This window comes from Arthrobacter sp. D3-18 (assembly GCF_054408525.1).
Map to the genome: position 1 here is coordinate 624810 of NZ_CP096440.1, position 54795 is coordinate 679604.

General features: G+C 62.7%; 55 protein-coding genes, 2 pseudogenes and 1 riboswitch (2 of these 58 running past the window's edge). Of the genes and pseudogenes, 29 read left to right on the forward strand and 28 right to left on the reverse strand.

The genetic code is table 11. The annotated features are described in order from the left end of the window. Positions 1 to 288 carry the start of a TetR/AcrR family transcriptional regulator gene (locus M1D89_RS05005; RefSeq protein ID WP_498648584.1) on the reverse strand. Its footprint begins 348 nt before the window's first position, so only the first 288 of its 636 coding nucleotides appear in the window; its start codon is at positions 286 to 288; its stop codon lies beyond the left edge, outside the window. An 83-nt stretch (positions 289 to 371) separates the two neighbouring features. Here M1D89_RS05005 and M1D89_RS05010 point away from each other — a divergent pair, with 83 nt between their 5' ends. From M1D89_RS05010 to M1D89_RS05030, 5 genes are all read left to right on the forward strand, one after another. Further along, positions 372 to 1430, forward strand: a complete 1059-nt coding sequence (locus M1D89_RS05010) for an agmatine deiminase family protein (protein WP_498648586.1) — start codon at positions 372 to 374, stop codon at positions 1428 to 1430. Further along, on the forward strand, positions 1430 to 3148 hold the full coding sequence (locus M1D89_RS05015; protein WP_498648587.1) for an amidase: 1719 nt from the start codon (positions 1430 to 1432) through the stop codon (positions 3146 to 3148). The genes M1D89_RS05010 and M1D89_RS05015 overlap by 1 nt, the downstream gene beginning before the upstream one ends. An 89-nt stretch (positions 3149 to 3237) precedes the next feature. Next, a complete protein-coding gene (locus tag M1D89_RS05020) occupies positions 3238 to 3579 on the forward strand; it encodes a hypothetical protein (protein ID WP_014922851.1) in 342 nt (113 codons plus the stop codon). Positions 3580 to 3890: 311 nt separating this feature from the next. After that, complete coding sequence (locus tag M1D89_RS05025) at positions 3891 to 4556, forward strand: GntR family transcriptional regulator (protein WP_498648589.1); 666 nt, start codon at positions 3891 to 3893, stop codon at positions 4554 to 4556. Next, positions 4553 to 5725: an MFS transporter gene (locus tag M1D89_RS05030; RefSeq protein WP_498648590.1), complete on the forward strand. Its 1173-nt coding sequence runs from the start codon at positions 4553 to 4555 to the stop codon at positions 5723 to 5725. The genes M1D89_RS05025 and M1D89_RS05030 overlap by 4 nt, the downstream gene beginning before the upstream one ends. 25 nt (positions 5726 to 5750) lie before the next feature. Here the strand turns inward: M1D89_RS05030 and M1D89_RS05035 are convergent, their stop codons facing one another. Next, a complete protein-coding gene (locus M1D89_RS05035; protein ID WP_498648592.1) occupies positions 5751 to 6449 on the reverse strand; it encodes a helix-turn-helix transcriptional regulator in 699 nt (232 codons plus the stop codon). A gap of 73 nt (positions 6450 to 6522) precedes the next feature. Between M1D89_RS05035 and M1D89_RS05040 the strand changes: the two genes are divergently transcribed. Next, entirely contained in the window at positions 6523 to 7263 is a 741-nt protein-coding gene (locus M1D89_RS05040) for an alpha/beta fold hydrolase (RefSeq protein ID WP_498648593.1), read from the forward strand. Positions 7264 to 7287: 24 nt separating this feature from the next. Here M1D89_RS05040 and M1D89_RS05045 read toward each other — a convergent pair whose 3' ends face one another. Beyond that, the gene (locus tag M1D89_RS05045; RefSeq protein WP_498648595.1) at positions 7288 to 10743 is read right to left on the reverse strand and encodes a DEAD/DEAH box helicase; all 3456 of its coding nucleotides are present in this window, start codon (positions 10741 to 10743) and stop codon (positions 7288 to 7290) included. Positions 10744 to 10908: 165 nt separating this feature from the next. Between M1D89_RS05045 and M1D89_RS05050 the strand changes: the two genes are divergently transcribed. The 4 genes and pseudogenes from M1D89_RS05050 to M1D89_RS05065 all read left to right on the forward strand — a co-directional run bounded on the left by M1D89_RS05050 (position 10909) and on the right by M1D89_RS05065 (position 14593). Beyond that, positions 10909 to 11757: a DMP19 family protein gene (locus M1D89_RS05050; protein WP_498648597.1), complete on the forward strand. Its 849-nt coding sequence runs from the start codon at positions 10909 to 10911 to the stop codon at positions 11755 to 11757. Positions 11758 to 11973: 216 nt separating this feature from the next. Next, positions 11974 to 12768 (forward strand): ABC transporter permease, encoded by a 795-nt coding sequence (locus M1D89_RS05055; protein ID WP_498648600.1) that lies wholly within the window; start codon positions 11974 to 11976, stop codon positions 12766 to 12768. Continuing rightward, a complete protein-coding gene (locus tag M1D89_RS05060; RefSeq protein WP_498648602.1) occupies positions 12761 to 13615 on the forward strand; it encodes an ABC transporter permease in 855 nt (284 codons plus the stop codon). The genes M1D89_RS05055 and M1D89_RS05060 overlap by 8 nt, the downstream gene beginning before the upstream one ends. Position 13616: 1 nt before the next feature. Then, a pseudogene (locus tag M1D89_RS05065) lies at positions 13617 to 14593 on the forward strand (ABC transporter ATP-binding protein). A gap of 100 nt (positions 14594 to 14693) precedes the next feature. Here the strand turns inward: M1D89_RS05065 and M1D89_RS05070 are convergent. Beyond that, positions 14694 to 15287 (reverse strand): DUF5655 domain-containing protein, encoded by a 594-nt coding sequence (locus tag M1D89_RS05070; RefSeq protein WP_498648603.1) that lies wholly within the window; start codon positions 15285 to 15287, stop codon positions 14694 to 14696. A 165-nt stretch (positions 15288 to 15452) separates the two neighbouring features. On the opposite strand from M1D89_RS05070, the gene M1D89_RS05075 reads away from it, so the two are divergent. Further along, positions 15453 to 16403, forward strand: coding sequence for a type IV toxin-antitoxin system AbiEi family antitoxin domain-containing protein (locus M1D89_RS05075; protein WP_498648605.1), 951 nt, complete (start codon positions 15453 to 15455; stop codon positions 16401 to 16403). A gap of 92 nt (positions 16404 to 16495) precedes the next feature. Here the strand turns inward: M1D89_RS05075 and M1D89_RS05080 are convergent, their stop codons facing one another. Continuing rightward, positions 16496 to 17032 carry a COG4315 family predicted lipoprotein gene (locus M1D89_RS05080; protein ID WP_498648607.1) on the reverse strand — a complete coding sequence of 179 codons (537 nt, stop codon included), beginning with the start codon at positions 17030 to 17032 and terminating at the stop codon, positions 16496 to 16498. Positions 17033 to 17177: 145 nt separating this feature from the next. On the opposite strand from M1D89_RS05080, the gene M1D89_RS05085 reads away from it, so the two are divergent. Beyond that, on the forward strand, positions 17178 to 17675 hold the full coding sequence (locus M1D89_RS05085; protein WP_476116740.1) for a sigma-70 family RNA polymerase sigma factor: 498 nt from the start codon (positions 17178 to 17180) through the stop codon (positions 17673 to 17675). Further along, positions 17672 to 18346: an anti-sigma factor family protein gene (locus M1D89_RS05090; RefSeq protein ID WP_498648609.1), complete on the forward strand. Its 675-nt coding sequence runs from the start codon at positions 17672 to 17674 to the stop codon at positions 18344 to 18346. The genes M1D89_RS05085 and M1D89_RS05090 overlap by 4 nt, the downstream gene beginning before the upstream one ends. Positions 18347 to 18349: 3 nt before the next feature. Here the strand turns inward: M1D89_RS05090 and M1D89_RS05095 are convergent, their stop codons facing one another. From M1D89_RS05095 to trmB, 3 genes are read right to left on the reverse strand one after another with little or no spacing between them, the layout of a single operon-like run. After that, a complete protein-coding gene (locus tag M1D89_RS05095) occupies positions 18350 to 18859 on the reverse strand; it encodes a type II toxin-antitoxin system RatA family toxin (protein ID WP_498648611.1) in 510 nt (169 codons plus the stop codon). Beyond that, a complete protein-coding gene (locus tag M1D89_RS05100) occupies positions 18859 to 19251 on the reverse strand; it encodes a hypothetical protein (protein WP_498648613.1) in 393 nt (130 codons plus the stop codon). The genes M1D89_RS05095 and M1D89_RS05100 overlap by 1 nt, the downstream gene beginning before the upstream one ends. Positions 19252 to 19272: 21 nt before the next feature. Next, positions 19273 to 20178, reverse strand: coding sequence for a tRNA (guanosine(46)-N7)-methyltransferase TrmB (gene trmB, locus M1D89_RS05105; RefSeq protein WP_498648615.1), 906 nt, complete (start codon positions 20176 to 20178; stop codon positions 19273 to 19275). 643 nt (positions 20179 to 20821) lie between these two features. Here trmB and M1D89_RS05110 point away from each other — a divergent pair. Next, positions 20822 to 22099 (forward strand): CynX/NimT family MFS transporter, encoded by a 1278-nt coding sequence (locus M1D89_RS05110; RefSeq protein ID WP_498648617.1) that lies wholly within the window; start codon positions 20822 to 20824, stop codon positions 22097 to 22099. 71 nt (positions 22100 to 22170) lie between these two features. On the opposite strand, the gene M1D89_RS05115 is transcribed toward M1D89_RS05110, so the two are convergent. Next, the gene (locus M1D89_RS05115; protein ID WP_498648619.1) at positions 22171 to 23463 is read right to left on the reverse strand and encodes an MFS transporter; all 1293 of its coding nucleotides are present in this window, start codon (positions 23461 to 23463) and stop codon (positions 22171 to 22173) included. Positions 23464 to 23493: 30 nt separating this feature from the next. Beyond that, positions 23494 to 24711 carry a M20 metallopeptidase family protein gene (locus tag M1D89_RS05120; protein WP_498648620.1) on the reverse strand — a complete coding sequence of 406 codons (1218 nt, stop codon included), beginning with the start codon at positions 24709 to 24711 and terminating at the stop codon, positions 23494 to 23496. A gap of 141 nt (positions 24712 to 24852) precedes the next feature. Between M1D89_RS05120 and M1D89_RS05125 the strand changes: the two genes are divergently transcribed. Further along, positions 24853 to 25890, forward strand: coding sequence for an Lrp/AsnC family transcriptional regulator (locus M1D89_RS05125; RefSeq protein WP_498648622.1), 1038 nt, complete (start codon positions 24853 to 24855; stop codon positions 25888 to 25890). Between the two features lie 13 nt (positions 25891 to 25903). Here the strand turns inward: M1D89_RS05125 and M1D89_RS05130 are convergent, their stop codons facing one another. Both M1D89_RS05130 and soxR read right to left on the reverse strand, forming a co-directional pair. Further along, positions 25904 to 26617 carry an SAM-dependent methyltransferase gene (locus M1D89_RS05130; protein ID WP_498648626.1) on the reverse strand — a complete coding sequence of 238 codons (714 nt, stop codon included), beginning with the start codon at positions 26615 to 26617 and terminating at the stop codon, positions 25904 to 25906. 45 nt (positions 26618 to 26662) lie between these two features. Beyond that, the gene (soxR, locus tag M1D89_RS05135; RefSeq protein ID WP_498648628.1) at positions 26663 to 27187 is read right to left on the reverse strand and encodes a redox-sensitive transcriptional activator SoxR; all 525 of its coding nucleotides are present in this window, start codon (positions 27185 to 27187) and stop codon (positions 26663 to 26665) included. Between soxR and M1D89_RS05140 the strand changes: the two genes are divergently transcribed. Next, complete coding sequence (locus tag M1D89_RS05140; RefSeq protein ID WP_498648630.1) at positions 27186 to 28631, forward strand: MFS transporter; 1446 nt, start codon at positions 27186 to 27188, stop codon at positions 28629 to 28631. The two genes, soxR and M1D89_RS05140, sit on opposite strands and share 2 nt — an antisense overlap. 646 nt (positions 28632 to 29277) lie before the next feature. Beyond that, complete coding sequence (locus tag M1D89_RS05145; RefSeq protein ID WP_498648631.1) at positions 29278 to 30999, forward strand: DEAD/DEAH box helicase; 1722 nt, start codon at positions 29278 to 29280, stop codon at positions 30997 to 30999. Between the two features lie 68 nt (positions 31000 to 31067). Here the strand turns inward: M1D89_RS05145 and M1D89_RS05150 are convergent, their stop codons facing one another. From M1D89_RS05150 to M1D89_RS05170, 5 genes are all read right to left on the reverse strand, one after another. After that, complete coding sequence (locus M1D89_RS05150) at positions 31068 to 31718, reverse strand: MBL fold metallo-hydrolase (RefSeq protein WP_498648633.1); 651 nt, start codon at positions 31716 to 31718, stop codon at positions 31068 to 31070. Between the two features lie 9 nt (positions 31719 to 31727). Next, the gene (locus M1D89_RS05155) at positions 31728 to 32735 is read right to left on the reverse strand and encodes an aldo/keto reductase (protein WP_498648635.1); all 1008 of its coding nucleotides are present in this window, start codon (positions 32733 to 32735) and stop codon (positions 31728 to 31730) included. Positions 32736 to 32973: 238 nt separating this feature from the next. Continuing rightward, entirely contained in the window at positions 32974 to 33315 is a 342-nt protein-coding gene (locus M1D89_RS05160; RefSeq protein ID WP_498650898.1) for a DMT family transporter, read from the reverse strand. Positions 33316 to 33422: 107 nt separating this feature from the next. Continuing rightward, on the reverse strand, positions 33423 to 33737 hold the full coding sequence (locus M1D89_RS05165) for a DMT family transporter (RefSeq protein WP_159706197.1): 315 nt from the start codon (positions 33735 to 33737) through the stop codon (positions 33423 to 33425). A gap of 9 nt (positions 33738 to 33746) precedes the next feature. After that, positions 33747 to 33812: riboswitch (guanidine-III (ykkC-III) riboswitch) on the reverse strand. Positions 33813 to 33869: 57 nt separating this feature from the next. After that, the gene (locus M1D89_RS05170) at positions 33870 to 34532 is read right to left on the reverse strand and encodes a HutD/Ves family protein (protein WP_498648638.1); all 663 of its coding nucleotides are present in this window, start codon (positions 34530 to 34532) and stop codon (positions 33870 to 33872) included. Between the two features lie 97 nt (positions 34533 to 34629). Between M1D89_RS05170 and M1D89_RS05175 the strand changes: the two genes are divergently transcribed. The 3 genes from M1D89_RS05175 (at position 34630) to M1D89_RS05185 (ending at position 36315) form a co-directional block, all read left to right on the forward strand. After that, positions 34630 to 35226 carry a phosphoribosylanthranilate isomerase gene (locus M1D89_RS05175; protein WP_498650899.1) on the forward strand — a complete coding sequence of 199 codons (597 nt, stop codon included), beginning with the start codon at positions 34630 to 34632 and terminating at the stop codon, positions 35224 to 35226. Positions 35227 to 35337: 111 nt separating this feature from the next. Continuing rightward, entirely contained in the window at positions 35338 to 35790 is a 453-nt protein-coding gene (locus M1D89_RS05180; RefSeq protein WP_498648640.1) for an SRPBCC family protein, read from the forward strand. Positions 35791 to 35913: 123 nt separating this feature from the next. After that, complete coding sequence (locus M1D89_RS05185) at positions 35914 to 36315, forward strand: YccF domain-containing protein (RefSeq protein ID WP_091470118.1); 402 nt, start codon at positions 35914 to 35916, stop codon at positions 36313 to 36315. A gap of 98 nt (positions 36316 to 36413) precedes the next feature. Here the strand turns inward: M1D89_RS05185 and M1D89_RS05190 are convergent, their stop codons facing one another. Both M1D89_RS05190 and M1D89_RS05195 read right to left on the reverse strand, forming a co-directional pair. Beyond that, a complete protein-coding gene (locus tag M1D89_RS05190; protein ID WP_498648642.1) occupies positions 36414 to 37283 on the reverse strand; it encodes a DUF4031 domain-containing protein in 870 nt (289 codons plus the stop codon). 130 nt (positions 37284 to 37413) lie between these two features. Further along, positions 37414 to 38748, reverse strand: coding sequence for an FAD-binding oxidoreductase (locus tag M1D89_RS05195; protein WP_498648644.1), 1335 nt, complete (start codon positions 38746 to 38748; stop codon positions 37414 to 37416). Between the two features lie 293 nt (positions 38749 to 39041). On the opposite strand from M1D89_RS05195, the gene M1D89_RS05200 reads away from it, so the two are divergent. The 4 genes from M1D89_RS05200 to M1D89_RS05215 are packed head-to-tail and all read left to right on the forward strand — an operon-like array spanning position 39042 to position 42145. Next, positions 39042 to 39452: a TOBE domain-containing protein gene (locus M1D89_RS05200; RefSeq protein WP_498648646.1), complete on the forward strand. Its 411-nt coding sequence runs from the start codon at positions 39042 to 39044 to the stop codon at positions 39450 to 39452. Then, positions 39449 to 40249, forward strand: coding sequence for a molybdate ABC transporter substrate-binding protein (gene modA, locus M1D89_RS05205; RefSeq protein WP_498648647.1), 801 nt, complete (start codon positions 39449 to 39451; stop codon positions 40247 to 40249). Before M1D89_RS05200 ends, modA begins: the two co-directional genes overlap by 4 nt. A gap of 13 nt (positions 40250 to 40262) precedes the next feature. Further along, positions 40263 to 41075 (forward strand): ABC transporter permease, encoded by an 813-nt coding sequence (locus M1D89_RS05210; RefSeq protein ID WP_498650900.1) that lies wholly within the window; start codon positions 40263 to 40265, stop codon positions 41073 to 41075. Next, complete coding sequence (locus M1D89_RS05215) at positions 41072 to 42145, forward strand: sulfate/molybdate ABC transporter ATP-binding protein (protein ID WP_498648649.1); 1074 nt, start codon at positions 41072 to 41074, stop codon at positions 42143 to 42145. Before M1D89_RS05210 ends, M1D89_RS05215 begins: the two co-directional genes overlap by 4 nt. Positions 42146 to 42262: 117 nt before the next feature. On the opposite strand, the gene M1D89_RS05220 is transcribed toward M1D89_RS05215, so the two are convergent. Next, positions 42263 to 42598, reverse strand: coding sequence for a YciI family protein (locus M1D89_RS05220; RefSeq protein WP_498648650.1), 336 nt, complete (start codon positions 42596 to 42598; stop codon positions 42263 to 42265). Between the two features lie 216 nt (positions 42599 to 42814). Here M1D89_RS05220 and clpB point away from each other — a divergent pair, with 216 nt between their 5' ends. Beyond that, a complete protein-coding gene (gene clpB / locus M1D89_RS05225; protein WP_498648652.1) occupies positions 42815 to 45472 on the forward strand; it encodes an ATP-dependent chaperone ClpB in 2658 nt (885 codons plus the stop codon). Positions 45473 to 45482: 10 nt separating this feature from the next. Here the strand turns inward: clpB and M1D89_RS05230 are convergent, their stop codons facing one another. Further along, positions 45483 to 46388, reverse strand: a complete 906-nt coding sequence (locus M1D89_RS05230) for a septum formation family protein (protein ID WP_498648654.1) — start codon at positions 46386 to 46388, stop codon at positions 45483 to 45485. Between the two features lie 243 nt (positions 46389 to 46631). Here M1D89_RS05230 and M1D89_RS05235 point away from each other — a divergent pair, with 243 nt between their 5' ends. The 3 genes and pseudogenes from M1D89_RS05235 to M1D89_RS05245 all read left to right on the forward strand — a co-directional run bounded on the left by M1D89_RS05235 (position 46632) and on the right by M1D89_RS05245 (position 48590). Further along, on the forward strand, positions 46632 to 46856 hold the full coding sequence (locus M1D89_RS05235) for a DUF3073 domain-containing protein (RefSeq protein WP_011776148.1): 225 nt from the start codon (positions 46632 to 46634) through the stop codon (positions 46854 to 46856). A gap of 184 nt (positions 46857 to 47040) precedes the next feature. Continuing rightward, positions 47041 to 47823 (forward strand): VOC family protein, encoded by a 783-nt coding sequence (locus M1D89_RS05240; protein ID WP_498648657.1) that lies wholly within the window; start codon positions 47041 to 47043, stop codon positions 47821 to 47823. Then, positions 47820 to 48590, forward strand: a pseudogene (locus M1D89_RS05245) (VOC family protein). Before M1D89_RS05240 ends, M1D89_RS05245 begins: the two are co-directional and overlap by 4 nt. A gap of 77 nt (positions 48591 to 48667) precedes the next feature. Here M1D89_RS05245 and purM read toward each other — a convergent pair. The 7 genes from purM to M1D89_RS05280 form a co-directional block, all read right to left on the reverse strand. Beyond that, positions 48668 to 49816, reverse strand: a complete 1149-nt coding sequence (purM, locus tag M1D89_RS05250) for a phosphoribosylformylglycinamidine cyclo-ligase (protein WP_498648659.1) — start codon at positions 49814 to 49816, stop codon at positions 48668 to 48670. After that, the gene (purF, locus tag M1D89_RS05255) at positions 49813 to 51444 is read right to left on the reverse strand and encodes an amidophosphoribosyltransferase (RefSeq protein WP_091470142.1); all 1632 of its coding nucleotides are present in this window, start codon (positions 51442 to 51444) and stop codon (positions 49813 to 49815) included. The genes purM and purF overlap by 4 nt, the downstream gene beginning before the upstream one ends. A gap of 136 nt (positions 51445 to 51580) precedes the next feature. After that, positions 51581 to 51913 carry a hypothetical protein gene (locus M1D89_RS05260; RefSeq protein WP_498648661.1) on the reverse strand — a complete coding sequence of 111 codons (333 nt, stop codon included), beginning with the start codon at positions 51911 to 51913 and terminating at the stop codon, positions 51581 to 51583. Between the two features lie 92 nt (positions 51914 to 52005). Then, positions 52006 to 52347: a hydroxyisourate hydrolase gene (uraH, locus tag M1D89_RS05265; protein ID WP_017199951.1), complete on the reverse strand. Its 342-nt coding sequence runs from the start codon at positions 52345 to 52347 to the stop codon at positions 52006 to 52008. Beyond that, on the reverse strand, positions 52344 to 52853 hold the full coding sequence (uraD, locus tag M1D89_RS05270) for a 2-oxo-4-hydroxy-4-carboxy-5-ureidoimidazoline decarboxylase (protein WP_498648663.1): 510 nt from the start codon (positions 52851 to 52853) through the stop codon (positions 52344 to 52346). The genes uraH and uraD overlap by 4 nt, the downstream gene beginning before the upstream one ends. Positions 52854 to 53007: 154 nt before the next feature. Continuing rightward, positions 53008 to 53838 carry a phosphatase PAP2 family protein gene (locus M1D89_RS05275; RefSeq protein ID WP_498648665.1) on the reverse strand — a complete coding sequence of 277 codons (831 nt, stop codon included), beginning with the start codon at positions 53836 to 53838 and terminating at the stop codon, positions 53008 to 53010. A gap of 56 nt (positions 53839 to 53894) precedes the next feature. Further along, on the reverse strand, positions 53895 to 54383 hold the full coding sequence (locus M1D89_RS05280) for a winged helix-turn-helix transcriptional regulator (RefSeq protein ID WP_498648666.1): 489 nt from the start codon (positions 54381 to 54383) through the stop codon (positions 53895 to 53897). A gap of 64 nt (positions 54384 to 54447) precedes the next feature. Between M1D89_RS05280 and M1D89_RS05285 the strand changes: the two genes are divergently transcribed. Then, a protein-coding gene (locus tag M1D89_RS05285) for an MFS transporter (protein WP_498648667.1) crosses the window boundary here: on the forward strand, positions 54448 to 54795 show its 5' end (the start). It continues 894 nt past the right edge of the window; 348 of the gene's 1242 nt are visible here — the first part of the coding sequence; it begins with the start codon at positions 54448 to 54450; its stop codon lies off the right edge, out of view.

Genomic DNA, 54795 nt, shown 5'->3' on the forward strand with positions numbered 1-54795 from the left:
CAGCAGGCCCAGGCGTTCGGATGGGTTGGGGCGCTGGCTCAGCAAGCCCGCGATTTCTTGCGTTTCCGCCGCCACGATGGTGGCAAAAGTGTTTGAAACCAACGCGTCCATATTGGGCTGGTAATGCGCCACCAGGCCCGAAGCCACACCCACACGGGCGGCAACATTGCGCAAGGTAAGTGCCGTGAGGCCTGCTTCGAGTGCGATCTCGCGGGCGGTCTCGGTGATTTCTGCGGCGCGTTCCGCCGGTGACTTCCGGACTGCGCGCTTCTGTGGAGTGCTTGACATCAAGGACCAGTCTAGATTACCTTTTCACCATTGTTGATCGTATGATCAACAAGAGAATTGCACTGAAGACGAAGGAGTCACCCATGGCTTGGAGAATGCCAGCCGAAACCGCACCGCATGAGCGCACCTGGATGGCGTTTCCCCGCACGGGCCTGACGCTTGGGGACGACGCCGCTTCGGCCGAAGAGTCCTACGCGGCCTGGGCCGCCGTCGCCCACGCGGTTGCCGAGTTCGAGCCGGTCACCATGGTGGTGGACCCCAGCGAGCGCGATCGCGCCGCCCGCATGTTGGGTAGCGGGATCGAGCAGCTCGAGGCACCTCTGGACGAGTTCTGGATGCGCGACGTCGGACCTACCTTTGTGCTGGATGACGAACGTCCCGGCGTGCTTGGGGCAGTGGACTGGATCTTCAACGGCTGGGGCGCGCCGGCGTGGTCCGAGTGGCAGAAGAGTGCCGGGATGGCCCGTGTCGTCGCGGAGAAGTCCGGAGCCGAACTGGTCAGCTCGCTGCTGGTCAACGAAGGCGGTGCCATCCATGTGGACGGCGAAGGAACCGTGCTGGTAACAGAAACCGTGCAGCTGGATCCGGGCAGGAATCCCTATGCGGACAAGGCAGCAGTTGAAGCCGAACTGGCCCGCACCATTGGTGTCACCAAGGTGATTTGGGTTCCGCGCGGACTCACCCGCGATTATGAGGACCTGGGCACTCGCGGCCACATCGACATGGTGGCCACCCTCCCCGCTCCGGGCCGTATCCTGCTGCACTCCCAGGCCAATCCGGAGCACCCGGACTACGAGGTCAGCCGGACCTTGCACTCCTTCCTGGAAACCCAGACCGACGCGGCCGGCAAACCGTTCGAGATTGTGCCGCTGCCTGCCCCGCAAACGCTGCGCGATGAAGATGGCTTTGTGGACTGGAGCTACGTCAATCACCTCGTGGTCAACGGCGGCGTCATCGCCTGCGGTTACGGAGAAGAACGTGCGGACTCGCTCGCGGCAGAAATCCTGGCTGAGGCATACCCTGGCCGGCGCGTTGTCACCATCGACGCACGCCCCATCCTTGCCCGCGGTGGCGGTATCCACTGCATCACCCAGCAGCAGCCGCGTCTGAGCGGCGCACAGTTCGCGGGAGGTGCCGCGTAATGACTCCCTTCGACGTTGTTGAGGCCTCCATCGCGCAGCTGCGCCAGGCACTGGAAGCAGGGGAGGTGACCAGCGAACAGCTCACCCAGGCGTACCTTGACCGCATCGAGGCTTATGACCGCAACGGCATCAAGCTCAACGCACTGGTGGTCATGAATCCCGATGCTTTGGCGGACGCCCGGGCATCTGACGCCCGGCGGGCACAGGGCGCGCTACTCGGACCGCTGGACGGCATCCCGTACACGGCCAAGGACAGCTACTTGGCCAAAGGGCTCACTGCCGCGGCCGGGTCACCCGCCTTTGAGCACTTGGTGGCGCAGCGTGATGCCTTCACCATCGAGCGCCTCCGGGATGCCGGCGCGGTGCTGATCGGCCTGACCAACATGCCGCCCATGGCGAACGGAGGCATGCAGCGCGGCGTCTACGGCCGGGCTGAAAGCCCCTACAACGCAGACTTCCTGACAGCCGCCTTTGGTTCCGGTTCCTCGAACGGTTCAGGCACCGCGACGGCGGCCAGCTTCGCCGCTTTCGGCTTGGGCGAGGAGACCTGGTCGAGTGGTCGCGCACCGGCGTCGAACAATGCTCTGTGCGCGTACACGCCGTCCCGCGGCGTCATCTCGGTGCGCGGCAACTGGCCGTTGGTCCCCACCATGGACGTGGTGGTCCCGCATACGCGCACCATGGCTGACATGTTGGAACTGCTCGACGCGATCGTGGCCGACGACGCAGAAACCCGCGGCGACTTCTGGCGCGCGCAGCCCTGGGTTCAGATTCCCAAGTCGTCCGAGGTTCGCCCGGAGTCTTATGTGGCACTCGCCGTGAAAGGTGCCGACGGCGGACGGTTGGCGTTGCGCGGGAAGCGCTTCGGAGTGCCGCGCATGTACATCAACGCAGATCCAGACGCCGGGACAAGCCCCAAGCCGGGGATCGGCGGGCCGACCGGGCAACGGATCGAGACCCGCGCTTCCGTGATGGAACTGTGGGAAGCCGCGAAGCGCGACCTCGAAGCTGCCGGGGCCGAGGTTGTTTTGGTGGATTTCCCTGTGATCTCAAATTACGAAGGCGACCGCCCGGGCGCACCCACCATCGCCACCCGCGGCCTTGTCAGCCCTGAATATCTGAAGCGCGAAATCGTGGACCTTTCCTCTTGGGCTTGGGACGACTTCCTGCGTGCCAACGGCGATCCCGCGCTCAGCAGCCTTGCCGATGTGGACGGTGCAACGATCTTCCCGCATCCCGAAGGCGCTCTGCCGGACCGGTACGCCGGGTTCGACGACGACATTGCCGAGTACCCCGGACATGTCCGTGAGCATGGAGTGTCCCGATTCACCGAGATCCCCGAATTGGAGAGCGGTGTGCGCGGGCTCGAAGAGACGCGACGCATTGACCTTGAGGACTGGATGGACGGGCTCGAATTGGACGCTGTCCTGTTCCCGGCAGCCGCGGATGTGGGTCCTGCCGACATGGACGTCAACCCTGCGTCAGCAGACCTCGGCTGGCGCAACGGCGTGTGGGTGGCCAACGGTAACCTCGTTCCGAGGCACCTGGGCATCCCGACGGTTACTGTACCGATGGGAACCATGGCGGATATCGGAATGCCCGTGGGCCTCACTTTCGCTGGCCGTGCGTACGATGACACGGCACTTCTAACGCTGGCCGCAGCCTTCGAAGCCACCGGTTCACGGCGTACAGAGCCGCCCCGCACGCCCGCGCTGTAACGGATTCGACGGCGCCCCTACGGGACCCAATGCGTGATGGGGCGTCGGCTCTGATTACAATCAAAGGGACGTCGACCACTGAGGGAACCATGAAGAAACTCACCACTGTCCTGATCGCTGCCGGGCTTATTGCCTCGGCATCCGCCTGTTCCGCTCAGCAACAGCTGACCACCGCGGAAACCTGTGACCGCGTTGGCGTCGCCGCAGCCAGTATTCCGCAGAACCCGAGCCAGACGGCTTCGAACCGCGCAGCCAACGCCATCAGGCCCATCGAGCCGGTGGCGTCGACCGAGATGAAGCCTGTAGTCACAGCCATCCTTGAGTATCTGGATGAGCAGGCAAAGGAAGAGCCGAACGAAGCAAAGATGGGCGAGCTCACGTCGGCCTTCCAGGAAGCTGGCGCCAAGTTCGGCGAGCTCTGCCGCGGCTAATGACGCCCGTGGCCTAGCCGCATTCGCAACACCAAAGGGACCGGTTCATTGAGCCGGTCCCTTTTGCGTCCTCAACGCTCTATCACTTCCCGGCCCTTAAAGCGCACCCCTCTCTCACCTCCCGTCCCTTTGGTGCCAACCGTCTATCACTTCCCGGCGCTTAAAGCGGAACCCTCTATCACTCCTCTGAGGAAAGTGAGAGAGGGCCGCCGGGAAGGGCTCGGGATGTGAGAGAGGGTTGCTTTTGCCCTCACCTTTCAGAGAGGTGTATAGATGTATACAAGTACATTTCACGCGGTAGGCGGAACGTCATGGCAGATCCACAACCACGCAATACAGGAGCGCACGTTGTCTATAGCGTGCTCAAGCGCCAGATCCTCAACCTTGAACTCAAGCCGGGTGAACGCATCTACGAGCCGGCCATGGCCGAAGCCCTGCAGGTTAGTCGTACGCCGCTGAGGGAAGCTATCCGCCGCCTGATTTCCGAGAGCCTGCTCGAGCAGCAACCCACCGGCGGAGTGATGGTCCCGGCGTTGGACGAGAAGGTGATTTCAGAGTTGTACGATGTCCGCGCAGCCTTGGAGTCCCTGATGGCACGGGAAGCGTGCGCCAAGGCGAGCCCGGCAGACCTTGACGAACTACGGGGAATCGTGGCCCGTAACGCTGCAATGGTGGAATTCGCCGACGAAGCCATGAAGTACGGGGTTGCCCTCCACGCCGCGATCGCCAGGATCGCCGGAAACTCCTGGGCTCAGCGCTTTCATGAGCAGATCGCCAGCCAGGTTGAGCGCTATCGATACTTCACCAACAATGCCCCCGAACGTCGTGATGAAGCACTCGCCAATCACCGGCTCTTAGTCGAGGCCATCGCTTCCAAGGACGCCGAGATGGCAGCCAAAGTCGCTTTCGATCATGTCCTTGGCGCACGTGATGAGACCTTGCGCGTCATCTCAAGTACCGGCCTCGTGGTCGAATGATCGGCGAACTTGGACGGCGTTCGTCCACCGCACTGCTGGTCCACTCGGCCCTTATCCAGGCCGTCACCTTCCTGGTCCGGCCGGCCACCACGTACCGCGCCCTTGAGCTGGATGTTCCGGGGTTCGCCCTGGGCCTTCTTGCCGCCAGCTACGCCGTGTTTCCCCTCCTGCTCGCCCTGCCCATCGGCGGACTGGTGGACCGCCTGGGCGAGCGTCGGCTCATGGCGATCGGGGCCGCCGTCGTGCTGGGTTGTTCGGCTTTCCTGTTGTTCTGGGGTACGTCAGTCCCCGCACTCGTGGCGGGAACCGCGCTCCTGGGTGCCGGGCAGTTGGCCTGCGTGGTGGGACAGCAGGCCGTGGTTGCGAACAATGCGGCGTCAACGCGTCTGGACTCCGCTTTTGGTTATCTGACCTTCGCCGCGTCTCTAGGGCAGGCTCTTGGACCGTTGGCCATATCCGTGGTGGGCGGTGCTTCTGTGCGCCCGAACACCAACGCGATCTTCCTGCTCGCGACGGCGATGAGCCTGGTGCTCTTCCTGACCACGTTCGTTATTTCCTCGAAGGTCAGCCGAGGGAGGCGCACCGCCAAGGGAGGACCAAAGGGCAGCGCGGCTGCGCTCCTCAGGACTCCCGGCGTCGTCCGGGCATTGGCCACCAGCGCTACTGTCCTGGCCGTAGTGGACCTGACGGTTGTTTACCTGCCGGCACTGGGCGCCGAACGGGGCCTGACCGCGGCCACCGTGGGCCTGATGCTGACGGTTCGCGCCGTGTTTTCCATGGTTTCCCGGTTGGGGCTGGGCAGCATGTCCCGCAAACTTGGCAGGATGAAACTGCTGGTCCTCAGCTTGGCCATTTCCACGGTATCGCTGGGGGTGGCTGCGATTCCCATGCCTGTGTGGTTGCTGTTCATCGTCATGGCTTTCCTCGGTTTGGGGCTCGGAATCGGCCAACCACTGACCATGTCCTGGCTCTCAGCCCAGGCACCGGAAGGCCAACGCGGACGTGCCCTCGCCTTGCGGTTGGCGGGTAACAGGGTGGGTCAGGTGGTCCTGCCCAGCGTCATCGGTGTCGTGGCGGTGGGCCTTGGTGCCGCAGGTGTGTTCCTGGCATCTGCGGTTGCCGTGGGTGGAACCATGTTGTTGCTGCGTGGTGTCCGGCTGGACGACTAGCTGTTTGAGCTGAGAAGCTCGCGGCTCACACGCCCCGACCGTGCACGGGTCTGGCGTTCGCAGGGGGTTCTCCGACCTCGTGGATGGTATGGCCGCCGCAAGCCGTTTTGGTTACGCTGGCCCGATCGATGCGCGACACGATGAACCATCTCATGGCGTCGCGGAGTCGACACCAGCCAACCAAGTACCACTGGCCGTTCGTTGAGGCGAACAGCACGGGTTCGACGTCGCGGATGGTCGTGCTCCCGTCCTTCGATGTGTAGCGGATGCGTATTACCCGCTGCTCGGACATCGCCTGCTCCAGAGCCGACCTGATCGTGCGCGAGGATGGGGGACCCGCATTAACCCAGACACGGCCAGCAAGCTCGTCGGCTCTTGCTCGGGTCTTGGGATCGAGGACATCTACGATCTTCCGGATCCCGGCTGCTGCCAGATCGGCATAGGGGGCGTCGGGTGAAGCAGACACGGCTGCCATGAGCGCTACGGCCTGCGTTGGGGACAGGCTTACGGGCGGCAGGGAAGCACCAGCAGCCAACCCGTAGCCACCGCCCGGCCCTGGGCGCGACCATACGGGGGCACCGCTGCTCTCCAACGCATCCAGGTCCCTCTTGACTGTTCGCACGGACACTTCGAACTCCCTGGCCAAGCGATCGGCGGAGCACCCCCGTGATCCATTACGGCGCAGCATCTCGGACAGGGCGAAGAGTCGCTCTGCTCGCTTCACCTTTTAGCCCGTACAAAATTCATGACACAAATAGTGACATACACCTGCCCATAGGGCATACGAAGGTATTGATATGGAAACTACTACGAGCAATGAAACCATCATCCTCATCGCCGGCCACTGGCTGGGGGCTTGGGCGTGGGATGAAGTCCTTGAACATCTGGAAACCGACCACTCCCGTGCAATAGCAGTGACGCTCCCTGGTCTCGATGGGGACGATCCTGAACGGGCGACGAGGACCCTCGACGATCAAGCTGCCGCCGTCCTGGACATCTTTGCCCGACTCGGCGTTTCCGAAGATCAGCCCGCGACTGTCGTCGCTCACAGTGGGGCCAACGCCCCGGTCAGCCTCGTCCTTGACCGACACCCTGAGCTTGTTCGCCTGGTGGTGTGGGTCGACTCCGGCCCTCTGGCGACAGGAAGCATCTTCGCCCCGGATCTCCCGGACGGGTTGGAGGAGCTTCCGCTGCCGTCCCTTGAAGTCCTCGCACAGCAAGCTAGCCTCGAAGGCTTGAGCGCAGAAGTCCTTGAGCGGTTTCGTGCCCGGGCCGTCCCTGAGCCCGGTCCCGTGCTCCGTCAGCCCGTCGAGCTCATGAACGATGCCCGCCGCAAGGTCCCGACCACCTTGGTGTGCTGCTCCATCCCTGGCGCGCAGGTGCTGGAGTTGGCCCACACAGGCCATGCCATGTTTGCTGAAGTCGCGAACATCGAGCATCTCGACGTCATTGACCTACCGACGGGGCATTGGCCCATGTGGAGCCGCCCCCGCGACCTCGCGAAGGTGATCCAGGTAGCTGCCTCACGAGGCAACTGAACCAGTGCGGGCTGTTCGGGGAGGTCACTCCGCGAACAGCGCCGCCAGGTCGTCCGCCGTCAACGAGCCACCGGCCAGCGCGTCGCCTTCCATCACGTCCGCAAACAGCTGTGACTTCTTGGCCTTCAGCGCCATGACCTTTTCCTCGATGGTGTCCTTCGCCACCAACCGGTAGACCATCACGTTTCTGGCCTGCCCAATGCGGTGCGTGCGGTCCACGGCCTGAGCCTCGGACGCGGGGTTCCACCAGGGATCCAGCAGGAACACGTAATCGGCTTCGGTCAGGTTGAGTCCGAAGCCACCGGCCTTCAGCGAAATCAGGAAGACCGGAGCGGCACCGTTCTTGAACTCGCTGACCACATCGCCGCGGTTGCGGGTGCTGCCATCGAGATAGCAATACTCAACGCCCTCGGCATCCAAACGCTCCCGAACCTTGCCCAGGAACCCCGTGAACTGGCTGAAAATCAGCGCCCGGTGTCCCTCGGAAATGAGGTCCTCCAGTTGTTCAAAGAGCACGTCCAGCTTGGAAGACCGCACCCCGGACAGCGACGAATCCACCAACGACGCATCCAAACTCAGCTGACGCAGCAATGTCAATGACTGGAAGATCGTGAAGCGGTTCTTGTTCACGTCATCGATCAGTCCAAGGATCTTCTGCCGTTCGCGCTGCAGGTGTGTCTGGTAGACCTTCTGGTGCCGCGGGTTCAGCACCACTTCCAGGATCTGCTCCTGCTTGGGTGGCAGGTCCTTGATGACCTGCTCTTTGGTGCGGCGCATCATGAGCGGACGCACACGACGCCGGAGCTTGCCCAGCTGCGCGGAGTCACCGTTCTTTTCGACCGGCTTTTGATAGTTCTCGGCGAACCGTTTGGGGCTCGGGAACAGTCCCGGCGCCACGATCGACGTCAGCGCCCAGAACTCCATGAGGTTGTTCTCCAGCGGCGTGCCCGTGATGGCCAGCTTGAAACGGGCCGGCAGTTTGCGTGCACACTGGTACGCCTTGGACTGGTGGTTCTTGACGAACTGCGCCTCATCGAGCATCAGCCCTGCCCATTGGAAGGAGGCGTAGGCATCGTAATCAATGCGGAACAGGGCATAGGAAGTAATAACGACGTCGGCGCCCGCCAACGCTTCGGACGGTGCCAGCCCGCTCTTGGCGAAGGTTTCGCCGACGGTCCGCACGACGAGCCCCGGAGCAAAGCGCTGCGCTTCAGCAGCCCAGTTGCTCACAACACTCGTGGGCGCAACAACCAGGAAAGGAGCCCGCGGGGTCACCTCGGAGGCATCACCCTGTGCGGCGGCAGCTGTGGAAGCCGCCAGCTCCTTCGCCGCACAAATCAACGCGATCGCCTGCACGGTCTTACCCAAGCCCATGTCATCAGCCAGCACGCCGCCGAGGCTGTGCTTGTACAGGAAGCTGAGCCAATTGAAACCCTCGAGCTGATACGGACGCAGCTCAGCGTTAAGGCCCTCCGGCAGCGGAAGCCCGGTCACGCCGTCGTCGAGCAGTCCACCCACGGCCTCGCGCCAGGCGGCGGCCTGTTCGTCCACGATTCCCAGTTGCGCCAGCTCGTCCCAGAGTCCGGCCTGGAAACGGCTGATCTGCAGGGTGCCGTCCTTGTTGTCGGGGTTGTCCTGCAGGGAGCGGGCTTCGTCGATCAGGGCGCGGAGTTGGTGCAGCTCGGGAAGATCAAGTGAGAAGTAGGCGCCGCTGGGCAGCAGCATGCGGCTCATTCCGGCAGCAAGCGCGGAGAACACAGCCGCGAAGGAGACGGGTTCGCCTTCCAGGGTGATCACGATGCCGAGGTCGAACCAGTCGCCGCTCGCCGTTTCCTTCGTGGAAATGGACACCACCGGCGCTTCGGCTGCCTCGCGGTAATCTGCGATGTCGCCGGACGTTTCAACCACGACGTCGGGCAGGTCCTTGAGCGCGGGAAGCACCTCTTCCGTGAACGCCAGCGTGTCCAAGCCGCTGAGTTCAGCGGAGGCAGCGATGCGGGGCGCGCCCCAGCCGCCCGTTGCCGATTCGGCCAACGCAGGCACTACGTCCCACGGCCGACCAAGTGACTCCAGGATGCGTGCTTCTTCAAGGTCATCGCGGTAACCGCGGTCGTCCGGATGCCGCCACAACGGCTGTGCGGTGACCAAGGTCCCGGACTTGTAGTGCCACTCCCAATGCAGCCGGACCTTGTGGTCGTTGCCGTAATTGGCCAGCAGGGACAGCGTTGGGACAGCCAACGTGGGCAGCTCCACCGATTCATCCGCGGCCTGCACCGGCGTTGACTGCCGCAGCTTCGGATAGAACGAGGTCAGGAACCGGCTCTCATCCTCGGCGGGAATCTGAAGTGTTTGGCCGTCCATGACAAACTCCAGCAACTCATCACTGATGCCGCCCTCGATCGGGGCAAGCGTGATGAGGTTCTTCTGCTGCGGAACGCCGGGCAGCGTTTCCCCTGAGTGCGTGAAAAAGATTCCGTTGGCCGGCTTGCCCAGGAAACCTACGGATCCCGCATCCACGGGCTCCCCGCCGACTGTCACCGAGGGCGCAAGCTGCAGGCCGCCGTCGGGCGCTTCCTGCTTTGCGGTGTCCGGAGCGGCTTCAAGTCGCGCCAAGCTGAGTCCCACGACGGCGGCTTGCGACTCAACGCGGACAGGCTCGCTACCAGCGGAGTGGATGAGGGGTATGCCGGCTTTGGTGGCGTCAGCAAGGAAGGTCCACAGGTTCTTGGCCGCGAAATCGTTCAGGCTCAACCACATGGCACCGGACGGTTGCTGCCGGCCGTTGCTGGAGCCGTGGGCCGCGAGGAAAGTCTGAAGCCACTCGACGTGGACCTCATTGAATTCACGCCGGAAACTGACGTAGCTCAGGTTGTTCCACGAGACGTCGCCGCGGATCCACTTGCCCTTGGCGCCCATCATGACCGGGCGCGCCTTGAGTTGGCGGACGCTGCGCCTGGGGTCGCGGCGGCCTGTATAGGAGAAGTGGGCCGCGGGCTCTTCCACCTCGAACTGAAGCGCGAGCGGGATGCCGGCAGCGCTGGGAGCCGTGCCGGGTTTGGCGATCAACCTGTTGAGGGCTTGTTCCCACGCAGGACGTGCCGATCCCCCCTGTTGGCCGGAGCCCACCCTTGAGGTCTGAATTCCGGGGGCCTGGGAAAGGAGTTGGGCGCGGATAGTGGGGTGGTCTTCGGCAGTGAAGAGCAACGCGGCCACATGCTTGCAGTCCTTACGGACCGGGCAGCTGCAGATACCCACCGTGCAGCTCCAGCCGCTTGGCTTACGGACCAGTTTTGCCGACGTCGAATAAGGCTGCGGACCGGTGCCGCGGACCTTGCCCATCAGGAGGCCTGTAGCCGCGTCGAAAGAAATCCCGTTCACGCGGCTGCCCATGGCATAGGCCAGTCCGGCCGCGAGGGAGCGGTCCGTGATGGCAGGAGTCTGAATGGCCAGTTCCCAGTTTTCGTCTGTGTGGGACGGCATGCGTAGGGCTACTTTCGGCAGGAGGATATCTGTTCAATCTTAGTCAGCAGAAAACGGCTCCCAAACTTCGCCCTCCGTTAACCTCTTCCTCGATTGCCGCGCCGCTCCCACGCGTACGTTGAAAGTGTCCGGAGCACCATCAGCTTTCAGCAGTGAGGATTCCCCATGACTACCAACGAGTACCCCGTCGTCCTGAACAAGACCAGCTTCGAAGCCGGCAGCGCGGATGTAGTGGATTCCAACGTCAACGTGGTGAACGAGATGTACGCGGAGCTCCTCAACAGCGACGAAATTGCGACCCCTGCGCTCAACAGCTACTTTGTGGACTTCTACCTGACGCAGGCACTGTCCGGCGGTTTCGCCCAGTACGTCTTCACCGCACCGGAGCGTGAAGAAGTGGACGCCTACATCCGTGCAGGGCTTGAGGGCATGGGAGCCACCCGGCACCTTGACCTCTTCAACCGCACCGCCGCCGCATTCGACGCCCTGAGCGAAGACGAAGCCGAGGCCTACCTCGACGGAGACCTGGACGAGTCCGAAACGCCGCCTGCGGCTGTTGGTACTTTGGATGAGCTCGACGGCGAGTTCGAGGCGCTGCTGGAAGAAGAGGACATCATCGAGCTCAACGCTGCCTACCTCCGCGGACAGTCCGAACTGTTGGTTCTTTCGGATGAAGAAATCGAAGCGCACATTGCCGAGCGTGTCGCCCAGATCCCCGACCTCGCCGAGCGCCAGGCCGAAGCCGACGAAGAAGCCCTCGCCAACGCCCCCGAGTTCGAGGTCATCATCCGCGAACTGTGCGACGTTGCCGGTTACGCCTTGGAAAAGATCACCATGGGCGATCCAAACTACGAGCACGATGGCGTGAAGACCCTCGCTTGGCACTTCTCCACCGACCACGGCGACTACATCATGGTGGAAGACGACGACGAGGCCTTCATGATCCACCCGGAGACCAAGGAAATCATCGCGGCCGTAGAGTTCGAGGAATCCGAGGAATTCGCGGACGCTTAGGCCTTTGGTTCGGCCGGACGGCAGACATCCTCCGCGTGTACCCCACCGTCCCCCTAGCCTCGCAAGCTCGGCCAGGGAACCCTGACGGTGTGGGCCCACTTTGCGCTTTGACGCACGCTTCCGGAGGCCTGCCGTCCGGCCGGGGGTTGTGGACACCGTGGCGACGAATTCACGGCTTTAGTCAGGTGGGTTTGTGTGTCGTAATAGACTCGACCGGTGCGCGCGTATTGGGAGCTGGCCAAGTCATCATTCCGCCGCCATTCCACGTACCGTACAGCCGCCGTCGCCGGGGCTTTTACCAACTCGGTTTTCGGGCTCATCCGGGCATCGCTGCTGCTGAGCGCCATCACGACGGCGGGTGGGGCCATCGGGGGATACTCGGCAATGGAGGCCGCCACTTATGTGTGGTTGGGGCAGGCGCTCCTGACGCCCTTGGGGCTGTTCGGCAACACTGAGCTGGCAAGCCGGGTGAAGTCGGGAGACATCGCGGTCGACCTTTCCCGGTCCGTCAACCTGACCGCGTCCTACTGGGCTCAAGACCTGGGACGTGCCGCCTTCGATGTCCTCCCACGCGGGTTACCGCCACTGATCGTCGGCGCCTTGATAACCGGCCTGGCGATGCCCGGAACTCCAGGGCCTTACCTGCTGGGATTCGTGTCGATCCTGGCTGCAATATCCCTGAATTTTTTGGGCTTTTTCGCCATCAATCTGTTGTCCTTCTGGGTGCTCGAAATCCGCGGTTTCTGGATGCTGTACATGGTCCTGATGAACCTGCTGTCCGGCTTCCTGGTGCCCGTGACCTGGTTTCCCGGCTGGTTGCTCGATTTCGCCCGGGCCACGCCGTTCCCGTCAATGCTTCAGACCCCGGTGGATATTCTGGCGGGAAGGACCGACGGCGCTGAAAGCCTCGCGATGGTGGGTCTCCAGCTCCTCTGGCTTGCCGTGCTGCTGGTAGTCGTTCAGGTGATGGTCCGCTTCGGTTCGCGGAAGTTGGTGGTGCAAGGTGGCTAGTCCCCGCGCGACCTCTCCCCGGGCAACCCGGGACCCGCACGCCCCGGTCACCAACCTGGTCCTCCTCAAACTCCTCGTCTCGGCCCGGCTGCGCTCGCAGCTCGCATATCGGGGCAGTTTCCTCTCTGACGTCGCAGGGCAAGTCCTGCTGGGATTGACTGAGTTCGTGGAGCTCTACGCAATCGTCCACAACGTGTCCACCTTCGGCGGTATGACCTTGGCCCAGACACTCCTGGTGTTTGGCCTCGCCTCGGTGGCCTTCGCGCTGGGTGATCTACTCATGGGCGAGACCGACTCCATGTCCGAGACCATCAGATCCGGCAAGCTGGAGGTGTTGCTGGTCCGGCCTTTGCCTGTGCTGTTGCAATTGGCCACCTCGGATTTCCAACTGAGACGCGTGGGGCGACTGTTCTTCGCCCTGGCAGCATTGGTTGCAGCGCTCCTACTCACGGATATCGACTGGGACCCCGCCAAGATCATGTTGGCGATCATCACACCTCTAGCCGGCGCAGCGATTTTCTGTGCACTCTTCCTCGGCGCTGGAGCCATGCAGTTCTGGATACTCGACGGCAGGCAATTTGCCAACGCCTTCACCTATGGCGGCCGGTACGTGGCCTCCATGCCCGGAGCGGCGCTGTTCTTCCCGGTTCAGATCTTCTTCACGTTCGTCATTCCCGCAACGTTGGTTGCCTACGCCCCCACCCTGGTCATTCTCGACCTGGACGGCCCAGCCGGGATCCCGGCCTGGACGGGGTGGCTGGGACTGCCAGCCGCCGTCGTCCTTAGCGGACTCATGCTGCTCCTCTGGCGGGCGGCCATCAAAAAGTACACCGGCGCAGGAGGCTGACATGCCCATCATCGAAGTGGAAAATCTGAGCCGGGAGTTCCAAGTCATGGAATCGGTCGGCCGGTTCCTGCGACGCAAGAAGACCGTTCACGCGGTCCGTGGGATCAACTTCACTGTGGAGCCGGGAGAGGCGGTCGGCTACATCGGAGCCAACGGCGCCGGCAAGTCCACCACCATCAAGATGCTGACGGGTGTCCTGGTGCCAAGCTCGGGACGTGTGACCGTCTGCGGGTTCAACCCGGTGCCGCAGCGGAAAGCGTTGGCCCGGAAGATCGGCGTCGTGTTCGGACAGCGCTCACAGCTCTGGTGGGACCTTCCGTTGCAGGACTCTTACCCGATCCTTGGTGCCATGCATCGCATGTCCGAGGCGGATTGGAGGCCCAGGTTCCGTGAGCTCGCCGATCAGATGGATCTGGGGGAGTTCCTCACCACACCTGTTCGGCAGCTCTCCTTGGGCCAGCGGATGCGGGGCGAGGTTGCGGCTGCCCTGCTGCATCGGCCGGAGCTGGTGATTCTGGACGAGCCGACCATTGGCCTGGACATGATCAGCAAGGCGAAACTGCGCCAGTTCCTGGACGCTGAGCGTCGCGAGAACGGCACAACGCTGCTGCTAACCACTCACGACATGAGCGATATCCAACGTTTATGCCAACGCGTTCTGGTAGTCGACGACGGCGCCATCGCCTACGACGGCCCGCTCACCGGTCTGGCTGATGTCGCCGGAGCCGTGCGCACCATGGTGGTTGACCTTGCCGCCCCGTGCACTCGGCTGTTCTCTTTTCGCTTCCTGACGGCGCCGTGCACGAAGGTATTGAAGCCGATGGAATCAGGCACAGCGTTTCCTTCGATCCGCGTAGGCTCTCAGCGGCCACCGTGCTTGCCGCGATTTCCAGCACGGCCGAGGTTGCCGACCTGTCACTGCACGAGCCGGACATCGAGCACCTGGTGCGGCAGTTGTACGGGCGTGCGAGGCGGTAGTTGAATTGCACGAGTTCGCTGGAACCCTGTGCGCTCGCCCGGAACGTTTCGGCGATGCGGCAGGTTTCCCACGAACTCAGCGCACTGGGAGAGTGAGGCGCTAGCTGTTCTGGTCCAGCGCCTTGGCGAGGTAACCGAGTAGCTCGTCGTCGACGTCGTCAACGGATTTCAGCCGCACCCGGCGGTCGAAGAAATCTCCCTCCCGAACCTTCACGGCCTCAAGCCTGCCCTCCGCTGGAGCGTCCAAACGCAGGGCGACGTCAACGGTGGTGTTGTTGGTCCGGGTGATCTGGGCGAACTTCCGCCGAGGGCTGTGAAGCGAGACATAGCCTTTGCGCATTTGGATCCCGACACCCTCGGTCTCAGCGGACCAAGCCAGCAATGCGTCGGCAATGTGGCGCAACTGGGGATGGTTGGCGTACTGGCCGTCGATGAGTTCATCGGCGTCCCGGAGCATGAACTCGGGGTAGCCGAACATTTCCCACGAGACTGCGTATTGCGCATAGCCCGTGATGCCGTGTTGGTCGCGCATCCAGTCGCGGAGCTCGGCGTCGTTCTTGAAGCCCTTGGCGCGACCCTCTTCGACCCACCAATGGACGTCGTGTCCGGACTTGCGCAGAAGCAACGCCTGGTTGCTGTCCACCATGGTTTGCCATGTCTTGGCCGCGGCCTTGATGTCAGAAGTCTCGCCCATATCCCGATCGTAGCCCGGCGCTGCTCCTGACTTCGCTGGAAACGTGCTGGTTCGTGGGCAAGCTTTCGGCGTATTCGCACCATTCCCGCGGCCTGGGAGCTCGGATTTCCACATAGCGCGGCGCACCTCTTTAGCGACTCTATGTTTGGTTGCCATGCTGACCCGATGGAGCCAACGTCATCGCTTGAAAGCAACGCCCCGATAGTCCACCCGCTTCCTGTGCGTGGGTACATGTGGAGGACTGATGAATTACTCCGATTCGGTCTCAACAGTCGAAATATCAAGGCGCTAGTGGAGTCCGGCGAACTGCATCGCCTGAGATATGGCTGCTATATCAGGGCTGACAAGTGGAACTCGTTGGGTCCGAGGAGGCAGGCCAGAGAGCGGATCGTGGCACATGCGCATGGCACACTGACCACGTCAACAGGTGGTTTCGTTTACAGCCATTTGTCGGCAGCAAGGCTCCATGGACTGTTCGTGTGGGGCGTGGATGACAAAGTTCATTTCCTGCACCGGGCCAGGCCATCCTCCGACCGATGGGGCAAGGATGTTCGGGGACACACAGAAACTTTCTCCGAGGACGATGTGGTGCAGGTTCAGGGTTTGCGGGCGACCACACTCGAACGCACCATCTTTGACAGCGTCAGGATGCTTAGCTATCCCAAAGCACTAGTGATTATGGACCATGGGTTGCGTGTCGGCGCCGACATCAGCGTACTTGCCGACTTGGCAGCGGCCTCCTCTGGAAAGCGGGGAATCCGCACTATGCGCAAGGCTTTGGACAACGCAGACCCGCGCTCCGAGTCTGCCGGCGAGACGCTGACCCGTGAGTTGATGCAAAGGCTCAGCATCAGGCCCCCACAGCCACAATTCGAGGTGCAGTTTCGTTTGGGTCGCCACCGCATGGATTTCGCTTGGGAAGAGGAAAAACTCGCTCTGGAGTTCGACGGTCGAACCAAATACTTCGACTTCAAGCCGACAGACGAGGTCATCTTTCAAGAACGACGGCGGGAAAAGGCACTGGCAGAGGAGGGCTGGCGGTTTATCCGAATCGAGTGGAAGGACCTTTTTCAAGAGCGCGCCTTCAAGGAACGCATCCTTCGGGCGCTCACGTGATCAGTCCGGACTGCGAGTTCGTGGGAACCCTGCCTGTTCGCGAGGAACCTTTCGGCGACATGGCAGGTCTCCCGCGATCTCGGTGCCACGCCTCAGTAGCCCGAACCCCCAGTGCCCTTGATCATCTCCCCTGACGGGCTGACCAAGTACCAAACGCCGCCCACGCCCTGACCCGTCACGTCGCCGGGAGCTTTGTCCTTGGCGTAGTAGTACAGGGGCATGCCGTTGAGAGTTACCTGCTTCTTGCCGTCAGTCGTCGCAATGGTTCCCACAGTTCCGGTGACGCCTTCAACCGTAGGCGAATCCGACGTCGTGGTGAAGACGGGCCAAGCATCCAGGCAAGCGTCCACGCAAGCGCTGGTTCCCGAGTCCTTGACGTCCTTGGTGAAGAAGTAGAGGCTCATGCCCTTGCTGTCCGTCACGATCTGACCTGCGCTGGAGGATGACACCTTCATTTCGGCGCCCGTGGTGGTGGAATCCGCTGTCGGGGATGCGGAGGTAGCTGCTGCAGAGGAAGTGACCGCAGGAGGTGGTGCGGAGGTAGCGGTGGTTCCAGGATTTCCGGCACACCCGGCCAAGGCGGCGGTCAGGACCAACACACCGAATCCAAAAGTGAGTCGTTTCTTCATGTTTAGCTCCTTTGACGAGCCGGCCGGAAAGGACCGGCGCTAACCCCTGCGACGCCGGTGGGGGAAGAATGGTTCATGGGTCTGAACCTTTTCCGTTTGCGCGTCGTCGTATAGGTGAAGGGGCAGCTGAAAGAGGGAGGTGGCTATGCCGTTGGATGAAGAGGTGGTGGCAGCGATCTACCGCGACCATGGCACGGCTCTGAAGCGCTTCGTTCTCAGCTGCACATCCGACGCCCATCAAGCAGACGACGTCGTTCAGGAAACCATCCTCAAGGTATGGCAGCACGCCCCGCAGATTACGGGAAGTTTGCGCAGCTACCTTTTCCGGACAGCCCGCAACGTCATCATCGACAACTACAGGAAGGCCCAGCGCCGCCCTGCCGAGGCCGGCGAGCAAGACCTTCCGGATCATCCTGCAACGGAGCGCGTTGATGAACTCCTGAACAGGGTGCTCATGGAGGAAGCGTTGCTCCGCCTCAGTCACGAACACCGCCAGGTTTTGGTGGCCCTCCACTATCAAAGGTTCACCGTTAGCGAGGCAGCACTGCAGCTGAACATCCCGGCGGGAACCGTGAAATCCCGGGCTTTCTACGCTGTGAAAGCCCTCCGAACGATCCTTGATGAAATGGGGGTGGAACGATGAACGGCAACTCCGTACACCAGTCGCTGGGCGCCTATTTGCTGGGTGGGCTCGAGCCCGAGGAAGCACGCACGTTTGAGGATCACCTCGCCAAATGTGCTGAGTGCCGCCACGAGTTGGAGGAACTGGAAAGCCTGCCCGCCTTGCTCGACGCCGTTCCCGCAGCTGACGCCGTCGCCCTCGCCGTTGCTGGGGGCGCGAACGCGCTCTCACCGTTGGAAGCGAAACCTGCGTCGCTTCCTGAAAAGATACTGGTGGACTTGTCGGTCCAGAGGCGGAAATCACGACGGCGGTGGGCGGCTGTGGTGGGCGCGGTTGCCGCTGCTTGCCTTGCAGTTGGCTTCCTCGCGGGGCCCCTGCTGAACCAGCCCCCGAAGCCGGACGCAAGCTATTCGGTTCAGTCGGAAAGCGGATTGCAGTTGACCGTGGGCATGGTGAAAAAGAACTGGGGAACCGAACTCGCTGTGGAGGGCCGGTCCATGCCGCTGGAAGGCACACTCTATCTGTGGGTGAAGGGGCGGGATGGTGCCGAAGAACGCACCTGCGGATGGACAGCCACTCAGAGCGGCCGGATCAAAATCACCGGTGCCACTCCGGTGCAGTTGGCTGGCATCGCCGGGGTCGAGCTTCGTGATGAAGCAGAGAAAACGGTAGCGTCGATTTCGGTGCCGTAAACCTCAGCGGTCCGTGACCCCTCTGCCCCTGAACCCCTTGCCCTGGGCGCGTAGTTCCACGATCAGGGCCGGGTCTTCGCAAGCCCGGGCGAACGCCTCAATCCGACGCTCAATCTCCCGGCCCAAGAGCCAGCTTCCGATCCTCTCGGCCAACGGCTTCACCAGGGCCGGGCGGCAGGAGAAGGTGTACTTCCAGACTGCCCGGGTGCCGCCGTCGTCCGGGGTGAACCGCCAGCCGCCCCCGAAATTCTCAAAGAACCAAGGCCCGGACACCATGGTCATACCCACATTTCGTGGAGGTGTGTACGAGACGTACTCGCTGACCATTTTCAGGCCCATGCGGGAGACAGTCCGCGTCCTGACGCCCTTACCAGCCGCTTTGGCCCCATCCACAAAGGCTTGGGCGGAGATGAACGGATCCCATTTGAGCCTGAACTCACCCGTGGTCTGGGAGAGAGCAAAAGCGGTCTCGGGATCCAGCCGGATCAGCCGCTCGGCACGTACCTGCGGCATCAGGACCCCTGTCCCGCGCCGAGTACAAGGAACACCATGAAGGCAACACCAAAGACGTTGACCGCCATGATCGCCAACCCGACGATTCCTGTGATGCGGCCCGCGTTCATGCGACCCGCCCGGAATACGGCGACCAACCCGCTGACCACAGCCACGATTGCCAGAAGGACCGCGACTCCCGCCAGGATCAGTGCACCGAACCACCAAGCGTCGTTGCCCTGGTTGTAGCGGCTTATCGACGAGGCGACAGCCGCAATGCCCAAGGGAATGCTCACTACGGCCGCGATCGGGGAGAGGACAGCGGCAACGATGCTCGTGATGCCGGCGCCCAGTCCTCGTGTGCCGGACCGTTGTGGTTGCTGGTAGTAGTCGATCGGCGGCTGATAGCTCATGGTTCCCCCAAAGTCCGTTGGCTAAAGCTTGCGGTACGTGAGGTCAAAGATCATGCGCCCGGCCTCGTGGGCTTTGTTTTCAAAGCTTGTCCGGATTCGGCCATCGAACCGAGGAGCCCAGCCGCCTTCTTCATCTATGCCCTCATTGGGACCTGTGTGCTCGGTACTGACCGGTGCTCGGCCTTCCCTGACCGGTGCTCCGCCCACAACAGACTCGACGCCGGACTGCCACACCTGCGTCAGCGGGCTCTCCTCGCCGCTGCGCTCGCCTTCGTGCATGTTCTCGAACTGTGTGGACCCGGCCAGTACTTCACGGACGTGCACGGCGTAGTTGGACCAGTCCGTGGCGATACGCCAGTAGCCGCCCTTTTCGAGTGCCTTAGCAGCTACTGAGGCGAAGGCAGGCTGAATGAGGCGTCGCTTGTGGTGCCGTGCCTTGTGCCAGGGATCCGGGAAGAACACCCAAAGCTCGCTGACCGACCCCTCCGGGAGCATCGACTCGAGAACCTCTGGGGCGTTGGCTTCCACCACCCGCACGTTGGTCAGCCCACGGCTGTTGATCTTGATGATGGTGTTGGCCAAACCAGGTGTGTAGACCTCAACCGCAAGGAAGTCCTTGTCCGGGTTCTGCTCCGCGGCATGGACCACGGCATCGCCCAAGCCCGAACCGATCTCCACAATCAGGGGTGCCTTACGCCCAAACACAGCCTCGGCGTCGAAGGTGTAGTCCGGGTGCACCGAGGTGTTGGCAACATGGCGCGGCACCTGAATGGCCCAGCGTTCTGCGTGCTCTTCCCATGCGGCTTGCCTGCGTCCCTGCAGTCGGGTGCCACGGCGCACGAAACTGACGGGCCGGCCACCGTAGGTACCGAAGGAAGCCTGGCTGCCGGGCGTGACTGGTCGCGGGGAATCTGGGGTTTCACTCATCCTTTCCAGAATACTTTGGTTCCGACGAGACGTTCGGCGAACCCGATCGAGTACGGTAGCGGGGCCCTCTTAGAAGAGGATCAGGTAAGGACGCGTTATCAATGCCCAAAGGCCGATCGAGACCTCCAGCGCGACAACAGCCAAGCCAGACATGCCCGTAAACCATGCCTTCGTGTGGCGTCCGCCGGGTGAGCGGCCTCTGGCCGAAACCATCGACGATATCCCCAGTATTAGTGCCACAAATCCGCATGTGCACGGGAGGCTCCACACAACGGCAGGCACGACCCAAGCTAACGGGCCGGATGATGTGCCTGACCTCGTAAGAAGCACCGCAAGCAGAGAGAAGGGAATGGTCACGTACCAGCACAACGGCGCAGCCAAAGAAAACACGACGCTTGCAATTCCTGTATTCAACCCCGGTGGCTGCGCCGGGGGGACGAGCACGTAATCCAGCGCGGGCTTATCGCTCTCAATGGTGGTCGGGGAAGGTTCAAGGTTTTTGTCCATGCCCTCAACGCTATGGATCGCCAAGCACTGGGGGCAGGGGCGATCAACCCTATGTGGATAACTGCACGGTAGGTCGTTCAAGGGTCACATCCTGCCCAACAAGCCCGAGCCAGGACCGGCTGACAGAATAGGACGGGTGACCTCCTCCAAGAAGCCCGACTACCGAGAGAAATCCGTCCTGCCCGACATAGCAGTGGACGCGGAAATTGACGATGAACCCGCCGCGGACCCGACGCAACTCCGGGGCAAAAGGGGCCTCGTCTACCTAGGCGTTTGCCTGGTGCTGATCGGCCTGAATCTGCGGACGGTCTTCTCCAGCTTCTCCGCCGTCCTCCCGGAAATTATGTCCGACGCCGGCCTGCCGGGCTGGTCGCTGGTGGTCCTCACCACGGTGCCGGTTACCTTGCTGGGCCTCTTCGCACCCCTTGCTCCAGTCCTCGCCCGCAGGTTCGGTGCAGAACGTGTGCTCCTCGGCGCCATGGCTGTCCTCACGGCGGGCTTGCTCCTGCGCCCGGTAGAGATCCCGGGAATGGGCCACCTGCCTGCTCTTCTGGCTGGAACCGCTGCCTGCGGTGCCGCAATCGCCCTGTGCAATGTCCTTCTTCCGGGCGTCGTTAAGCGGGATTTCCCACACCGCCTTGGCCTGATGGGCGGGCTCTACACCACCGCGATCTGCGCTTCGGCGGCACTTGGCGCGGGCTTCACGTATCCGGTCTTTACGGCAACCGGCCACTGGACATCGGCGCTGTGGTTCTGGGCGGTGCCCGCCGCCGTCGTACTTTTGCTCTTCCTGCCGCTGGCAATCCGGCAGCCCTCGGTGAAACACCGAGCGATCCACGGCGGCGTCAATGTGTGGCGTTCAGCCGTGGCTTGGCAGGTGACGCTGTTCATGGTGCTGCAGGCCATGATGTCGTTCAGTGTTTTCGCGTGGATGGCGCCCATTTTGCGTGACCGGGGGATCGACGGCGGAACAGCGGGTCTGATCGTGTCTGTGTCTATCGTGTTGCAGATGCTCGGCTCGCTGTTTGCCCCTGCTTTGGCCACGCGCTTCAAGGACCAGCGGATCATCAACATGGTGGTGGCGCTGATGACCGGCGGCGGTTTTGCTCTCACCATCTTTGGCCCCACTGAGCTGATCTGGGTGTGGACGGGGCTGAATGGGCTGGGCCAGGGTTCGCTGACTGCCGTGGCCCTCACCATGATCATGGTCCGTACCCGCGACGCCCACACCGCTGCACACCTGTCCGGAATGATGCAGGGCGTCGGCTACGGCGTGGGTTCGCTTGGCACATTGATGGTAGGCCAACTTCATCAGGCTACTGGCGGGTTCGCAGCTGCTGGAATCCTGTTCCTGGCGGTCGGTTTACTGGCAGCATTCTTCGGATACCGCGCCGGCCGCGATCGCTTCGTTTAACCCAAGTAGGTCGCAGATCAGGTCGTTCTCAGTGCTGAAAACGACCTGATCTGCGACCTACTTGGGAGAACCTAGACGGTGAGGTCCTTGCCCTTCGTCTCCGGGATGGAGAAGGCGAACGCGATGCCCACCAGCAGCAGGATCACTGCGTACACGTTGAACAGCTGAGCCATCCCGATGGTGCCGAGCCAGGTCTGCAGGTACGGAGCCGTGCCACCAAACGCAGCGACGCAGATGGAGTACGGAACGCCCACGCCGATGGTGCGGATATGGGTCGGGAACAGTTCGGCGTAGACGGCAGGAACGATTGCGGCGCTACCCGCGATGAAGAACAGCATCACGGACATGGACACGGCGAGCTGCCACGGTGAGTCCTTGAGTAGCCATGTCATGGGGAAGTGCAGGAGCGCGGCGCCCGCGGCCGAACTGATGATCACCGGCTTGCGGCCGATGCGGTCGGACAATTTGCCCCAGAACGGCAGGGCGGCGATGAACACCACGTTGGCCACCACGCCTGCCCAGAGAGCTTCACCGCGGTCCATTTTCAGCGTGGTCGCGGCGTAGCTCGGAGCCACAACACCCCAGATGTAGTACACCACCGTCAGGCCAACGGTGAGGCCGATAACCTGCAGAGCCTGCTTGCGGTACTTCACGATCTGCGGCCAGATGGGCAGGCGCTTCTCATTGGGCGCCTCGGCCTCGAAAGCTTCGGTTTCCTTCATCTTGGCCCGCATGAAGAGTGCATAGATACCCAGTGCGCCACCGATGAGGAACGGAATGCGCCAACCCCACGAGCCCATGTCGCCCTTACTGAGGGTTGCGCTGAGGATAGCGCCCAGCAGCGTTCCGGCCAGGATGCCAGCCGTGCCGGAGGTGTAGATGAGGGTCGCCCAGAAACCGCGGTGTTCCTTGGGTGCCATCTCGGACAAGTACGTTTGCGACGACGGCAACTCACCACCGTGGGCAAGGCCTTGGATGAGTCGGGCGATCAGCAGCATCACCGATGCGAAGACGCCCACAGACTCAAACGTCGGGGCAATGCCGATGAGCAGGCTGCCCACCGCGCCGAGGGCCACCGCCACCGTCATGGACGTCTTGCGTCCGATCCGGTCACCGATCCAGCCGAACACGAAACCACCGAATGGGCGGGCAACGAATCCGACGGCGAAGATCGCCAAAGTGGACAGCATGGCCGAGGTGGGGTCGGCGCTGCTGAACAAAGCGCTCGCGATAAACGGCGAGAACGTTGCGTAGATGGCCCAGTCGTACCATTCAACGGCGTTGCCGATGCCGGTGCCGACCAGCGTGCGCATGTGCGACTTGTGGACCTTGACGTCGGGGGACGTTCCTACGGTGGTGGTCATGTGCTTCTCCAAGATCAGGCGGGCCGGGAGCTAGTTGCCGGCGAGGGCGGCGATACGGGACACGGCGAGTTCGGCGTACAGCGCGGCACCGTCGGTGAGGACGCCGTCGTCGAACATTGCGTAGGGCGAGTGGTTGAAGGGCGACGTCGTATGGTCGGCGCCGGGGGCAACGGCACTGAGTCCCACGAAGGTGCCCGGGACTTCAGCGAGGACCCGGGAGAAGTCCTCGGAACCGCTCAGGGGAGTGGACATCCGCGTGTGCCGGGACTCGCCGAACATTCCGGCGATGACCTTCTCCGCGGTGGTGGTTTCATCCTCATCATTGATGGTGAGGGGGTACTCCTCTTGGTAATGCACATCCGCCTCCAAACCGTGGGCTGCCGCGATGCCATGAAGCAGCCTGGGTACTGCTTCCATCATCTTCCGACGGGACTCCTCGGAGAAGGTCCTGATGGTGGCTTCGATCCGGGCAGTCTCGGGGATGACGTTCCGCTTCGTTCCGGCGTGCAGGACGCCAACGGTGAGGACCACGGGATCGAACATGTTGAACTGACGTGTGACCATCACCTGAAGTGCCGTGACCATCTCGGCAGCTGCCGTGACGGGGTCCTTGGCGGAATAGGGAGCGGAGCCATGGCCGCCCGCGCCCAGCACCGTGACAACCAGTCCGTCCGAGGAACTGAGCATGACGCCCGGCTTGGTGACGAACTGGCCATGCGGTTCAAGGGAGGAGAACACGTGCATTCCGTAGGCAGTGTCTGCACGACGACCAGCCGCGTCCAGGACGCCTTCCTTAATCATGTAACTTGCGCCGTCAAAACCTTCTTCACCGGGCTGGAACATCAAGATGACGTCGCCCGCCAACTGGTCCCGGCGCTCGGCCAGAAGGGTGGCGGCGCCGGCCAGCATGGAGGTGTGCAGGTCATGGCCACAGGCGTGCATGGCTCCATCCACGCGGGAGGTGTAGTCCACGCCGGTGGTCTCCTGTACAGGAAGTCCATCCATGTCGGCACGCAGCAACACCACGGGCTTCTCAGCCGAAGCGTGGGGTGCACCGCCACGCAAAACTGCGGTGACCGACGTCGTCTCCTTGCCAAGGGTGATCTCGTAAGGCAGTCCGTCCAGCGCCTTGAGTACCTTCTCCTGCGTGCGGGGGAGCTGCAGGCCGATCTCCGGTTCGCGATGGAGGTCGTGGCGGAGGCGGACGATGTCCTCCTGCAGTTCCTTGGCGTCGGCGGCGATGGTCATGTGTTCTCCTGGTCTTTCTAGGTGACGTGTTCCTTATGCCATTCTGTGGTGACGTGATTCACATGTCGCTAAACATCTATAAATATGCATCAACCATTCGATCTGGACAGGAATCATGCACTGTTCTGCGAGAATGGGCTCATGGAGCTCAGCGAGGAAGACCTGCGCTTGGTCAATGCCCTACAGATTTCACCGCGGATCAGCTGGTCCGACGCCGGAAATGTCCTGGGCGTCCACGCCACCACACTGGCATCCCGGTGGGAGCGCCTCAAGGGAGCGGGCGCAGCATGGACCACCGCACACCTCATGGGCGACCCCAAGGACATGTGCCTGGCCATGGTGGATATTGACTGCGAAATGCACCTCAGGCCGGACGTCACCTCCGCGGTCGCCCAGCTTCCCGAGGTCATCACGGTGGAAGAGGCTGCCAGCAACCGCGACCTCACGCTCACTGTGATCACACAGGACCTGGGACAGTTCAGCACCGAGGTGTTGCCGAAACTCAAAGAGATCAGGGGACTCACCAAGTACCACACAGCCCTCTGCACTCGGATTCACACCAGCGGATATGCGTGGCGGCTCAACGTCCTCACCAAGGCAGAGCAACAGGCACTCCGGGCGCTGGCCGGACCTGAATCAGCAAACCCGTCAGCACATGACGCCATGGTGCTCCCGCTCCCCGACAGCCATCTGGCGATCATCCCGTTCCTCGCACGCGACGGCCGTGCCACAGCCGCAGAAATTGCCCGAGCCTTGGGCAGGAACCCCGCCACAGTCCAGCGGCAACTGGGCAGGGTCCTGAGCAGCCGGATGTTGTCCTTCCGCTGCGAAATCGCCCAACAATTCTCCGGCTTCCCCATCACGGTCCAATGGTTCGCGAACGTTCCCCCAGGTGAGCACGAAGCTGCAGCCACAGAGTTGCGGGCCATCAGGAACATCCGCTTCTCCGCGTCCACTACAGGCCGCACCAACTTCACCATGATCATGTGGTTGCGCTCGCTGGCTGACGTCATGGAAATGGAACTCACCATCCAGCAGCGCATCCCGGGCGTCCAGCTCGTGGAGAGCGTCGTCATGCTCAACACAGCCAAACGCGTGGGATGGATGCTCAATCCGGACTCCACCGCCACAGGGATAGTGGTGCCGCCCTACGGAGAGCTCTTGCCAGCCGGTATCTAGGGAGTGATGGTGTTTAGGCGTGTTTGGTGGCTCTCAAGACCGTGTCCAAGGTAGTACCGGACTCGCCATTGGGTCCTGTGACAGTACGCGCCCGGTCTGTCAGGACGTTGACGAACCACGGCTCGCGATCCAACCGTAGCGCGCCCGCCAATTGCTCCGGCGTGAAGAACATGCCGGACTCATGATGATGGCTCCACGACGGGAGTCCATGTGGGTGATGCCCCACCACCAGCAACGTGCCGCCCGGTGCCACGGCCGCCGCGGCTGATGCCACGGAATCCCGCCACGGCAGGAGCGGAGAGTGCAGGAACTGGGCCGAGACCAGATCGAAGACGGGCTCAGGCTTCCACTCCGTGAGGTCCTGTTGCTGCCACGTGATCCGCTCACTGACGTCGCTTTCGGCTGCATGCGCGGCTGCCCGTTCAAGCGCGACGGCGGACACGTCCATTGCCGTGACAGTCCAGCCTTGTCCGGCGAGCCAGATCGCGTCGGCGCCTTCCCCGCAGCCGAGGTCGAGGGCTCGTCCGGGTTTGATGCCTGCAACTTCCGCCACCAGTTGCGGGTTCGGGTTTCCGCTCCACACCTTGGGGCGCTCGCGGTACATGCCGTCCCACATGTCCACGGCATTGTCGGCGTCCTCGTGCAGGTTCAAGCCGCCCTGCTGTGCCCCTTCGTGGGTGTGTTGACCGTGTTGGTGAGTGGCGGCGTCGTGCGTGTGTTCAGTCATAACCCAAGCGTGCCGCGACGCTGCGTCGAAAGGCAATGCCTGTTGCTATTCCGGCAAAGTCCAGCGCTGTGCGCCAGCACCGGAGGCTCCGAGTTCGTCCGAAGGGTTCTGCAACGTACAGGATTTCAGGCTGAGGCAGCCGCACCCGATGCATCCGTCGAGATCGTTTCGCAGGTGTTGCAAGGCAGCGATCCGTTCGTCCAGTTCCTTGCGCCATCGCAACGACAACCTGGACCAGTCGCGCTTGGTGGGCGTGCGGCCATCGGGCAGGGATTCCAATGCCTCCCGGATGTCCTTCAGCGGCAAACCCACCCGTTGGGATGTCTTGATAAACGCGACCCGCCGCAGTGTGTCCCGCCGGTAACGCCGCTGGTTGCCGGCCGTTCGCTCCGCCTCGATGAGCCCGTTGCGTTCGTAGAAATGAAGGGCCGACGCCGACACTCCACTCCGTTCGGACAGCTCACCAATGGTGAGTGGCCTGTGCGTTTCGACTGGCGGCATGGCGTTCTTCCGGTGGCTTGCGTGGTGGATTGACCTCAACATTAGTTGAGGTTCTAGGCTGACGTCCATGACCTCTGACACCTCAACGGCCGGGATACTGCGCCGCCCATACCTGCTTGCCACAGTAGGGGCTTGCGCGCTTGTGTTCCTGAGCGCATTCGAGTCCCTCGCAGTGACCACCATCATGCCGCTCGTCAGCCGTGACCTGGATGGCGCCAGCCTTTACGCGCTGGCCTTTGCTGGACCGCTGGCTACCGGCGTGATGGGCATGGTGGCGGCAGGCAACTGGTCGGATCGTCGTGGTCCGGCGGCGCCGTTGTACTCCTCCGTGGCCTTGTTCGTGGCTGGACTCCTGATCGCCGGTACCGCCGGGACCATGGAGATGCTGGTGCTGGGGCGACTGGTGCAAGGACTCGGTGGCGGCGCGATGACCGTGGCCCTCTATGTATTGGTGGCCCGGGTGTACCCGCCTGTGCTGCACCCGAAGATCTTCGCTGCCTTCGCCGCGTCCTGGGTGGTTCCTTCCCTGGTGGGTCCGTTTGCGGCGGGCGTGGTGGCCCAGCTGAGCAGTTGGCACTGGGTGTTCCTCGGTGTTGTGGGCCTGGTGGTTCCAGCCTTGCTGATGGTGGTGCCGGCCGTGCGGGGGATGAATTCCGAACCCGCTGCCGAGCCCGTTCCCTGGGCCTTCGGTCGGATGGGGTGGGCGGCGCTCGCGGCCGTCGCCGTCCTGGGTCTGAACCTGTCCGCTGAGGTGCCCGGCTTTGGCGGGGTGATTGCCGTCGTCGCGCTCGTCATTGCCCTCGTAGCGGTGAAGCCGCTGGTTCCGCGGGGAACCCTCACCGCCCGGCGGGGCCTGCCCAGTGTGATCCTGGTCCGAGGGCTGGCGTCGGCGGCGTTCTTCGGGGCCGAGGTGTACTTGCCGTACCTGCTGACTGAGCGATACGCGTTCACGCCGACGTTCGCAGGGTTGACGCTGACCGGAGCCGCGCTGGCTTGGGCTGGGGCATCGGCGATCCAGGGGCGGCTCGGTGCCCGGTTGGCTGACGACCTCGCTGTGAAGATTGGCGCACTTTTGGTGCTGATAGCCGTGATCTCTACGCTGGTGACCGCAGCGCTTAGCCTGCCCGCTGCAGTTGCCATCGTTGGTTGGATCCTTGCCGGTGGCGGCATGGGCCTCATGTACCCGAGGCTGTCCGTGATGACGTTGGCGCTGTCCACCGAGGACAACCAAGGCTTCAACAGCGCGGCCATGTCCATCTCCGATTCCCTCGGCGGCGCACTGTCCCTCGCAGCTACGGGACTTATGTTCGCTGCATTCACGACGACGAACTCGTTTGCGGGGGTCTTCGCACTGACGGCGATCATCGCCGTCGTCGGGGTAGTCATTGCGCCGAGGGTCGCCGCTCGCTCGGCTCGGAGGGGTGTGGGTGAGAAGGGTATGGGTGAGACGGGTGCCCCGGGTGCCGGGACGAGTGCCCCGGACGCCCAACCTGAGCTCACGCGCCACTCCTGACCCGTTGTGGGGCCTGCTCTGCAGGGTATTGCCGCCCGGAAGGGTGCAGATCGGGCCTCGCAACGCAGGGTGGGTGAGTTGTGGGGCCTGCTCTGCAGGGTATTGCCGTCCGGAAGGGTGCAGATCGGGCCTCGCAACGCAGGGTGGGTGAGTTGTGGGGCCTGCTCTGCAGGGTATTGCCGTCCGGAAGGGTGCAGATCGGGCCTCGCAACGCAGGGTGGGTGAGTTGTGGGGCCTGCTCTGCAGGGTATTGCCGTCCGGAAGGGTGCAGATCGGGCCTCGCAACGCAGGGTGGGTGAGTTGTGGGGCCTGCTCTGCAGGGTATTGCCGTCCGGAAGGGTGCAGATCGGGCCCCGCAACGCAGGCCCGGCCAGCCCCGATGCGGGCCTGCAGGAGAAACACTGCTAAGCTAGGAACACTTGATGTGCGGTGACGCCCTGAAGCAGGTGGCCTGAAGGGCTACGCGACGGGGCATTTTTCATGTGAGAGGCACATCCTGCGTCGATGAACGCGTTCCATTTGGTCCCGGCCAACGCTGTTGAAGCGAACCGGTAGACCACCTGACTTTTCCTCGGCGAACCCCTGGCCCAACCGGCGTCGGGGGCCGATGTCCGCAACTGGACACCGCCCGAAAGACATGAAGTTTATGACTACTTTTGCTGCCCTTGGCACGCCCAAGCCCATTGCCGAATCCCTCGCCGCAGATGGCATCGAAGAGGCATTCCCCATTCAGGTGAAGACGCTCCCGGATACGCTCGCAGGCCGCGACGTCCTGGGCCGAGGCCGCACCGGCTCCGGCAAGACCATCGCTTTCGCCATCCCGCTCGTGGCCCGCTTGGCCGAGCGCGAAGCAAAGCATTTCCGCAAGCCGGGTCGTCCCATGGGCCTCGTCCTTGCACCGACGCGTGAACTGGCAACCCAGATCAACGCCACCATCGAGCCGCTGGCCAAGGCCATGGGCCTGAACACCACGGTTATCTACGGCGGCATCTCCCAGGCACGCCAGGAAAAGGCGCTGCGCGCCGGCGTCGACATCGTCATTGCCTGCCCGGGCCGCCTCGAAGACCTGATCCGCCAGCGCATCCTGACCCTCGAAGCTGTTGAGGTCACCGTGCTGGACGAGGCCGACCACATGGCTGACCTCGGCTTCCTCCCGGTGGTCAAGAAGCTCATGGACATGACCCCCACTCAGGGTCAGCGCCTGCTCTTCTCGGCGACGCTGGACAACGGTGTTGACAAGCTGGTCAACCGTTACCTGTCCAACCCGCTGACGCACTCCGTGGACGATCCCCAGGCCGCCGTGACCACCATGGAACACCACGTCCTGGTGGTCAACGACCAGACCGTCAAGAAGCAGCTCATCGTTGAACTGGCCTCCGGCGCTGGCCGCCGCGTCCTCTTCATGCGGACCAAGCACCACGCCCGCAAGCTTGCCAAGACCCTCACCGACGCTGGCATCCCCGCCGTCGACCTTCATGGCAACCTGTCGCAGAACGCCCGTGACCGTAACCTGGCCGAGTTCTCCAATGGTGACGTTCGCGTCCTGGTGGCTACCGACGTCGCAGCTCGCGGCGTGCACGTTGACGACGTCGAACTCGTCATCCACGTGGACCCGCCCACAGAGCACAAGGCCTACCTGCACCGCTCCGGCCGCACGGCCCGCGCCGGTTCCGATGGCACCGTTGTCACCCTGACGCTCCCCGAGCAGCAGAGTGACGTCAAGAAGCTCATGAAGGCTGCCGGCGTTGACGTGAACTTCGAGCGCGTCACGGCAAGCTCACCCTTGGTTTCAAAGCTCGTGGGCGACATCGCGGACAAGGTTGATCCCCGCACCCGTGCGGCTCTCCTCGCTGCGAAAGCCCAGCAAGGTGGCGGCACGTCCACCGGTGCCAACGCCCAGCGCAAGCGCGCACGCCGTTCCACGCAGGCCGCTCCCACCGCTGGTGGTCGTGGCGGTCGCAATGGACGCGGCAAGGTCGCGGCTGAGCCGGTTCGCACCGACACCAACCGCGCTGACCGTCGAGCAGCAATGAACGACGACGTCGCCCGCAGCCCTCGCGGTCGCGGTAAGGCTGGCGCTACTCACCGCAACGACGTTCCCGGATCGCAGGGCCAGAACGGTCGCAGCGGCCGTCCGGCTACCGGCCAGCGCTCAGCTTCGGCTCCGCGCACGGCATCCACCACGAGTACTCGCACCGGCGGAAACAAGGCCGTTTGGTCTTCCGCAACGGGCGCTACGTCCGGCGGATCCTACGGCTCGGGCGCCTCAGGCAACTCCGGTCGCGGTGGTTCCGGTGCAGGTCGTCCGGCACGCAGCGGTCCCCGTCGTGCATCGGCTCCCGCATCGAACGAGCGTCGCGGCCGCTAACCTCCCCGTTGTGAGGCCCGCTCTGCGCGTTATTCCCTTGGTTTAGCGTGCAGAGCAGGCCCCGCAAATCACCAGCCCCGGGCGCGCCACTCGTCAAGGTGTGGCCGCTCGGCGCCGAGGGTCGTGGGCAATCCATGGCCCGGGTGCACCAGGGTCTCGTCCGGATAAGCGTCGAACAGTCGCTCCGACACGTCGTTCAACAGAGAAGTGAAACGTGAAGGATCGTTCTGCGTGTTGCCGACGCCTCCCGGAAACAACGAGTCTCCACTGAAAATGTGGGCGGGCCCGTCAGGATCCTGGTACACGAAAGCGATCGAGCCAGGGGTGTGTCCGCGCAAGTGGACCGCCGTGATCTCGAAGTCGTCGAACTGCTCGACGTCGCCGTGACCAAGCCGGACATCCACTGGAACCGGCAACGCATCGGCGTCGTCCGCTCCTGCTGACGTCCTTGCACCGGTGATTTCCACCAGTTCCGCCAGAGCCCGGACGTGGTCCCAGTGCTGGTGGGTGGTGGCAATCCGGGCGAGCTTCGGCGTCGCGGCCGTATCTGCGGTGCTGTCTTCGAGCAGTTGCTGAATGGCCGGAAGATCATCTGCAGCGTCGATCAACAACTGCGCCCCCGTGGACCTTGAGGTCAACAGGTACACGTTGTTGTTCATCTCGCTGACGGAGATGCTGCGGATGGTGACGTCACGCAAAGAGTGAATTAGCGAATCCATCGTGTCAGTCTATGCAGTTGCCGGATTGGCTTCGCGGCCCTGCGACACCCAGTTGGGGTCGGCAGAGCGTGAACCCACGACGGCGGCCGCAGCTTGGTCGAGCCTCTCAAGCTGCGCTGTTCCCAGTTGCAGGGACAGCGCCCCAAGGTTCTCGTCGATCCGGTGCGTTTTGCGCGTGCCGGGGATGGGGACCACCGAAATCCCGAGGCGCTGCCCTTGGGTAAACAGCCAGGCCAGGGCTACCTGGGCCGGAGTTGCATCCAGCCCGCTGGCTACCTCGCGGACCGCGGCCACTACGGCCTGGTTCGCATCAAGTGCCTCGTCACCAAAACGGGGGATCTTATGGCGGAAGTCATTTTCGCCAAGGTCGCTCGCGCTGACGGTTCCCGTAAGGAACCCGCGGCCAAGCGGCGAATATGGCACGAACCCGACGCCAAGTTCCTTGGCTGCAGGTACAACGTTCAGCTCAACATCCCTGCTCCAGATCGACCATTCGCTCTGGACTGCGGCAATGGGATGGACGGCGTTGGCCTGCCTGAGCTCCTCGGCTGTCACTTCAGACAGTCCGAGGTGCCGGACCTTGCCCTCTCGGACCAGCTCCGCCATGGCCTCCACGGTTTCCACTATCGGAACGCGGAGGTCACGGCGGTGCATGTAATAGAGGTCAATCACGTCAGTGTCCAGGCGGCGGAGGCTCGCTTCCGCCGCTTGCCTGATGTAGGGCGCATCCCCGCGGACTCCCGTGTACCCGTCCGCGGGGTTGCCCTCAATTCCGAACTTCGTGGCCACTTGCACATCGTCGCGCCGCTCCTTCATGAGCCTGCCCACGAGTTCCTCGTTACTGCCCGCTCCGTACACATCTGCGGTATCGATGAACGTGATGCCCGCGTCCACTGCATGCCTGAGTGTCTTCAGGCCTTCCTCGGGATCGATCCCACCGTAAACCGGGGTGAGGGCCATTCCCCCGAAGCCGAGGGGGCTGACCTTGAGGCCGTCGCCGAGCTGAACTGCAGTCATGAACTTCTCCAATGCGCGTTTGGGTGCTCTTGAAGGCGTGAACTCAGCAGTTGGCGTGGGTATTCCTGCGGAAGCCCGAATTGGGCGAAGGGTGGCCGTGATTGGTGCCTAGCCCGGGACACTCCGAGCCCGATTCGATGGCTTGCTGCGCATTCGATGGTAGGAAACGTCTAATGCGCAGCGCCCCATCGAAATGGAGCGCCCGCGGCACGAGGGAGGCCGCGAGGACGGGCGGCAGCTACTCGGGTTTGGCTGCAGGCTTGTCAGCAGGCAGGGCCTTCAAACCGGCAGCACAACCCACAATGCCCGCGATGAACAGCAGTTTCAGCGGGCTCGCGGATTCCACACCCGTGATCATGGCCCAGCCAACGGTCAATGCAGCGCCGATACCCACCCACACCGCGTAGGCAGTTCCGAGGGGGATCCGCTTTACGGCGATGCCCAGCCCGAGCATGCTCAGGACGGCAGTGATGGCGAACACCACCGTAGGCATGAGTTGCGTAAAGCCGTTGGAGAGGCCCAACGCTGTGGCCCAGACGGCTTCGAGCAGCGCTGAAGCCAAGAGGATGACCCAGAAGATTCCGTTGCCGGAGTTGCCGGAGTTGCCGGATTCGCCGGACTTGCCGGAGCGGCCGGTTTTCCTGGTATTCGCAGTGTTCCCGGAATTCACAGTGTTCTCAGTCATGGCTACGCCACCACCTTCAGGCCAACTACACATGCGCCGATGCCCGCAAGCAAAAGCAGCCGGGCCGTCGTCGCGCGTTCAACTTTGGTGACCATCGCATACGTGGCAGTCAGTACGACGCCGACGCCAACCCACACCGCGTAGGCAGTGCCCGTGGGGATGGATTGCATCGCGATGGCGAGCCCAGCCATGCTGGCGACCACCGACACCAGGAACACAACGGTGGGGACGGGTTTACGGAAGCCCTTGGAACGGTGGAGCGCTGCGGCCCACACGGCTTCGAGTGCTCCGGAGAGAATGAGAATTAACCACGACATGACTTTTCCTTTGGCCAGTCTTGTCGCGTGCCGGGTACTGAACCGTCGTCCGGAGGTTCCAGAGGGGAACCTTCATTTCAGGCTAGCAACTCCCGCGCGGGGTGGCCACCTCTGGTGGTTAACGTCACCACATCAAGCGTGCGACGGCTCCAGATGGTCGATCGAGATCACTGCCACGAAGCCGCGTCCTGAGATCTCCGGGCTGCGGGTATCCGAACCAACCACGGCGTCGTAGCGGGACAATTCGACCGGTTCGCCGGCGCTGGGTGCCGGGCCGCCGCCGTCGGACTCTTCCTCCACAGCAGGCTCTTCTTCCACGCCCGATTCATCCATAGGCGCGCCGGGCGCAACTGTGGCCTTACCCTCGAGCAGGATGGCCAGCTGGCCCTCGAAAACCGGGTGAGGACGTTTCTTGGAGATCTCGACTATGGAGGTGTAGCCCTTGAAAGCGCCTTCGCGTGCGATGACGTTCAAGTCCCGGATGTCGCCGGTTGGGAGAGTGGCTGACGATGCGGCTTCTCCCGAGAAGCGGAAGGGGCGATACTTTTCCAACGGGTGCTCGGAGCCGTCCACTGTAAGGAGGAGCAGTTCGCCGTCGATGATGGTGATGACGCGTTCCATCCCCGGGAACGTTGAGAACTCGCCCGCTTTGGAAACGTCTGCGATGCTGACTCGCCAATCCCAGGCATTGTCCTGCGCCGATGCGGCCTTCGGATGGCTGGCGAGTTCGCGCGTCACACCGCCCCCGTTGCGCCACGGTTCGGGACGGATGTCGGCAAAGCGGATAATCTCCATTCGACCAGCCTAGTGGTGGACCCAGCTTCTGCGTTGGCATTGAGGCTTGCTAACGTCATATGTGGAAAACGTTGTGACTACGGCTGGAGGCGCCGAGATGTTCGTCAAAGTGTGCGGCTTGAGCACGCCGGAATCCGTGCGTGAAGCGGTCGACGCCGGCGCAGACGCGGTCGGCTTCGTGCTCACCGCCAGCCCCCGCGAAGTCAGCCCGGACCAAGTGCGCATTCTGCTGCCGTTGGTTCCGGAGGGTCTTCACGCTGTGGGTGTTTTCCGGCACGAGGATGCCGCTGGCGCAGTGGCAACGGCTCGTGCTGCCGGACTCAAGTGGGTGCAATTGCACGGCCACCGCACGGCCGCCGACGTCAAAACAGTGCACGACGCCGGGATGCGGCTCATCCGGGCGGTCACCATGGGTGCCTCCCAGGACGAGTTCGCGGACCTGGGCGAAGAAATTTTCCTGATCGATGCTGCGGTGCCAGGCTCAGGTGAGTCCTGGGACTACGCGTCCGTGCGGGCAAAGGGGCTCGATAACCGGGAGTGGCTGCTTGCCGGGGGACTCGAATCCGGCAACGTGGCTTTCGCGGCGGCTGCTGCAGGCGCTTGGGGAGTGGACGTTTCCTCCGGCGTAGAGGCATCTCGGGGAGTGAAGGATTTGGCGAAGATCCGCGCTTTCCTCGAAGCTGCCAAAGCCTAAATTCGGTTACCGTGTCAGTGGGCCACTCTAGACTCTCGCTCAAGACGACACGATTCACTCCAACGCACCACTACTTGGATATCGAACATCACCGAAACCAGGAGTTAAGCAATGAGTACGGAACAGCACACCCTGACCATGAGCCGCGAGTTTGATGCTCCCCGCGAGAAGGTTTTTGAAGCCTGGATGGAGCCGGACAAGCTGACGCAGTGGTTCGGGCCCGTGGAGGTGGAAGCTCCCCGCGACCAGATCATCGTTGAGCCCCGCGTTGGTGGCATCTGGCAGGTGGTCATGGTGTGGTCGGACGAGAACGGTGAGCAGTCGGCCCCCATTGAAGCCACCATCACCGAGCTGAAGAGCCCGGCTCTTTTGGTTGCCCAGGCCAAAGCTGCTCCTGACGCTGACCACGAGTACGAGGAAATGCACCTCGAGTTTGAGGACCTCAACGGCCGAACCCGGATGAATCTTAGGCAGGGTCCGTTCGCTTCCGAGGAATGGGTTGAGATGACCCGCGACGGCTGGGGTACCTCGTTCGACAAGCTGGACGGGATCCTGGCCGGTTGAGCCACTGACCTGTTGGGAGCGTAGTGCCGCAGTAAATGCCACGGTAAGTGCCGCTGCAAGTCAGGGAAGATTCAGGGCAGACCCCTAGGCTTTTTGTCGGGGCCGCAAGGGAGAATGAAGACTATGAAAACGCTCCTTAACATCATCTGGCTTGTCTTCGGTGGGTTCTGGCTGGCCTTGGGTTACTTCGCGGCAGGCATCATTTGCTGCGTGCTCATCGTCACCATCCCGTGGGGCATCGCTTCGTTCCGGATCGGTGCGTACTGCCTGTGGCCCTTCGGCCAGATGGTGGTTGAGAAGCCGGGCGGTGCCGGGGTGTTCGCGCTCCTCGGCAACGTGATCTGGCTTCTGGTTGCCGGCATCTGGATCGCGATCGGTCACGTGGTCACGGCAGTAGCCATGGCCATCACCATCATCGGAATCCCGCTGGCCATCGCCAACTTGAAGCTGATTCCGGTATCGCTGATGCCCCTCGGTAAGCAGATTGTGCCCACAAACCAGCCGTTCGTCAGCACGTACCGCTAGGCCGGCACTGGCCATTTAGACGACCCGCTGCAGAACAGACGACTCCTACCGTCTAACCTGCAGCGAATCGTCTCATCGGGGAGAGGAACGGGAGCCGCTCACGCAAGCTCGCTGGCGAGGTTTCGGCGCGCAGCGTCCAACCAGAGTGCCTTGGCGCGTTCGCCATGGAACAGCGGGTCCAGCCTCAGGAGATGACGCACGACGGCGGCGCGACCCTTCGCGAAGTCGTCGTCGCTGACGTGGGCGTAGTCTTCGCGGACGGCGGCCAGGTAGCGAGCATAGGACTGCGGATCGCCGCCAAGCACTGAGAGGTCGGCGTCGCAGAGAAGTGCGCCGGCATAGTCACCCGTCTTTGGACTGTGCGAAGCCGTGAGGCGGACCAGGCGCGCCACCTCCGCCACCTCGTGGGGAGCAAGCCCTGCGGCCGTGAGCCGGTCCTCGGCCAAGCGGGCGGACTCTTCTTCGTCCTGTCCCGCAACTCCTTCATAGACGGCATCGTGGAACCATGCTGCCAGCAAGACGGTTCGCGCAGGCTGTTCGGGTTCCGTCAGCACGTCCAAGGCTTCAAGGACTGCCAGGAGGTGTGTCCGGCTATGGTACTTCCTGCTGTCCTCGCCCCAGCGTTCCAGCAGTTCAAGGCCCAGCTCTTCGTGGCCTGGGTAGCTGCTGTTCCAACGTTCCATCAAAGGTATTGTCAATGCCTTGCTCCGTTCACGAGCCGGGATGCGCAATCCGCTGGCAATGAGCTTGCGGACCAGGATACGGGCCTCCACAGGGATGGCACCCGCGGAAACGAGGTCGTCATAGCGGCGTTCAGGGACATCATAATGATCTCCGTCAAAGGCCCGCTCGGGAACACCGGAAGCTGCCGCGAACGCGTGCAGCTCATCCAGCGAGGTATCCGATACAAGGTGCGAAAAGACGGTTCCGTGCGCTGGCCAAAGGGGCGGATCTACGTAGATGGCCATTGCCAAAGTGTACCCATGTGATCCTTCCCAGTTGCCGGCCATCGGGACGTCTACCGCCGTGCTGCCGTCCCGGAAGTACAGGCTTCACTGCCCGCGCTGATCACGGCAACTGGGAAGGAGTGCAGGAAACTCAGTGCTGGGCGGGCAGGATGTTCTGGTTGCCGCGGAACACGTTGTCGGGATCGAATTCGCGCTTCACCAAGGACAGGCGCCGGTAGTTCTGCTCGCCATAAGCCGCCATGATCCGGTCCTGCCCTTCGTCACCAATGAAGTTCAGCCACACCCCGCCCGTGGTGTGCGGGGCAATGTCCTGCCGGAACTGTTTGACCCAGGCTTTTGCCTCCTGCCCGCCCTCCGGTGTTGCGGATAGGCCGAACGGGTGGCTGACCCATGAGGCTCCGCGGTGCTGCAAGGGCGTGTTCGCGGCGGCAGGACCGGAAACTGCTCCACCCCAACGTGCCACCAACTGCTGGGATTGTGGGCCAGGCAGGCGTTGCGCCGAGTCCACCAGGAGATCCAGGGCGGCGTCACTGAGCTCGTTATGGTAGTCCGCGCTCCAGTAGTTGTAGTGGTCCGGAGGGTCGTCGATCATGCATTGGAAGTCCGCATATTGCATGGGCGATACCAGGTCCACCGCGGGTCCGAGGTCCTTGAACGCTTTGACGTGCTCCTCGCCGGCCTCCACATCACCCGCGTAGATGTAAGCCATTCCGACGGCGAGCTTGCCCACTATCTCTTCCGGGACGAACTCTTCCGGCGGGGCGGTGAGGTACACGAGAGCTGTCCCCACGGCGTCGGGCGCCTCCAACGCAAGCCCCCGGAAGGCGCGCGACAAATCCTTGGCGTCCTCCCCTGGGAACAACATGAGGCCGGCCATCACGGTGGGCCCCAGGTCGTGCAGCTTGAACGTCAAGGACGTAGCCACACCGAAGTTACCGCCCCCTCCGTGGAGGGCCCAGAACAACTCGGGGTTTTCGCCGGGACTGGCGGTAACCCGTTCCCCGGAGGCCGTGACCAGGTCGACAGAGAGCAGGTTGTCGCACGCGAATCCGTACGAGCGCTCCAGCCATCCAGAACCACCGCCCAACGTGAATCCCGAGACTCCCGTGGTGGACGCGCGCCCGCCTGTAACAGCCAGCCCGTACTGCTGGGTTGCGCGATCGAACTCGCCCCAGGTCAGACCGGCGCCCGCTGTGGCGGTCTTCATCCCGCGGTCCACGCTGATGGATTTCATGGGGCGGACGTCAATTACCAAGCCGTCGTCATTGGTGGACATGCCCGCCACCGAGTGCCCGCCCGAGCGCACGGCGACGTCCAAATTGTGGTTGTGCGCATAGCTCAGCGCTTCAGCCACTTCGCTGGGATCAGAGCATTTGGCGATGACAGCCGGCTTGCGGTCGATCATCGCATTGAAGAGTTTTCGGGCTTGGTCATAGTCCGGGCTGTCCGGACGAATCCATTCCATGGGACGTTCCTTCGCATCGGAAACTCTCCCCTAGAACAGGGTACGTCCGCACCTCCCATCGGACCATGGGTAAAGCAAAGAAGTACGACGGCGGCGCACCACTTCGCGCCGCGCCCGGAAGTACGACGACGGCGGCGCACCACTTCGCGCCGCGCGCACCAGAGCTTACGGGCGCGTCGTGCGGCAAAGGGCGCGCCCGGAGCGCAGCACAACTCATTATCGCTCGGCGGTCACATGACGTATGCGGCTGAAATGATAGAAAAAATCCGCAAACACGGAACTATGATTCACCTATGCCGCAAATACGAATTCCCGAGGCCGCGCGCTTCCTTGGTGTCAGCGACGACACCGTGAGGCGATGGACGGAAAACGGAACGCTTACCGCCCAAAAAGACTCAGCTGGGCGCCTCGCAGTGGATGGACTGGAACTGGCCACACTTGCCCGCGACCAATCCCACCTCCCGGACGACCCCTCGCGGGCAGGAAGTTCGGCCCGCAACCGCTTCGTGGGTCTGGTCACCGGCATTACTGCGGACAAGGTCATGGCCCAAGTAGAGCTTCAGTGTGGTCCGTTTCGCGTGGTGTCGCTGATGAGCAGCGAAGCCGTCCGGGAGCTTGGGCTGGAACTCGGTTCGGTAGCCACAGCCGTGGTGAAGGCCACCACCGTCATCATCGAAACACCGCAGGGAAAGAGCATCCTATGAGCGTCACTCGAAAGCTTCTCGCCGCACTCCTGCTGGCCGGCGCCGTAGCTGCTGGCCTGTCAGGCTGCGCCTCCGGGACAACACGTCCGTCCACGGGCTCGGCCAGCCCCGGGTCCTCATTGTCCGGAGAGATCACTGTTTTCGCTGCAGCATCCCTGAAAACAACCTTCACGCAGCTGGCCAAAGACTTCGAAGTCCAGCACCCGGGCACCAAAGTAACTCTGAGCTTTGCAGGCTCTTCCGACCTGGTCACACAGATCACCCAGGGTGCCCCCGCAGATGTCTTCGCTTCAGCCGACACCAAAAACATGGACAAGCTCGCGGACCAGGACCTTGTGGACGGAACAGCAACCAACTTCGCCACCAATGTCCTGGAGATCGCCGTCCCGCCCGGCAACCCGGCGTCGATCTCTTCCTTCGCGGACTTGGCCAGGCCCGGCGTCAAGGTAGTGACCTGTGCCAGCCAGGTTCCCTGCGGCGCTGCAACGAAGACCATTGAAAAGGCGACAGGGACCGCGTTGAGCCCGGTCAGCGAGGAATCATCCGTGACCGATGTCCTGGGCAAAGTCACCTCGGGTGAAGCCGACGCAGGCCTGGTCTATGTATCCGACGTCAAAGCGGCCGGCGACAAGGTTAAGGGCGTCCCCTTCCCCGAGTCGGACAGGGCCGTCAACACGTACCCCATTGCCACGGTTGGTACTAGCAAGAACAAGGAACTGGCCACTGCGTTCATAGCAAACGTCACTAGTGAAGCGGGCAAGAAGGTCCTCACGGACGCCGGCTTTGGAACGCCGTAGCGGCCACCGCATCATGATCAAGCGCAGCGGCTACCACGGCATTCCGCGGTGGATTTATGTTTTCGCCGCTGTGGGTGGACTTCTGATGGTGCTTCCCCTGGCGGCCATGTTGCTCCGGGTGAATTGGCCGCAGTTCATTCCACTCATCACGTCCGAGTCGTCCCTTGCCGCCCTGGGCCTGAGCCTGAGAACCTCAGCGGCCAGCACCGTCCTTTGCGTCGTCCTGGGAGTTCCGTTGGCGCTGGTGCTTGCCCGCGGCGAGTTCCCCGGGCAAAGGCTTCTCCGCTCCTTCGTCCTGCTGCCGCTGGTGCTGCCGCCCGTCGTCGGCGGTCTCGCTCTCCTGTACACTTTCGGGCGGCAGGGACTCCTGGGAAAGTCCCTTGAACTGGCCGGGATCCAGATCGCGTTCTCCACTTCGGCGGTGGTTTTGGCCCAGACTTTCGTGGCCCTGCCGTTCCTGGTGGTCAGTCTGGAAGGCGCCCTGCGATCGGCCGGAAGCAGATATGAGGCTGTCGCGTCGACCCTCGGGGCGCGGCCCACTACCGTCCTTCGTCGTGTCACGCTTCCACTCGTGCTGCCTGGGCTGGCGTCAGGTGCTGTGTTGTCGTTCGCGCGAAGCTTGGGCGAGTTCGGAGCCACCTTGACCTTTGCCGGCAGTTTGGAAGGGATCACCCGCACCCTTCCCCTCGAAATCTACTTGCAGCGTGAGGCCGATGCGGACGCCGCCGTCGCGCTTTCCTTGGTGCTGGTGGCGGTTGCCGTTGCGGTGGTTGGGCTCAGCTATGGGCGTCGGCGAAGCAGCACTCCCGTGGAGGTCCAGCCATGAGCTTCGAGCTGCAGGCTAGCGTTCGAGCCCGGAACTTCGACATGTCCCTAAGCCTCGCTGAAGGTGAGACCGTGGCCATACTCGGTCCCAATGGTGCCGGGAAATCCACTATGCTGGGCGTGATCGCGGGCCTGTTGCGGCCGGATGCCGGCTCGGCACGAATCGGCGACAAGCAACTGTTCAAGCTCGACGGCGGCACCCGGCTTTGGACCCCGCCACACTTGCGGGGGACTGCGCTTCTAGCCCAGGAAGCTCTTCTGTTTCCGCATCTGAATGCCTTGGACAACGTGGCATTCGGGCCGCGTAGTGCGGGTGCTTCAAAGGCCGCCGCGCGGGAAACTGCACAGCACTGGCTGGCCCAAGTTGATGCCATGCCACTGTCTGACCGGAAACCCTCCCAGTTGTCCGGAGGGCAGGCCCAACGCGTCGCGGTGGCACGCGCCCTGGCGGCTAAGCCCGAGTTGTTGCTCCTTGACGAGCCCATGGCCGCCCTCGACATTCACGCGGCACCATTGCTCCGCCGCGTCCTCAAACGAGTCCTGTTGGACCGCAAAGCCATCATCGTCACGCACGACATCCTGGACGCCTACATGCTGGCCGACCGAGTCATTGTGGTGGAGAAGGGACGGATCGCGGAAGAAGGACCCACCCGTCAGGTCCTTGAAAGACCACGAAGCCACTTTGCCGCAGGCCTCGCCGGCCTCAATCTCGTCGCCGGGACTATTGCCTCCGAGGGAATTACGACGCCGGATGGCCGGGTTTTCGTCGGCCAGCATGATCCTGACTGGTCACCAGTGCCTGGCCAGGCGGGCGTGGCCGCGTTCCCGCCGTCGAGCGTCTCCGTCTTCCTGGGCGACGTTCACGGAAGTCCCCGTAATTCCTTCCCGGTGACCATCACGGACCTTGAACCGTACGGGGACCAGATCCGCGTCCGCGCCAGCGGGGTGCAATCGGCGCAAGCGTTGTCAGCCGACATCACGCCCGCGGCATCAGCCGATCTCGGCCTGGTACCGGGCATGGAAGTCAGGTTTGTGGTCAAGTCTGCGCTGGTATCGGTCTACCCGGCCTGAATACCCCAGTCTGAAGACCCAGGCGGCTACTCGCGATTCGGCCTCCGACGGCTTGCGCCACTTGCCGCCATTCGCACCAGTTCTCGCTGGTGCGAATGGCGGAAATGGTTGCGAAAGTTACATGCCGGGCATGTCCAATGCCTCGTAAACCTGAATGGATGCACCCGGCATCATCAGGTGCGGATGTCCTTGGAGGAGTTCGAGCGCGCCGTCCATGCTTTCGGCCTGAAGGATGGTGTAACCGGCCACGCCGCTGGTGGCATCGGTAACGCCCAAGCTACCCACCTCTTTGCCGCCGCCAAGGGGAGTGCCGAGGTCGACGATGCCGTCACCCGCTTTGGCAGCCCAGTCCATCCACACTTTCATGCCCTCTGCCGCCGACTCGGGAGAGGCGTCCTGCATCGCAGATTCCGCGGATTGCGGAGCTGTGTAGAGCACCACGTATTTTGTCATGTCAGGGTCCTTTTTGAAGTTCTCGCGAGCATGGCGGGGGAGGTCCCGCCCGGTCACAGCCTGATGGTAGACCTCCGTTATGCACATAGCCACGGTTTTGTCTGGACAGTGGTTTCGCCCTCGGCAAACATGGAACCCAGAGAGTCCAAAAGCAAAGTTGAGCGTAGTAGACTCAACTTTGTAATCATAGGTATCACTCCAGAAAGGGAGCACTCTTTGGACGTCAAATTCACCACCAAAAGCCAGGAGGCCCTTTCTGCGGCCGCCATGAATGCTTCGACTGCCGGCAACCCGCAGCTTGAGCCCGCACATCTGCTGAAAGCCCTCATGGACCAGCGCGAAGGCGTTGCTGTTGCACTGTTGCGTGCCACCGGTGCGGACCCTGACGCCGTGAGCGTTCAAGCCAGCTCAGCCATCAAATCGCTGCCATCGTCCTCGGGGAGTTCGGTCCAGCAGGCGCAGTTGTCACGCCAGTCCATGCAGGCCATCCAGGCTGCCCAAAATGAGGCCGACAAACTTGGCGATTCCTTCGTTTCCACGGAGCACCTGCTGCTCGGGCTCTCGGCCGGCAGCGACGCCGTGGGTAAGTTAATGCGCGACGCCGGCGCCTCCCACGAAGCGCTGCTCGCCGCCCTGCCGGGTGTCCGGGGGGACAGGAACGTCAACTCGCCGGATCCGGAAAACACCTTCCAAGCCCTGGAGAAGTTCGGTACGGACCTCACTGCCGTGGCCCGCTCAGGCAAACTGGATCCCGTTATCGGTCGCGACAGCGAGATCCGACGCGTCGTGCAGGTCCTGAGCCGCCGCACCAAGAACAACCCCGTGCTGATTGGTGAGCCCGGCGTTGGCAAGACAGCCGTCGTCGAAGGCCTCGCGCAGCGCATGGTGGCCGGCGACGTCCCGGAAAGTCTGCGGGGGAAAACGCTCATCGCCCTGGACCTCGCGTCCATGGTGGCCGGTGCAAAGTACCGCGGCGAGTTCGAGGAACGCCTGAAGGCTGTGCTGGAGGAAATCAAGAACTCCAACGGGCAGATCGTCACGTTCATCGATGAAATCCACACAGTTGTGGGTGCCGGCGCCACGGGTGAAAGCGCCATGGATGCAGGAAACATGCTCAAGCCCATGCTGGCCCGCGGTGAGCTGCGCCTGATTGGTGCCACCACCTTGGACGAGTACCGCGAGAACATTGAAAAGGACCCTGCGCTGGAACGCCGTTTCCAGCAGGTGTATGTTGGCGAACCCAGCGTCGAGGACACCATTGGTATCCTGCGTGGCCTGAAGGAACGTTACGAGGCACATCACAAGGTAGCCATCGCGGACTCTGCTCTGGTTGCAGCCGCAACGCTGTCCAACCGGTACATCTCGGGACGCCAGCTTCCTGACAAGGCAATCGACCTCGTGGACGAGGCCGCGTCCCGGCTGCGCATGGAGATCGATTCCGCGCCGGAAGAAATTGACCAGCTCCGCCGCGCCGTGGACCGGCTGACCATGGAGGAGCTGGCCCTGCAAGGGGAAACCGATCCTGCTTCGGTGGAGCGGTTGGCTGCGATCCGAGCGGACAAAGCCGATAAGAATGAAGAGCTCAGCGCTTTGAACGCGCGCTGGGAAGCCGAGAAAGCCGGACTCAACCGGGTGGGTGATCTCAAAGCGAAAATCGACGAACTACGCTCCGCAGCGGACAAGTCCCAACGCGAGGGCGACCTGGAATCGGCGTCGCGGATACTCTACGGCGAACTGCCTGCCTTGGAACGCGAACTGAGCGCCGCTGCCGAGGAAGAGTCCGCCCGGAGCGATTCGAAACCGGAACTGATGGTTGCCGAGGACGTAACTGCGGACGACATCGCGGAAGTCATTTCAGCTTGGACGGGGATCCCGGCCGGCCGCATGCTCCAAGGCGAGTCGCAGAAACTGCTGCACATGGAAGAGGAGCTCGGCAAGCGCCTCATCGGGCAGACCAAAGCTGTCCAGGCTGTGTCAGACGCCGTGCGGCGTGCCCGTGCCGGAATCAGTGACCCCAACCGCCCCACGGGTTCGTTCCTGTTCCTGGGTCCAACGGGCGTCGGCAAGACGGAACTGGCCAAGGCCTTGGCAGACTTCCTTTTCGACGACGAACGCGCCATGATCCGGATCGATATGTCCGAGTACAGCGAGAAGCACTCGGTTGCCCGCTTGGTGGGTGCCCCTCCGGGATACGTCGGCTACGAAGAAGGCGGCCAACTCACAGAGGCTGTCCGTCGCAGGCCCTACTCCGTGGTGCTGCTGGACGAAGTGGAGAAGGCGCACCCGGAGGTCTTCGACATCCTCCTGCAGGTTCTCGACGACGGCCGCCTCACCGACGGTCAGGGCCGAACCGTGGACTTCCGCAACACCATCCTGGTGCTGACCTCCAACTCCGGAAGCCAGTTCCTTGTGGACCAGTCACTGGATGCAAGGGCCAAGCGGGACGCTGTCATGGCCGTGGTCCAGGCATCGTTCAAGCCCGAGTTCCTGAACAGGCTGGACGAGATCGTCCTCTTCGACCCGCTGACCGTTGAGGAACTTGCCCGGATCGTGGAGCTGCACGTCGCCGAGCTGAGCAACCGGCTCCGCGATCGACGCCTGAGCCTTGAGGTAACTGATGGGGCACGCGCATGGTTGGCCATGTCCGGCTTTGATCCCGCCTACGGTGCGCGACCACTTCGCCGGCTCGTTCAGCGCGAGATCGGCGACCGTCTGGCCAAGGAGATCCTGGCCGGCGAGATCGTGGACGGCGACACCGTACTGGTGGACACCTCGGCGGACGTTGACGAGCTCACCATTGAAGGGCTGGAGGCAATGTCAGGTCCCGACGGCGGCACTCCCGTAGGTACGGGCCTGACGGTTCGTCGGAAGTAGCGTTTTCAGGCTACTTCGCGAGGAGATCTTCGGTGATGGTGTTGCCGGAATCAACCACGATGAAGCAATCAACGCGGCGGTCGCCCCGATCCCAACTGGTGGTGCTCGGGTACACGTTCTGCTGAAGCAGCACGTAATTGTCGGCCGCTGCGTTGAGCTTCACGTCCTTGCAAACCTCGCGTCCTTTGTCCCTCAGGGCGTTCGTGCCGGGGAAGGACTCGTCGGCACCGTATGTGTGGACGGCTCCGAGCTGGGCCGAGTGCTCGGTGTCGCAGGCTACGGCCCTGGCTTTTGAGGCGTTGGCATCGAAGTCGGCAAAGCAGTCGCCCACCTGGAAATCCTTGGCCTCTGCATCGCGGGGGAGTGGGCCGGCAGTCGGAGCCGCGCTGGGCGTGGACACGGCTGCTTCGGGACGGCTGCCCAGCAAGTTGAGCAAGACCCAAATGACAACGCCAATGAGTATGAGGACGCCAACAACGATTCCACCAATAACCAATCGCTGCCGCTTGACCGGATCCCCGTGAGGTTCCGGCTGTCCGTGCGTGCCTTGATCTCTCTGGGGCTCCGGCCGCCATTCCTGACCCGCGTAGGGCTGTTGACCGGCGTAGGGCTGCTGCCCCGCGTAAACAGGCGCATTGGCGTAGACAGGCGCGTTGGCATTTTCGGGTGCCGCTGAATCCCCAGTTGGCTGGGAATCCTTGGGTGGCAACGCTGGATCGCGCTGGTCTGCCGGATTGGGAACAAAGTCAGGATCGAGCTCGGGTGCGGGATCCGGTTGCTGGCCCGAGGGTGGTGCCCAGGGATCGGATGGCGGTTGCTGGCCCGGTGAAGGCGGCGTTCGGGGCGCAGGGGGCACTCCATCCTCGCCTTGTTCGCGTCGTGAACCGTCACGGGGTGAAGTGTTGTCCTGGCTCATATTCCCGGGTGTGCCTTCCTGCTGTGGAGCCGCATTGAGGCAGACTCTACCCAATTTTCGCTTCTCTTGGAGGTGTAACGGCGTGGTTTCAACCGTAGTCGTCTCGGACGCGGGGTGGTGGTGGCGCGCGGGCACCCCCGAAAGCATGTAATCTAGACATACGACAAATTGACCAAACATTCCGGGGCCTCACCGATAGCCAAGGTGACCACCTCCGGTCCAAGTACAAAAGGGGGTCACGCCATGGGGCGCGGCCGTCAAAAGGCAAAAGCTACCAAGCAGGCTCGGGATATTAAGTACTATTCCCCGAACACTGACTATTCGGCACTTGAGCGGGAGCTCACGGGTCCGTCCAGTCGTGTCAAGAGCCACTTCCCCGACGATCCCCCGGAGCCGGACTATTCGGCCTACGAGGACAAGTACGCGGAAGATGACGACGACGAGGTAGACACCCGTCGGATCGGATAGCTGTCGCAACCAACAGGTGCTTATGGCACTGAGTTGCGGACCGCCGTCGTACATCAAGGTCATCGCGCATTTTCGAATGCCGTATATCTTTTGAAAAAGGGCCTCCAGGCCACGCCACTCTTTGGCGTACCCTGGGGGCTCTTTTTTGCGTAGGCTGGAGTTCGAGCGCATCGAAAGGAAATCCATGCCGGAGGTCGAGAGTTATCAGCAGGGAACACCGTGTTGGGTGGACCTGTCCTCCACCGACATTGAAGTTTCCAAAAAGTTCTACAGCGACCTCTTCGGGTGGGAGTTGGATGCCATGGATGCGGGAAATGGCATGACCTATTACATGGCCAAACTCAAAGGGCGCTACGTCGCCGGGATGATGCAGCAACTGCCCGATGCTCCTGAGGGAATGCCGTCCTATTGGGCGAACTATCTTGCCGTTGATTCCGCTGACGAGGCCGCCCAGCGAGTGGAAGCCGCCGGCGGAACCCTGCTTTTCCCTCCAGACACGGTTCCCAATGGCAGCGGACGTATGTTCTTCGCCACAGACCCGACGGGTGCTCAGATCGGCTTTTGGGAAGCCGGCAACCATCCGGGTTCAGGACTGGTCAACGAGCCTGGAACCATGATTTGGAATGAATTGCAGACGGACGACGTCGGCAAGGCCGTTGCGTTCTACGAGGCTGTGACAGGTTGCACCAGCGAGACTACGCCGGCCGGAGACCTGCAGGAGTACACGAGCCTGCTGGTGGATGGAAAGCGAATCGCAGGTGCGCTCAAGTTGCCTATCGAAGGACTGTCACCGTTCTGGATGACGTACTTCAATGTGGTGGACATTGATGACACGGTGAAGCAAGCTGTTGAGCTGGGCAGCCACATCATTGCGCCGGCTTTCGATGTGCCGGGAGTCGGGCGAATGGCAGTTCTCATGGACCCAGCCGGAGCAGCGTTCAGCATCATGACAGGCTTGGCAGCATGACTTCACGCAAGCACTATGCCAATGGTTAGCCGTGCTGGGCCGACCTCCAGACACGCGACGTCGCGGCAGCCAAGACTTTCTATGAACAGATCTTCGGGTGGACTTTCAAGGACCTACCCACGCCGGACGGCCGCAGTTACGCGCAGGCCTTCGTCAAGGATCAGTTGGTGGCTGTGATCGCCCCGCAGAACCCCATGCAGGAGGCTGCCGGAACGCGTGGCCAGTGGAACGTCTACATCTCGGCCACTGACACGGAGGAAATCGCGGAGGACGCGGTCCACGCGGGAGGGCAACTCCAGTTTGGCCCCGAGGCTGTCGCCGACACGGGAGTCTTGGCGTTCATCCAGCCTCCGGGCGGCGGCACCACGGGCATCTGGCAGGCCGGCACTCATGTGGGCAGTCACTTGTTCAACGAGCCGGGGGCATTGGCCTGGGCGGAATTGCTGACGCCCGAGCCACAAGCCGCCGTCGCCTTCTTCCAGCAGCTTTTCGGGCATGAGGTCACCGAATATCCGCAGGACGACGGCGGCAGCTACAGCACGCTGATGGTCAAGGGTGACGAAGTGGCTGGCATAGTTCCTGCCGATGAAGGCGACGAGGCCGGCTGGCAGATCTACTTCGGCGTAGCGGATCTGCGAAAAGCAGCGGAAGCAGCCGCCGCTGCCGGGGGAGAGCTCCTCGTGGAACCGGAGGACAAACCCGAAACAGGGTCCCTTGCCACCATTCAGGACCCGCAGGGCGGCGTCCTTAGCCTGATCCAGGTCTAGGAACCAAAGCAACAGCAAAAAGAGTGGCCGGGCAGTCAAGACTACCCGGCCACTCTCTTTATGAAGCGATAACGCGCTTAGGCGTAGGCATTCACCAAACGGACAGCGCCGCCGTCGACGCCCTTGGCACCTTGGACGTAGTCCGGGCCGGTCTTGTCGATCGAGTCGCTGTCAGCAGAAACGGTACCCATGACCCAGGACGGCAGGCCGCGGTCATTGAGGCGGGCCACTGCAGCGTCGGCTGCTTCGGCGGAAACAATGGCAACCATGCCCACGCCAAGGTTCAGCGTGCGCTCCAAGTCGGCCAGGGGAACGTTGCCGAGCTCGGAAACCAGCTTGAAGATCGCGGGCAATTCCCAGGTGTTGCGGTCCACCGTGGCTACGAGGCCCTGCGGGAGGACACGGGCCAGGTTGGCAGCGAGGCCGCCACCGGTGACGTGGCTGAAACCGTGCACTGCTGCGCCGCCCGTGACAGGGAAGGTGCGGGCGAGGTCAAGGCAGTCAGCGGCGTAAACGCGCGTGGGCTCCAGGAGTTCTTCGCCCAGCGTGCGGCCGAGTTCGGAGACCTGGCGGTCCAGTGCCCAGCCGGCGTGGTTGATGACGCGGCGGACCAGGGAGTAGCCGTTGGAGTGCAGGCCGGAGGACGCCATGCCGATGACGACGTCGCCAGCGCGGACGCGGTCCGGGCCGAGCAGGGCGTCTGCTTCGACGATGCCTGTTGCGGCACCCGCGACGTCGTACTCGTGCTCACCCAGGAGACCCGGGTGCTCAGCGGTTTCGCCACCCACCAAGGCGGTGCCGGCAACGGAACACGCAGCCGCGATACCGCGGACGATGTCCGCGATGCGCTCCGGGACAACCTTGCCGCAAGCGATGTAGTCGGTCATGTAGAGGGGTTCGGCACCCACCACAACGATGTCGTCCACCACCATGCCCACCAGGTCAAAACCGATGGTGTCGTGGATGTCCATGGCCTGAGCGATAGCCACCTTGGTGCCAACACCGTCAGTGGACGTCGCCAGCAGGGGCTTCTTGTAGCTCAGCAGCTGGGAGACGTCGTACAGGCCAGCGAAACCGCCGACGCCGCCAATCACCGAAGAGTTATGGGTCGCCTTGATGGCTCCCTTCATGAGTTCGACTGCGCGGTCTCCCGCTTCGACGTCGACACCCGCGGAGGCGTAGGTGATACCGGAGTTATTCTCAGCGGCGGGTGTTGCGGAGCTCATACAGACTCTTTCTTGTCGGCGTCGGTCAAACGATCAGCGTCGGTAAGCAGGTTTTCGAATTCGGCGTCAGGTCCGGGATCGCAACCCGTGGCGCCCGGCTTCTCGGCAGGGTCCTCGGAATCGTCCACGGAAGCGGCCTCGTCTGCAGCAGGCAGGCCGCCCAGGTCGGTGCGCTCCAGCAGGTTCTTGCCCAACTTGTCCGCGTGCGGCAGCTCGATGGGGTACTTGCCGGTGAAGCAGGCCGTGCAGAGGCGCTCACGCGGCTGCTGGGTAGCGCCGATCATGCCGTCTTCGGAGATATAGGCCAGCGAGTCAGCGCCGATTGCCTGGGAGATCTCCTCGATGGTGGCGCCGTTGGCGATGAGTTCCGCGCGGGACGCGAAGTCGATGCCGTAGAAGCAGGGCCACTGAACCGGGGGAGAGGAAATCTTGACGTGCACAGCGGCGGCACCGGCTTCGCGGAGCATCCGAACGATGGCCCGCTGGGTGTTGCCGCGGACGATCGAGTCATCCACCACCACAATCCGCTTGCCACGGATCACGGATTCCAAGGCGTTGAGCTTGAGACGGATACCCAGCTGGCGCAGGGTCTGCGACGGCTGGATGAATGTGCGGCCCACGTAGGCGTTCTTGACGAAGCCGTGCGCAAACGGAATGCCGGACTGCTCTGCGTAGCCCACAGCGGCGGGTGTGCCTGACTCGGGCACCGGGATAACAAGGTCTGCCTCGTGGGTGTTTTCGCGGGCCAGCTGGCGGCCCATTTCCACGCGGGCCTCGTATACGGAGCGGCCGGCGATGGCAGCATCCGGGCGGGCGAGGTAGACGTATTCGAAGACACAGCCGGCGGGGGTTGCCTCGGCGAAGCGCTGCGAACGGACGCCGTCCTCGTCGATGGCGATGAACTCGCCGGGCTCGATTTCACGGATGAAGCTCGCACCAACGGTGGCCAGACCAGCCTGCTCGGAGGCGACAACCCAGCCGCGCTCCAGGCGGCCCAAGCACAGCGGACGGATGCCGTAAGTATCGCGGGCTGCGTAGAGGGTTCCTTCATCCATGAAGACGAAGCAGAAGCCACCCTTGATCTTGGGCAGGAGCTCCAGGGCGGTCTGTTCCAGGGTCTTGCCCTCTTCGCCCTCGAGGAGAGCGGTCACCAGTGCGGTGTCCGAGGTATTGCCCTGCTTCATCTCACCGGTCAGCTGGCCGTCGTTGCGCTCAAGGATCATTTCCCGAAGCTCAGCGGTGTTGGTCAGGTTGCCGTTGTGAGCCAAGGCAACCGTGCCGGTTGCTGTCGCACCCAGGGTTGGCTGCGCGTTGGCCCAGTGGCTTGCACCGGTGGTGGAATACCGGCAGTGGCCAACGGCCAGGTGCCCGGTAAGGGTGTTCAGGGTTGTCTCATCGAAGACCTGGGACACAAGGCCCATGTCCTTATAGACATTGATGCGCTTGCCGTCACTGGTAGCGATACCAGCCGATTCTTGTCCGCGGTGCTGCAGCGCATACAGCCCGTAATAGGTGAGTTTTGCTACTTCTTCACCGGGAGCCCAAACCCCAAAGACGCCACAAGCGTCCTGAGGGCCTTTTTCGCCGGGGAGAAGATCATGAGAAAGTTTTCCGTCGCCACGTGCCACTGGTCGATTGTCTCATGTTGTGGCCGTGGTACGTTCCCCCGTTGCCTATGTGACCCCTTGAACTGGCGTGTTCCCGCGAAAATGCGGTGTGTCTCACATTCGGTACCCCTGTGAAGAGGCGGGCCGGGCGCCTGACTTAGCGGACGTCGTCGTTCTCTGGTCCTTCATCCGGAACCGAGTCCGGAACGGGCTCCACCACGGCGCGCTGGGTGCGCTTGACGCTGAGGCGGTCCAGGATCAGGGCGAAGATGGAGAACAGGATCACGCCGCCGCCTGCGCAGACGATGAGGAAGAATCCGAACACCGTGCCGGCATCAAAAGCGGGGTCGGTTTGGCGGCCGTAGGCGATGATTGCGGCCACGATTGCACCAATCACGGCTCCCAAAATCATGAAGGGTACGAACTTGGGTGCCCGGCGAACCGTGATCTCGCGGCGGGCGGAGTTGGGGGTGGTGTCCTCTGAAGCCATGCCTTCAAGCGTACCTTTCCCGGCCCAAGTGACAGATAAACCCCATGTTTTCGGAAAACATGGGGTTTATCTGTGAAGTCGACAGGGGTGGGTTAGCTGCCGCGGTAGGTCGAAAACGCGAAGGGGCTCAGCAGGAGCGGCACGTGGTAGTGCTCACCGGCGTCGGAAACTGTGAAGTTCAGGTCAACTTCGGGGAAGAACGTCTCGGTGCCGAGGCCCTCGTAGTAGGCGCCGGTGGCGAAGTTCAGGCGGTAAGCACCACCGGGAATCCGTTCGGGACCAAGGGTCTTGATGCGGCCATCGGCGTCGGTTTCGCCCTTCGCCACCAGGGTCCAGTCGTCACCTTCCCGGACGTAAAGTACGACGGCGACACCCGCCGCCGGGCGTCCGGAACCGGTGTCCAGGATGTGGGTTGTTACTTGTGAAACGCTCATGCGTTGACTCCTTCGCTGATCAGTCCGGAGAGGCGCAGCAGTGCGATCTCCCGTAGCTGGCCGGCCACGATCGTGTCTTCTTCTTCCGGGGTGTGGGTGAGGCGTTCCTGGAGGGCGCCGAGCATTTCCTGCGCGCTGCGACCTGCGGCGCGGATCAGGAAGACCCTGCCGAATTTTTCCTCGTACGCCCGGTTACCCTCGGCGAGTGCGGCTGTTGTTTGGTTGTCGCCGGGATCCACGCCAGCCTGCTCCGAACGCGACATGGCCGCCTCGGTGGTCTGGGCCTTGGGGCGTTCGCCGATCCGGGGGTGGTGCGCCATGGCGGACTCCACCTCGGCAGCAGTGAACGGTTCGGCGGCACGCTGGGCCTGCCCCAGCAGTTCGTCGACGCTGGCGTAGGGGCGCGCGTCCACGATGGTTTCCACCCAGCGGCGGATGTCCAGGCAAGGGGTCAGGGTCCTGATAGCCTCGTCCCGGTCAACACTGTTGAATACTGCAAGCTCCATGCTTGTGTCATCCTCATGCAAAATGCTGGCATCCATGGTGTGGGCTATGCGGAACTCCTGTTGGTGCAGGAGGAAGCCCGTGCTTCAAGCTTCCGCATCATGGAACTGTTATTTCAGCATACGTAATTAGTTAAGCCGAGTGAACGGGCTGGTGTCAAGAGACTACCGCCCTGTGACGGCGTGTCCGGACCGTGAGGTACAGGCGGTGCGCGGTAATCACCAACGTCAGCCAAGCAATGCCAATGGCCCAGGCTGCAAGGACATCCGTCAGCCAGTGATGACCCAGATAGACACGGCTTAGGCCCATGGTGAAAGCGAACGCTGCTGCCAGGAGCACAGTGATGACCCTCGCTTTGGCGGTCTTGAGCCTGAGGATGATCAAGTACGCCACGATTCCCGCGATCACGATCGAGTTGAGCGAATGGCCGCTGGGGAATGACGCCGAGTGTTCGTAGGGAGGAATGGCATCGACGAGGTCCGGGCGGGCGCGGCCGAAAAGCGGCTTGCCCAGGATGGTGATGACCAGCGAACCCAGCCCGGCGGCGAGCATCAAGATGACGGGTGTCCACGATCGCCGTTTGGTTGCCAGGAAAATCATGATGCCCACAGCGATGATGGGCATACCCACTGTGCCGCCAATATTGGTATAAGCCGTGGTTGCCATGTCCAAGGCGGGGGAGCGCGCCGATTTGGCTGCCGCCAGTACGGGATCGTCCAGTCCGGCCACGCCGTCAGCATCGGTCACGGACTCGTAGACCTCGCCGAAGACCAGAGCCAGGGACAACGTGACGGCAAGGCCCACAATAAGGGTGATGATCAGTGCCGCATAGGGACCGAGCAGCGATGTGACCTTTTCGGCACCTCCGGCCAGCACCCGGCCCGCAGGAGATTTCCAGCGCGTAAGGTCCTGTCCGGCGACGAATCGGTCCTGGCTGACCTCGCCGCTGACGCCTTGCTCGGGCGCTTCTTTGCCTTCAGTCGTCACTCTCGTCCCCTATCCGTGGCGGCCTCAGTATTGGTGAGTAACCTTAGCAGTTTGGCCTAGGAGGGTTCCTGGGTGGCAGGCTCTTGCGGCAGCGATTCGCCAACTTTGACCAGCAGTGTCTGTTCCGGTGTGAGCTCCGCGCCGCTTTCCCGGAGTGGGCGGAGTTGCGGGACCGGCTCACCTGTCGCAGGGTCTACGAGGGTGGAATGGGCTTCCTCGGCACCGAAGGCGTTGCGTTCGCCCCATTGCCGCAGGCTGAGAATCAAGGTGAAGAGGTCGCGGCCCGCGCTTGTTAGCTCATATTCACTGCGTGTCCCGCGATCGTTGGGGGTTCTGGTGAGGACGCCCCTGTCCACGAGGAGGCGGAGGCGGTCCGAAAGGATGTTCTTCGCCACTCCCAGCGACCTCTCGAATTCTGAAAAGCGCCGTTTGCCGTCCAATGAATCCCGAATGATCAGCAGGATCCACTTGTCGCCCACGAGGTCAGCTGCCCTGGCTGCGGGGCATTCAGATTCGGTCCACACGATCTCGACTGGTTGCAACATGAAACCATTCTGGCATAGCCTCAGATGGTTGCATATTGAAACCGAATAGTTGGGGGCCGGAAAAATGAGCAGTGATCAGCTGACGAAATCCACGCAGGGAGTAAACCGTGGCCTTTTGCTGCTGCTCGCCGTCGTGGCCGGGTTCATGGTGTCGAACATCTACTACGCCCAGCCCCTCCTGGAGCGCATCGGTGCCGACGTGGATATCTCCGTGGCAAGGATCGGATGGGTCGTGGCTTCATCCCAAGCCGGGTATCTCCTTGGACTGGTTCTCCTGGTGCCATTGGGAGACATGGTGGACCGCCCCCTACTCATCACCGTTCAGGTGGCAGCAAGCGCCGTGGGTGCTTGTGCCGTCGCCCTTGCCTCATCCCAAACAGCCTTGCTGGTGGCGTTCGGGATACTCGGGTTG

What these genes read in the sequence shown, in the direction of transcription:
- M1D89_RS05010 (WP_498648586.1), top strand. Translation starts at nt 372, where the DNA reads ATGGCTTGGAGAATGCCAGCCGAAACCGCACCGCATGAGCGCACCTGG.
- M1D89_RS05015 (WP_498648587.1), top strand. Translation starts at nt 1,430, where the DNA reads ATGACTCCCTTCGACGTTGTTGAGGCCTCCATCGCGCAGCTGCGCCAG.
- M1D89_RS05020 (WP_014922851.1), top strand. Translation starts at nt 3,238, where the DNA reads ATGAAGAAACTCACCACTGTCCTGATCGCTGCCGGGCTTATTGCCTCG.
- M1D89_RS05025 (WP_498648589.1), top strand. Translation starts at nt 3,891, where the DNA reads ATGGCAGATCCACAACCACGCAATACAGGAGCGCACGTTGTCTATAGC.
- M1D89_RS05030 (WP_498648590.1), top strand. Translation starts at nt 4,553, where the DNA reads ATGATCGGCGAACTTGGACGGCGTTCGTCCACCGCACTGCTGGTCCAC.
- M1D89_RS05040 (WP_498648593.1), top strand. Translation starts at nt 6,523, where the DNA reads ATGGAAACTACTACGAGCAATGAAACCATCATCCTCATCGCCGGCCAC.
- M1D89_RS05045 (WP_498648595.1), bottom strand. Translation starts at nt 10,743, where the DNA reads ATGCCGTCCCACACAGACGAAAACTGGGAACTGGCCATTCAGACTCCT.
- M1D89_RS05050 (WP_498648597.1), top strand. Translation starts at nt 10,909, where the DNA reads ATGACTACCAACGAGTACCCCGTCGTCCTGAACAAGACCAGCTTCGAA.
- M1D89_RS05070 (WP_498648603.1), bottom strand. Translation starts at nt 15,287, where the DNA reads ATGGGCGAGACTTCTGACATCAAGGCCGCGGCCAAGACATGGCAAACC.
- M1D89_RS05075 (WP_498648605.1), top strand. Translation starts at nt 15,453, where the DNA reads ATGGAGCCAACGTCATCGCTTGAAAGCAACGCCCCGATAGTCCACCCG.
- M1D89_RS05080 (WP_498648607.1), bottom strand. Translation starts at nt 17,032, where the DNA reads ATGAAGAAACGACTCACTTTTGGATTCGGTGTGTTGGTCCTGACCGCC.
- M1D89_RS05085 (WP_476116740.1), top strand. Translation starts at nt 17,178, where the DNA reads ATGCCGTTGGATGAAGAGGTGGTGGCAGCGATCTACCGCGACCATGGC.
- M1D89_RS05090 (WP_498648609.1), top strand. Translation starts at nt 17,672, where the DNA reads ATGAACGGCAACTCCGTACACCAGTCGCTGGGCGCCTATTTGCTGGGT.
- M1D89_RS05095 (WP_498648611.1), bottom strand. Translation starts at nt 18,859, where the DNA reads ATGCCGCAGGTACGTGCCGAGCGGCTGATCCGGCTGGATCCCGAGACC.
- M1D89_RS05100 (WP_498648613.1), bottom strand. Translation starts at nt 19,251, where the DNA reads ATGAGCTATCAGCCGCCGATCGACTACTACCAGCAACCACAACGGTCC.
- trmB (WP_498648615.1), bottom strand. Translation starts at nt 20,178, where the DNA reads ATGAGTGAAACCCCAGATTCCCCGCGACCAGTCACGCCCGGCAGCCAG.
- M1D89_RS05115 (WP_498648619.1), bottom strand. Translation starts at nt 23,463, where the DNA reads ATGACCACCACCGTAGGAACGTCCCCCGACGTCAAGGTCCACAAGTCG.
- M1D89_RS05120 (WP_498648620.1), bottom strand. Translation starts at nt 24,711, where the DNA reads ATGACCATCGCCGCCGACGCCAAGGAACTGCAGGAGGACATCGTCCGC.
- M1D89_RS05125 (WP_498648622.1), top strand. Translation starts at nt 24,853, where the DNA reads ATGGAGCTCAGCGAGGAAGACCTGCGCTTGGTCAATGCCCTACAGATT.
- M1D89_RS05130 (WP_498648626.1), bottom strand. Translation starts at nt 26,617, where the DNA reads ATGACTGAACACACGCACGACGCCGCCACTCACCAACACGGTCAACAC.
- M1D89_RS05140 (WP_498648630.1), top strand. Translation starts at nt 27,186, where the DNA reads ATGACCTCTGACACCTCAACGGCCGGGATACTGCGCCGCCCATACCTG.
- soxR (WP_498648628.1), bottom strand. Translation starts at nt 27,187, where the DNA reads ATGGACGTCAGCCTAGAACCTCAACTAATGTTGAGGTCAATCCACCAC.
- M1D89_RS05145 (WP_498648631.1), top strand. Translation starts at nt 29,278, where the DNA reads ATGACTACTTTTGCTGCCCTTGGCACGCCCAAGCCCATTGCCGAATCC.
- M1D89_RS05150 (WP_498648633.1), bottom strand. Translation starts at nt 31,718, where the DNA reads ATGGATTCGCTAATTCACTCTTTGCGTGACGTCACCATCCGCAGCATC.
- M1D89_RS05155 (WP_498648635.1), bottom strand. Translation starts at nt 32,735, where the DNA reads ATGACTGCAGTTCAGCTCGGCGACGGCCTCAAGGTCAGCCCCCTCGGC.
- M1D89_RS05165 (WP_159706197.1), bottom strand. Translation starts at nt 33,737, where the DNA reads ATGTCGTGGTTAATTCTCATTCTCTCCGGAGCACTCGAAGCCGTGTGG.
- M1D89_RS05170 (WP_498648638.1), bottom strand. Translation starts at nt 34,532, where the DNA reads ATGGAGATTATCCGCTTTGCCGACATCCGTCCCGAACCGTGGCGCAAC.
- M1D89_RS05175 (WP_498650899.1), top strand. Translation starts at nt 34,630, where the DNA reads ATGTTCGTCAAAGTGTGCGGCTTGAGCACGCCGGAATCCGTGCGTGAA.
- M1D89_RS05180 (WP_498648640.1), top strand. Translation starts at nt 35,338, where the DNA reads ATGAGTACGGAACAGCACACCCTGACCATGAGCCGCGAGTTTGATGCT.
- M1D89_RS05185 (WP_091470118.1), top strand. Translation starts at nt 35,914, where the DNA reads ATGAAAACGCTCCTTAACATCATCTGGCTTGTCTTCGGTGGGTTCTGG.
- M1D89_RS05190 (WP_498648642.1), bottom strand. Translation starts at nt 37,283, where the DNA reads ATGGCCATCTACGTAGATCCGCCCCTTTGGCCAGCGCACGGAACCGTC.
- M1D89_RS05195 (WP_498648644.1), bottom strand. Translation starts at nt 38,748, where the DNA reads ATGGAATGGATTCGTCCGGACAGCCCGGACTATGACCAAGCCCGAAAA.
- M1D89_RS05200 (WP_498648646.1), top strand. Translation starts at nt 39,042, where the DNA reads ATGCCGCAAATACGAATTCCCGAGGCCGCGCGCTTCCTTGGTGTCAGC.
- modA (WP_498648647.1), top strand. Translation starts at nt 39,449, where the DNA reads ATGAGCGTCACTCGAAAGCTTCTCGCCGCACTCCTGCTGGCCGGCGCC.
- M1D89_RS05210 (WP_498650900.1), top strand. Translation starts at nt 40,263, where the DNA reads ATGATCAAGCGCAGCGGCTACCACGGCATTCCGCGGTGGATTTATGTT.
- M1D89_RS05215 (WP_498648649.1), top strand. Translation starts at nt 41,072, where the DNA reads ATGAGCTTCGAGCTGCAGGCTAGCGTTCGAGCCCGGAACTTCGACATG.
- M1D89_RS05220 (WP_498648650.1), bottom strand. Translation starts at nt 42,598, where the DNA reads ATGACAAAATACGTGGTGCTCTACACAGCTCCGCAATCCGCGGAATCT.
- M1D89_RS05230 (WP_498648654.1), bottom strand. Translation starts at nt 46,388, where the DNA reads ATGAGCCAGGACAACACTTCACCCCGTGACGGTTCACGACGCGAACAA.
- M1D89_RS05235 (WP_011776148.1), top strand. Translation starts at nt 46,632, where the DNA reads ATGGGGCGCGGCCGTCAAAAGGCAAAAGCTACCAAGCAGGCTCGGGAT.
- M1D89_RS05240 (WP_498648657.1), top strand. Translation starts at nt 47,041, where the DNA reads ATGCCGGAGGTCGAGAGTTATCAGCAGGGAACACCGTGTTGGGTGGAC.
- purM (WP_498648659.1), bottom strand. Translation starts at nt 49,816, where the DNA reads ATGAGCTCCGCAACACCCGCCGCTGAGAATAACTCCGGTATCACCTAC.
- M1D89_RS05260 (WP_498648661.1), bottom strand. Translation starts at nt 51,913, where the DNA reads ATGGCTTCAGAGGACACCACCCCCAACTCCGCCCGCCGCGAGATCACG.
- uraH (WP_017199951.1), bottom strand. Translation starts at nt 52,347, where the DNA reads ATGAGCGTTTCACAAGTAACAACCCACATCCTGGACACCGGTTCCGGA.
- uraD (WP_498648663.1), bottom strand. Translation starts at nt 52,853, where the DNA reads ATGGAGCTTGCAGTATTCAACAGTGTTGACCGGGACGAGGCTATCAGG.
- M1D89_RS05280 (WP_498648666.1), bottom strand. Translation starts at nt 54,383, where the DNA reads ATGTTGCAACCAGTCGAGATCGTGTGGACCGAATCTGAATGCCCCGCA.